The organism is Streptomyces sp. NPDC038707 (assembly GCF_040636485.1).
Classification (GTDB): Bacteria; Actinomycetota; Actinomycetes; order Streptomycetales; family Streptomycetaceae; genus Streptomyces.
The window spans coordinates 1-55,454 of the sequence record NZ_JBEZUP010000014.1 but is presented as its reverse complement, the minus strand read 5'-3'; the positions used below and the strand labels follow the sequence as shown (position 1 = coordinate 55,454).

Sequence of the window (55,454 nt, the reverse complement as noted above, 5' to 3'; positions counted from 1 at the left end):
CGGGTCTGCGGGCGGCCGAGACGCTGCGCGCGGAGGGCTTCGCCGGTGAGCTGACCTTGATCGGGGACGAGCCGCACGAACCGTACGACCGGCCGCCGCTGTCGAAGTCCGCGCTGCTGGGCATGGCGTCCCCGCACCGCACGGAGTTGCCGCGCCGCCGGGAGATCGACGCGAAGTGGCGGCTGGGTACCGCGGCGACCGGTCTGGATCTGGCGGCCAAGCGGGTCCGGCTGGCCGACGGGGACGAGGTGGAGTACGACCGGCTGCTCATCGCGACCGGGGTGCGCGCCCGGCCGTGGTTCAACGCGGAGGAGGCCCGGCTGGACGGGGTGTGCGTGCTGCGTACCCGGGAGGACGCGGCCGGCCTGGAGCGGCGGCTGCGGGCGGGGCCGCGGCGGGTGTTCGTCATCGGTGCCGGGTTCGCCGGTTCGGAGGTCGCCTCGGCGTGCCGGGAGCGGGGCCTGCCGGTCACCATGGCGGAGCGTGCGGGGGCACCGCTGGTGGGGGCGCTCGGCGGGGTGGTCGGCGCGGTCGCGGCGGACCTCGCCACGGAGCACGGCGTGGATCTGCGCACCCACGTCACGGTGACCGCGCTGGAGGGGGACACGGCGGGCAGGGTGCGGGCCGTCCATCTGTCCGACGAGAGCGTGGTCGAGGCGGATGTGGTGGTGGTGTCGCTGGGGTCGCTGCGCAACACCGAGTGGCTGACCGGGTCGGGGCTGGGCGCCGGGCCCCGGGGCGTGGCCTGTGACGCGGGCTGCCGGGCCTTCGACTTCCGGGGCATCGTCACAGACGACGTCTTCGTGGCGGGCGATGTGGCGCGCTCCCCGCACGCGCTGTTCGGCTACCAGTTCCTGTCGCTGGAGCACTGGGGCAACGCCGTCGCGCAGGCGGAGACGGCCGCGCACAACATGATCTGCGACGGCGCCGACCGGCGCCCGCACCTGTGGATGCCGGCGTTCTGGTCGTCGATGTTCGGGGTCAACATCAAGTCGGTCGGTGTGCCGCCCATGGGCGATCAGCTCATGATCACGCAGGGTTCGCTCGCCGAGCGCCGGTTCGTCGGGGTCTACGGCCACCAGGGCCGGGTGGTGGCCGCCGTGACCTTCGACAACGCGCGCTGGCTGGAGTTCTATCAGCGGCAGATCGAGCGGGGCGCGCCGTTCCCGGTGGAGTACCCGACGATGGACCGCCGTCCGGAGGGCCGGCAGCCGGTGTCGGCCGGCTTCCCGGACCCGTCGCTGCCGACCCACGGCCCGATGGTGACCCTCAGCGGTTACTCGCCGGCCGACCAGCAACTGGTCTTCCACCCCTCCCGGCACTGACCAGCCGGCCCCGACGCCGTCAAGGAACCGCCATGCCGCACACCTCGCTGGCCCGCCAGATCACCGCTTTCGAGAACCGCGCCGACCCCTATCCGCTGTACGAGGAGCTGCGCCGCACGCCGGTGCTCCACGAGGAGGAGGACGGCCCGTATCTCATCAGCTCGTACTACGACATCGAGGCGCTGTTGCACGATCCGCGGATCAGCTCCGACGCCGTGAACCTGGCCGCCGCCGGGGAGGCCGGGCCGGACGGGCCGGAGGAGACGGGCGGGCTGCCGCCGTCGTTCCTGCGGCTGGACCCGCCCGAGCACGACCGGCTGCGGCGCATCGCCAACACCGGGTTCGGGCCGCCGCACCGGCCGCGCCGGATCGAGGGCATGCGCGGTCAGATGCGGGAGATCGTGGGCGGGCTGATCGACGGCTTCGGCGACGCCCGCCGGGTCGACCTGGTCGACCAGTTCGCCTATCCCTTCCCGGTGACGGTGATCTGCCGGCTGCTCGGGGTGCCCCGGGAGGACGAGCCGACGTTCCGCACCTGGGTGGACCCGCTGGTCGCCGGCCTGGACCCGGAGAAGCGGCCGGGCGGCGCAGCCTCGGCGCAGCACCACAAGGACGCGCAGGAGGCGCGGATGCGGCTCGGCATGTATCTGTCCGGGCTGGTCGAGGAGCGGGTCAGGGAGCCCCGCGACGACCTGCTGTCCGACCTGGTGCACAGCGAGGGACCGGACGGTTCGATGACGATGATGGAGGTGCTCAGCACCTCGGTGCTGCTGCTGATCGCCGGGCACGAGACGACGGTCAACCTGATCACCAACGGCATGCTGACCCTGCTGCGCCACCCGGAGATCCTCGGGCGGCTGCGCGACGACCCGGGCCTGTCGGTCCGCATCGTGGAGGAGCTGCTGCGCTACGAACCGCCGGTGCAGCTCGTGCCGCAGCGCACCTGCATCACCGACATCGAGGTGCGCGGGGTCACCATCCCGAAGGGCTCGCGGATCTGGCTGATGCTGGCCGCGGGCAACCGGGACCCGGAGCGGTTCAAGGACCCCGGCCGGTTCGACCCGGACCGCGAGGACCTCCAGCACCTCGGTTTCGGCAGCGGCATCCACAGCTGTTTCGGCGCCCCGCTGGCCCGTCTGGAGACCCAAATCGCGCTGTCCGAGCTGGCCCGGCGGCTGGAGAACCCCCGCCTGGTGGCGGACCCGCCGCCGTACCGGGAGAACGCCGTGCTGCGCGGGCCCCGGCATCTGGAGGTCGCCTTCGACGGGCTGCGCTGAGGCCCGGCGGGGTTCAGCAGCCGCAGTCGCCGTCGACCGGCGCGGTCAGCGGGTCGGCGTCCCGGCGGGCCGGCCCCTGCCAGGTCTCGTAGGCGAAGCCCTCGCGGGCCCAGTACTCGAAGCCGCCGAGCATCTCCTTGACCCGGTAGCCGAGCTCGGCGAGGGCGAGCGCGGCGCGGGTGGCGCCGTTGCAGCCGGGTCCCCAGCAGTACGTGACCACGGGCACGGACTTGTCGAGGAGCCGTTCCGCCTGCTCGGGGATGAGCGCGGTGGGCAGGTGGACGGCGCCGGGGATGTGCCCCTGGTCCCAGGAGGCGGTGGAGCGGGTGTCCACGACGACGAATCCGGTCTCGCCGCCGGCGGCGAGACCGGCGGCCACGTCGGAGACGTCGGCGTGGAAGGCGAGGCTCGCCCGGAAGTAGGCGGCGGCCTCGGCGGGGGCGGCGGGGGCGACCCGCAGGACGGGGTTCTCGGAAGCGGTGTTGATCATGACGGAAAATCTACGGTCCCGAAGGCGCCGCCCTGAAGGGCCGATCCACGGCCTTGCCCTTGTCGCACCGGGGTTTCCCCTGCTATCCATCCGGGATGACCGTGTATTCCCCGGACGCCACCGACTGGCGCATCCTCGAAGTCCTCCAGCGCGACGGACGCTCCAGCTACGCCGAGCTGGCCCGCGCCGTGTCCATGTCGCCGAGCGCCGTCACCGAACGGGTCCGGCGGCTGGAGGACGCCGGGGTGATCCAGGGGTACGCGGCCGTGGTCGACCCCGAGCGGCTGGGCCTGCCGATCCTGGCCTTCGTGCGGCTGCGCTACCCGAACGGCAACTACAAGCCGTTCCACGACCTGGTCGCGGCGACCCCCGAGATCCTCGAGGCGCACCACGTCACGGGCGACGACTGCTTCGTCATCAAGGTCGCCGCACGGTCGATGTCCCACCTGGAGGAGGTCTCCGGCAGGATCGGCGCCGTGGGCTCGGTGACCACCAGCGTGGTGTACTCCTCCCCGCTGCCACGCCGCCCGCTGGGCCGTTAGGCCCTGTCGTCAGACTCCCGCCTGCCGCAGCGAGGAGCCCGTGCGGCCCTTGACGACCTCCAGTTGGGCGTGGACGCGGCGGCGCAGGTCGGCGACGTGGCTGACGATGCCGACGCTGCGGTCGCGTTCGCGCAGGGAGTCCAGGACGTCCAGGACCTCGTCCAGGGTCTGGTCGTCCAGGCTGCCGAATCCCTCGTCGATGAAAAGGGTGTCCAGGCGGACGCCGCCCGCCTCCTCGGTGACGACGTCGGCGAGGCCAAGGGCGAGTGCGAGGGAGGCGAAGAAGGTCTCGCCGCCGGACAGCGTCGCGGTGTCCCGTTCCCGTCCCGTCCAGGCGTCGACCACGTGCAGCCCGAGCCCGCTGCGGCCGCGTCCGGTGCGGTCGTCGGAGTGGACGAGGGTGTAGCGGCCGGACGACATGCGCTGGAGGCGGGCGGTCGCGGCGGCGGCGACCTGCTCCAGCCGGGCCGCCAGGACGTAGGACTCCAGGCGCATCCGGCGTTCGTTGTCGGCGGAGGTGCCCGCGGTGAGCGTGGCCAGCCGGGCCACCCGTTCGTGCTCCGCGCGCAGCGGGGCGAGCCGGCGTACCGCCTCGGCGGCGCGCGCGGAGAGCCGGTCCAGCTCGGCGCAGCAGCGGGCGGCGGCGTCGCGCGCGGAGCCGGCCTCGCGCAGCCGCCGTTCCGCGGCGGCCGCCGCCCGCTCGGCGCCGGCCGGGTCGGCGGGCGGCAGCTGGGCCGCCGCCGCGGTGCCGGGCTCGGCGAGGACCGCGCGGACGGCGGCCTCCTCCTGCTGCCAGGCGTCCAGGCGGTGCTGGAGTTCCCGGTGGGCGGCGGAGTCCAGCAGGGCCGCGGCGGCGGCCGCCGGGGTGTCGAAGCCGGCCCGGTAGGCGGCGTCGGCGAGGCGCGCGTCGGCGTCCTTCAGCCGCTGCGCGGCGGCCTCGGCGGCGCGTACGGCGTCGGCGGCCTCGGTGAGCCGTGCCGCGAGCCGCTCCAGCTGTGCCGCGCGCGCCGCCACGCTGCCCAGGCCGCCCCGCGCCTGTTCCAACTCGGCTTCCAGGGATGCCTGTTCGCGGTCCAGGGTGTCGCGGCGGGCAAGCCGGGAGGCGGCCCGTACGGCGGTCTGCTGGCGGTCGGCGAGCCGCCGCTCGCGCTCCTGCTCGGCGCGCCGCAGCTCCTGCTGGGCGGCGTGCAGGGCGGAGGCGTCGCGGCGGGCGCGGGCGTACTCCTGCTCCAGCCGGTCCGCCTCGGCGGCGAGGTGCGCGGTGGGGGTGTCGCCGGCCTCGGCGGTGGCGGCGGCCAGGGCCTCGCGGACCGCGCCGAGCCGCCCCTCGTCCTCGGTGTGCCGCTCCTCGGCCCGCTGGACGGCGGCGAGGGCCCGGTCCTCGGTCGCTCGGTCGACGTGTCCGGCGGCCTTGCGGGCGGGCGCGGGGTGTTCGGTGGCGCCGCAGACCGCGCAGGGTTCGCCGGCGGTGAGGTGGGCGGCCAGTTCGGCGGCGATGCCGGCCAGCCGCTGTTCCTTGACGTCGAGCCAGTGCGCGCGGGCGTCCAGGGCGCCCCGGCGGGACTCGTCCGCGCGCTGCCGGGCCTCCGCGAGGTCGGCGGCGAGCCGGTCGCGGGTACGGGCCGCGTCGAGCCGGCGCCCCATGGGCTCGCGCCGCACGGCGAGCTGTTCGGCGCGGGTGGCGGCCTCCTGGGCGGAGTCGATCCGGGTCTGGAGGGCGGCGCGGGTGGTGTCCCAGCCGTCGAGCCAGGTGTCGGCCTCGCGCAGGACGTCCTCGTCGGCGCGTTCCTGCCGGTCGAGTCCGGCACGTTCCTCGGTGAGTCCGGCGAGCCGCCGTTCGGCGCGCCGGGCCGCGTCCAGGCCGCCGAGTTCCTCGGCGGTCCGGCGGGCGGCGGCGGCGAGGCCGCTCGCGTCGGCGCCCACGTGCGCGTCGGGGAGCGCCCCGCGTGCGCGGGCCTCGGCCGCCGCCGCCCGCCGGTGTTCCCGGTCGGCCTCCTCGCGCAGCTCCAGCGCGGGGGCGACGGCCTCCGCCTTGCGGGCCCGCTCCATGCGCTGCTGGTCCGCGCGGTGGGCTCCGGCCCGCTCCGCGAGCCGTGCGGCGCGCTCCCGGGCCTCGGTGAACCTGCCTTGCAGCCGGGCGAGTTCCCGGGCCTCGTCCAGGGCGTGCCGGGCCGCGGCGTGGGCGGACTCGGCGGCCGCGAGGCGGCAGCGGGCGATGTCGAGGCGTTCCCGGGCGGTGCTGCGGGCGACGGCGGCGGCGCCGAGGACGGCCTCGGCCAGCCCGGGGTCGCCGGGGTCCGGCTCGGGCAGCTCCATGGCATCGCCGGCCTCCTGCTGCATGCGGTGGGCGTCGGCGAGCAGGGCCGTGTCCCCCTCGCGCACGCGTGCCTCGGTGGCGCGGCGGCGTTCGGCGAGGCGTTTCTCGACGTCGGCGAAGCGCTGGGTGTCGAAGAGGCGGCCGAGGAGCCGGCCCCGGGCCTCGGCGTCGGCGCGCAGGAAGCGGGCGAAGTCGCCCTGGGGCAGCAGGACGACCTGGCAGAACTGCTCGCGGCTCATGCCGAGCAGCTGCTCCACCTCGGCGCCTGTCTCCTGGTGGGAGCGGCTGAGGTCCTTCCAGGTGCCGGCCTTGGCGTCGTACTCGCGCAGCCAGGTCTGGGCCTTGTCGACCGTCGTGCCCTTGCCGCGCAGCTTGGGCCGCTCCCACGGCGGCTGCCGGGTGATCTCCAGCCGGCGGCCGGCGACGGTGAGGTCGAGGCGGACCTCCGTACGGGTGCGGGGCGGGGCGTGGTCGCTGCGCAGCTGCATGCCCTGGCCGCTCTGCCGGGCGCCGGGGACCGAGCCGTACAGGGCGTAGCAGACGGCGTCCAGGACGGTGGTCTTGCCCGCGCCGGTGGGCCCGTGCAGCAGGAACAGCCCGGCGGCGGACAGGGCGTCGAAGTCGACGCTCTGGGTGGAGCCGAAGGGTCCGAAGGCGGTGATGTCGAGCCGGTGCAGCCTCACCGGGCCACCTCCCGCAGGGTGTGGTCGGCGCGCACGGCGTCGAACGCCTCGCGCAGGACGGCGGCCTCGGCCGCGTCGGGTCCGGCGCCGCGCACATGGGCGACGAAGTCCTGGGCGACCTGCTCGTCGCTGCGGCCGGCGAGCCGCCGGGCGTACGAGACACGGGGGTCGTCGGGGGCCCGTTCGGGGGCGAAGACCAGGCTGAGGGTGTGCGGGAAGCGCTCGGTGAGGCGGGCCATGGGTTCGGCGGGGCGGACCGGGTCGGTGAGGGTGGCCTCGACCCAGGCGTCCTCGTGGCGGGCCAGCTCCGGATCGGCGAGGAGGTGGTCGAGCGTGCCGCGGATCCGGGCGAGGGGGCGGGGCACCGGGCAGTCGACGCGCTCGGCGGCGACCGAGCCGTCCGCGGCGAGGTCGATCAGCCACATGCTCTTGCGGTGGCCGGCCTCGGAGAAGGAGTAGGCGAGCGGCGAGCCGGAGTAGCGCACGCGGTCGGTGATGATCTGGCAGCCGTGCAGATGGCCGAGCGCCACGTAGTCGGCCCCGTCGAAGATCCCGGCGGGTACGGCGGCGACCCCGCCGACGGTGATGTCCCGCTCGCTGTCGCTTGCCTGGCCGCCGGTGACGAAGGCGTGGGCGAGGACCACGGACCGCGTGCCGGGCGGGCGGCCGGCGAGGTCGGCGCGGACGCGGTCCATGGCGGCGCCGAGCACCGCCTCGTGCCCGGCCCTGTCGACGCCGAACTCATCCTTCACTAGGGCGGGTTCGAGGTACGGCAGGCCGTAGAAGGCGACGTCGCCGTGGGCGTCCCGCAGGATCACCGGCGTGCCCGCGGCGGACGGTTCGGTGCGCAGGTGGATGCCGGCGCGGCCGATGAGTCCGGCGCCGACGCCGAGGCGGCGGGCCGAGTCGTGGTTGCCGGAGATCATGACCGTGGGCACGCCGAGGTCCGCGAGCCGGTGCAGGGCGGTGTCGAACAGCTCTACGGCGGCGAGCGGGGGTACCGCGCGGTCGTACACGTCGCCCGACACGACCACCGCGTCCACCGCGCGCTCACGCACGGTGGTGACGAGGTGACCGATGAACCCGGCCTGGGCCTCCAGCAGGTTCACCCGGTGGAAGGACCGGCCGAGGTGCCAGTCGGACGTGTGCAGGATCCTCATGAGCCCCGAGACTAACGGCCGGGTCGGACATCACAGCCGGCCGCTCGGGTACCGCTCGTCATCACCCGCCCCCCTCAGGCCCGTTATGCCCGATTAGCGGCAATTATCGGGCGTCTCCATAGGCTTCACCACCGAGTTCGAAGCCGGCCGTGCCCGCCGTCACATCGGCGAGCCAGCCCCGGAAGGCGTCCACGTCGGCGTCGGGCAGGCCGATCTCCAGGGTGACGGCCTCGCCGTAGCGGACGTCGCGCACCTCCCGTCCGGTGGCGCGCAGGTCGTTCTGCAGCTTGCCCGCGCGCTGGTGGTCGACGGTGACCGTGGCCAGCCGGAAGCGGCGCCGGGTGATCGTGCCGAGGGCGTCCAGGGCCTCGCCGACCGAGCCGCCGTAGGCGCGGATCAGCCCGCCCGCGCCGAGCTTGACCCCGCCGTAGTAGCGGGTGACCACGGCGACCACGTACCGCATGTCGCGGCGCAGCAGCATCTGGAGCATGGGCACGCCGGCGGTGCCGCCCGGTTCGCCGTCGTCGCTGGCCTTCTGTACGGAGGCGTCGGCGCCGATGACGTACGCCCAGCAGTTGTGGGTGGCGTCGGCGTGCTCCTTGCGCACGGCGGCGATGAACTCCTGGGCCTCCTGCTCGGTGGCGGCCGGGGCGAGGGCGCACAGGAAACGGGAGCGGTTGATCTCGGTCTCGTGCACGCCCGCGCGGGCGACTGTGCGGTACTCGTCCTGCATCCGGCCAGCCTAGTCCGTGTCCGGCCGGCCCCCCTTCCGCCCGCTCCCCCCGTTCCTTCCGCTCCCCCCGTTCCTTCCGCTCCTCCCGTTCCTTCCGCGCGGGACCGTGAACCAGGTGAGCAGGGCCGTGCCCGGGGCGAGGGCCCGCCAGGTGGTGCCGTGCCAGGTGAGGACGGCGATGGCGGAGGTCGGGAACTTGGCCCGTACCCGGTCCAGCGTGTCGTCCAGCCCGTCGGCGGCCAGCGCCGGCACCAGCTCGGCCAGGCCGGGGTTGTGCCCGATCAGCAGCAGCGTCCGCGCCTCGGCCGGTGCCTCGTGCACCACCTCCAGCAGCTCCGGCACCCCGGCCGCGTACAGCCGCCGGTCGTAGCGCACGGGAGGCGGGGTGGCCCACTCGGCGGACGCCAACTCCCAGGTGCGGCGGGCCCGTACGGCGGTGGAGCACAGGGCGAGGTCGGGCAGGGAGCCGGCGGCGAGGGCGCGCCCGGCGGCCGGGGCGTCCCGCAGCCCGCGGGGCGCGAGCGGTCTCAGCCGGTCCTCGACGCCCTCGGGCCAGGCGGACTTGGCGTGCCGCAGCAGCACCAGCCGGCGCAGCGGACCGGCGCCCGCCGGCCCGGTCACGCGGGGACCCCGAGGTCGCGCACCAGATCCAGCGCGAGCAAGCGGTCGGCGTAGGCGTACGTCTCGAAGCGGGCGCCGTCCGGGATGCCGGGCGCGCTCTCCACGTCCCGCAGGACACCGAGCACCGCGGGCAGGTCGAGGTCGGCCTCCCAGGCCGCGCGCAGCCGTTCGCGCACGTCGCCGGGGACCGGCCGCGAGGGCCGCCGGGCCCAGCCGGCCACGGCACGCCGCCAGCGGGCGAGGTCCCCCGCGGCCTCCTCCAGGGCGGCCGGGTCCAGCCGCGCGGGCTCGCCGCGCTCCACCGCGAGCAGGGCGAGGCGCAGGGCCGGGGGGTCGGACAGCAGCGCCGCGAGCACACCGGGGCCGTCCTCGCCCCTCCCGGGCTCCCCGCCGGTCCCCGGCGCCCACTCCACCCCGGCCACCGCCACCACCGGCCCCTCCCCCACCGCCTCCATGGCGTCCCGCCGGACCACGTGGAGGACCTGGGCCTCGCCGAGGCCCAGGGCGAGGTCGCGGCCGAACTCGAACGGGCGGATGGCCAGGCGCGTGCCGGCCGTGCGCAGTTCCGGCTGGTCGCGCGGGGCGGTGAGGCTCGCCCAGACCGGGGTGCCGCCCAGTTCCAGGGCGCGGACGAGCAGATCGGCGGTGAGCAGGACCCGCAGGGCCGTCGGATCCAGACCGGAGGCATGGGCCTCGATACGGGTCAGGCCGCGGCGGGCGGGCGCGGCGGGGACGGGCTCACCGGTTCGGGCGTCGAGGATGCGCAGCACGGGCCGAGCGTAGGGCGGGCCGGGGGCCGTATGCAGCAGCTTGCGCCGATTCCGGACAGCGTGCCGGGGTACGGCGGGAATCCGCGGGCACCGGAGTGACGTTTCCCCTGGACAGTTCCCGCAGCCCGAGGAGGCGGCCGATGTACGGCGACGACGCGACGATCCGCAGGATCCTGACCGAGCTGGGCAACACCTGGGCGGTGGTCGGCCTGTCCGCGAACGAGCGCCGGGCCGCGTACGGCGTCTCGCGGACGCTCCAGCGGTTCGGCAAGCGGATCGTGCCGGTGCACCCCAAGGCCGAGACGGTGCACGGGGAGCGGGGCTACGCCTCCCTCGCGGATATTCCCTTCGACGTGGACGTGGTCGATGTCTTCGTGAACAGCGAGCTGGCCGGCCCGGTCGCCGACGAGGCCGTGGCGAAGGGCGCGCGGGCGGTGTGGTTCCAGCTGGGCGTCGTCGACCCGGCCGCCTACGAACGGACCCGGGCGGCGGGCCTGGAGATGATCATGGACCGCTGCCCGGCGATCGAGATCCCGCGGCTGGGCTAGACCGTCCCGCCCACGGTCAGGCCGCCCCGCCCACGGTCCACGGCGATGCGGTCCGGTGCGGCGGGCACTGCGGTGACCTGCGGTTCCCACCGGGTCCGTGGCCCTGCTCCGCCGGTCGCTCACGCCACTCCGAGACCCTCCAGCACGACGGCGCCGGGCAGTTCGGCGAGGGCCTTGCCGGGAATCAGGAGCTTGCCGCGCCGGCGTCCGCTGCCGACCAGGACGTACGGCAGGTCGACGACGGCCGAGTCCACCAGCACCGGCCAGCCGGCGGGGAGCCCGACCGGGGTGATGCCGCCGTACTCCATGCCGGTCTCGCCGGTCGCCGTCTCCATCGGGGCGAAGGATGCCTTGCGGGCGCCCAGTTGACGGCGGACGACACCGTTGACGTCGGCCCGGGTGGTGGACGGCACCACACAGGCGGCCAGCCGGATCTCGCCGGCCCGCTTCCCCGCCACCACCACGCAGTTCGCCGACCGCTCCAGCAGGTCCCGCCCGTAGTGCTCCACGAAGACGGCGGTGTCGGCCCAGCGCGGGTCGGTGTCGACGTAGAGGATCCGGTCGGCCGGAACGGCGCCCCGCCAGGCGCGTACGGCGTCGGCGACGGCGGCGGTCAGCTCGTCCAGGCAGTCCGGGGCGGGGGTGGCGGTGTCGAAGTCTCCGATGGGTGCGCGCATGGCCGCACGCTAGCAACACCGGCCCGGCCGCCGTACCGGTGTCTTACGGCACGGGCGGCCCGAGCGGGGGGAGCGGGCTGGGCGCGGGGCGGGGTCACGGCACGGGGGGTACGGACACGGCCATCACCATTTCCATGGGCACCTCGCCCTGGTTTCCGTACCAGTGCGGGACGTCGGCCTCGAAGGAGGCGCTCGCGCCCGTCGGCACGCGGTACTCCGTGCCGTCGACGGTGAGCGTCAGCTCGCCCGCGGTGACATGGACCAGCTCGACCGTGCCGCCGGGGTGCGGCTCGGAGGGGCTGGTCTCCCCCGGCATCAGCCGCCAGTCCCACATCTCCAGCGGTCCGGGGGCCTCGGTGCCGGCGAGCAGCCGGTTGTAGCTGCCGGCCTCGGTGTGCCAGAGCCGTACGGCCCGTTCGGCCGGGACGACGCGCACCTTCGGGCCCTGCTCGTAGTCGAGGAGGGTGGTGATGCTGACGCCGAGCGCGTCACCGATCTTGACGACCGTGCCGATGCTCGGGTTGGTACGGGCCTGCTCGATCTGGATGAGCATGCCGCGGCTGACGCCGGCCCGGGCGGCGAGCACGTCCAGCGTGAAGCCGCGCACCCCGCGCCAGTGCTTGACGTTGCGCGCCAGGGACTGGGTCAGCAGTTCTAGGTCCGACACAAGGAGTCCAATATCCGGGAAGGTCAGTATTTTGGTTAGGCAAGTTCAATGCGTTGAACTACGGTGAGGTGCACTCGATCGTTCACCGAACTGTACTGCGAGGCTGGCCATGACAGCATTCTTCGCCCTGACCACCAGCGTCCTGTGGGGGCTGGCCGACTTCGGCGGCGGACTGCTGACCCGGCGGACCCCGGCGCTGACGGTCGTGGTCGTCTCGCAGGCCATCGCGGCGGTCGTGCTGGGCGCCCTCGTCCTCGCCACCGGGGGCTGGAGCGAGGCCGGGCCCCGGCTGTGGTTCGCGTTCGCGGCCGGGCTGGTGGGTCCCGTGGCCCTGCTCTGCTTCTACCAGGCCCTCGCGCTCGGTCCGATGGGCGTGGTCTCGCCGCTCGCCACGCTCAGCGTCGCCGTGCCCGTCGGCGTCGGGCTCGTGCTGGGCGAGCGGCCCGGGCTGTTCCAGGCCGCGGGCATCGCGGTCGCCGTCACCGGGGTCGTCCTCGCGGGCGGGCCGCAGCTGCGGGGGGCGGCCGTGCAGCGGCGCGCGATCCTGCTGACGCTGGTGGCGGCGGTCGGCTTCGGCACCGTGTTCGCGCTGATCGCGGAGGCGTCCACCACGGTCACCGGGCTGTTCCTCGCGCTGTTCGTGCAGCGGGTGACGAACGTCGCGGTGGGCGGGGCCGCGCTCGTCGCCTCGGTCCGGCGCGGCGGGGCCGCCGTCCCGGAGGGCGGCTTCCCGTGGGGTTCGCTGCCCGCGCTGGCGTTCGTGGGACTGGCCGACGTGGCGGCCAACGGCACCTACGCGATGGCCACCCGGAGCGGTCCGGTCACCGTCGCGGCCGTACTCGCCTCGCTGTACCCGGTGGTGACCGCGCTGGCCGCGCGCGGCGTCCTCAGCGAGCGGCTGCGCGGCATCCAGACGGCGGGAGCGGGGCTGGCCCTGCTGGGCACCCTGCTCCTGGCGACGGGCTGAGCCGACGGGACCCCCCTGAGGTACGCGCCGACCAGGGCCCGGGGGCTGTGCACCGACCGGGGGCCCTGGTCTGTGCACCGACCGAGTGCCCGGGGCCGTGAGCCGACCGGGGGCCCTGGGCTGTGCGGCGGCTCTCGGGGTCCGGCGGGGCGCGTGGGGACCGGGTGCCGCAGTGGACGGGGCCCGGGCCGCCGCGGCGAGCCGGCCGCCAGGCCGTTGCCGGCTGACGCGCTCCAGCACGGCGGACCCGGCAGAACGGACCGCCGACCACTGGTTCCCAGCACAGCCGGCCCGGCCGGAAAACCGGGGCCAGCCATCGGAACCCGGCACGTCAGACCAGGCCGAACGGACCACCGCCCCCGGCCCCGAGCACGGCGAGTCTGAACGGAAGGCCGGGGCCAGCCATCGGAACCCGGCACGACAGACCAGGCCGAAGGAACCACCGCCGACCACCGGCCCCGAGCACGGCAAACCCGGCCGGAAAACCGTCGCCAGCCATCGGAACCCAGCACAACAGACCAAGCCGAACGGACCACCGCCCCCGGCCCCGAGCACGGCGAGTCTGAACGGAAGGCCGGGGCCAGCCATCGGAACCCGGCACGACAGACCAAGCCGAAGGAACCACCGCCCACCGGCCCCGAGCACAGCAAACCTGGCCGGAAAACCGTCGCCAGCCATCGGAACCCAGCACAACAGACCAAGCCGAACGGACCACCGCCCACCGGCCCCGAGCACGGCCAGTCTGAACGGAAGGCCGGGGCCAGCCATCGGAACCCGGCACGACAGACCAAGCCGAAGGAACCACCGCCGACCACCGGCCCCGAGCACGGCAAACCTGGCCGGAAGGCCGTGGTCAGCCGTCGGAGTCCAGAGCCGCGAGCCGGGCCACCGCATCCTCGTCCAGGCCGGCCAGGGCGCGCAGCTGGCCCGGCGTGATGTCATCCGGTACCGGCACCGGCGCGGGGGTGCGCAGCGGCGGCTGCCAGCCGGCGTCGGGCGTCCAGCGCCGTACGACCCTGGCGGGCGCCCCGGCCACCACCGCGTGGTCGGGCACCGTGCCCCGGACCACCGCCCCGGCCGCCACCACCACGTTCCGGCCGATCCGCGCCCCCGGCAGGATCACCGCTCCGGTGCCGATCCAGCAGCCCGGCCCGATCTCGACCGGCTCCATGCGCGGCCACTGCTTGCCGATGGGCTGGTGCGGGTCGTCGTAGGAGTGGTTGGTGGAGGTGACGTAGACGTACGGGCCGAAGTAGCAGTCGCTGCCGATGGTGACCGTGGTGTCGGCGACGACATGGCTGCCGCGGCCGAGGACCACGCCGTCCCCGATGCGCAGGATGGGGTCCGGGCCGAGGTCCAGGTCGGGCATCAGGCCCGCGGTGAGGGTCACCTGCTCGCCGATGATGCAGTGGGAGCCGAGCCGGATCCACGGTTCGCCGAAAACCGTGCCGAGCGGGAAGGCCAGCCGGGTGTGCTCGCCGATGGCGCCGAAACGGAAGCGCCCGGGGTGCTCGGCGGTCACCGAGCCCGTGCGCTGCGCCCACGCCCAGCCCGCGTGGACGGCGCGCTGGGCCAGGCGGTGGCGCCAGGATGAGAACGTGTTCTTGCGCTTCGGCACGGGCTCACGTTACTCACCGGTTGTCCCGGGGCGAGAGGCCGGGCCGCTGTGATCTTTGCCCCACGCGGTGTCGTACGGTGCGGGGACAGCACGCACACAAGGAGACGGTGATGACGCAGAAGGCGCTGATCGTGGGCATCGGCGGCAAGGAGCCCCGGGTCGATCCGGAGGCGTTCGTGGCGCCCACGGCGTCCGTGGTCGGGGACGTCACGGTGCGTGAGGGCGCCAGCGTCTGGTACGGGGCCGTCGTGCGCGGGGACATAGAGAAGATCACCGTAGGGGCGCGGGCCAATGTGCAGGACAACGTCACCCTGCACGCCGACCCCGGGTTCCCGGTGAGCATCGGGGAGCGGGTGTCCATCGGGCACAACGCGGTGGTGCACGGCGCGACCGTGGAGGAGGACTGCCTGATCGGCATGGGAGCGACCGTGCTGAACGGGGCGGTGATCGGGGCGGGCTCGCTGGTCGCCGCCCAGGCCCTGGTCCCGCAGGGGATGGTGGTGCCGCCCGGGTCGCTGGTGGCGGGCGTGCCGGCGAAGGTGAGGCGGGCGCTGTCGGAGGAGGAGCGGGAGGGTGTGATCCTCAACGGCACGCTGTACGCGGACCTGGCGAAGACGCATCGCGAGGCGCACGCGTAGGGAGTGCTCCCGCTCCCCGCGTTCCGGGCCGCCGGGGTCTACTCCCCGGCGCTCACGGGCTCCGCTTCCGCGTCCCGCTGCTCCGGCTGGGCCTTCTTCGCCTTGCGCTTGAGGATCAGCATGGAACCGAGTCCGATGAGGACGGCCACGCCCAGCCCGACGTAGGAGAAGCGCTTCAGCCAGTCCTCGGCGACGATGCCGACGTAGTAGATGACGGCCGTGGTGCCGCCGGCCCAGCAGATGCCGCCGAGGACGTTGGCGATCAGGAACTTCCAGTACGGCATGTGCAGGACGCCCGCGAGGGGGCCGGCGAAGATGCGCAGCAGGGCGACGAAGCGGCCGAAGAAGACCGCCCACATGCCCCACTTCTCGAAGGACCGCTCGGCGGTGGCCACATGGCCCTCGCTGAAGTGGCGTGGGAACTTTCTGCCGAGCCAGGCCAGCAGCGGGCGTCCGCCCTTGCGGCCGATGGCGTAGCCGATGGAGTCGCCGATCACCGCTCCGGCGGTCGCGCAGGCGCCGAGGACGACCGGGTTGACACCCGTGTGCTGGGAGGACATCAGGGCCGCCGAGACCAGGATGATCTCGCCCGGCAACGGGATGCCCAGGCTCTCCAGACCGATCACCAGGGCCACCACGGCGTAGACGGCGGCGGCAGGCACCGAGTCGAGCCAATCCTGGACGTGCACCGCCGGTTCCTCCCGTGTCGCTGGCCTGGTCGTCCTGCTGGGCCGGGCGCCCGCATGCACGGCGCGGCCCAAGGGAAGGCTACCTGGTCGGCACCGGACAGCCGCCTGGCCGCTCGGCCTGCGGCACCGTTCCGCCCGCACGCCTTGCGTTTCCGGACATCCCGGTGTCACGCGGGAGGGGAAGGCTCCACGCGGTTTCGCCCGGCCCGTTCCCCAGGCCCGCGAGGGCCCGCCGCGGAAGGACGACGTCCCCGTGTACCCCATACCGTCCCGGTCCCGCTCCCTGCCGCTTCCGCGCACGCCCCCGGAGACCGCCGGTCTCGCTCCGGAGTCCGCCGGCGCGGGCCTCCCTCCGGAGACCACCGGTCTTTGTCCAAGAACCGCCGACCCATGTCCGGGGACCGCCGGCCTTGGCCCGGAGACCATGGGCACCGGTTCCGCGGCTGGCGTCCTGGACCGTGAGACCGGTGACAGCGCTCCCGGGGTGACCGGCCCGGGCCGGGAGACCGGTGACAGCGGGCCCGGGGCTGCCGACCCGGACCGGAAGACCGGTGACAGCGGGCCCGGGACTGCCGACCCGGACCGGAAGACCGGTGACAGCGGACCCGGGACTGCCGACCCGGACCGGAAGACCGGTGACAGCGGACCCGGGGTGACCGGCTTCGGTCCTGGGACCTCCGGCGGTCCGGATCGGGTGGCCGCTGACACCGGACCCGGAAGCGCCGGTCTCGGTCCGCCCACCGCTGCCGGCGGGCCGCGGGCAGTCGGCGCTGGTCCGGAGTGTGCGGTTCCGGTGCGGTCGGCGGTGGCGCGCGGGGCGGGCCGACCGCTGCGGCTGGTCCTGTGCCTCGTTCCGCTCCTGTTCGCCGCCGGCTGGGCCGCGGCCAACCGGTCCGTCGTGTACGAGGGGGCCCGGCGGCTGGTCGCGGCCGAGCCGGGGTGGCTGCTGGCCGGAGCCGGGTTCACCTGTCTGACCTGGGTGGCCGCCTCCTGCGTCCGGCAGGGCGCGCTGCCCGATCCGGTGCCGCCGCGGCTGCTGCTGATGTCCCAGTTCGCCGCCGGCGCCGCCAACCACGTGCTGCCCGGCGGGCTCGGTGCCCACGCCGTGACGCTCCGGTTCCTGCGCGGACAGGGCGTGCCGCTCGACCGGGCGACCGCGTCGATCGGCCTGTACTCGCTGGCCAAGTCCGTCGCGAAGGCGCTGGTGCTGGTGGCGTTCCTGATGGTGTCGCCGGCCCGGCGGCGCCTCGGGGAGCTGATACCGGACGGCGGGCTGCTGGTGCCGCTCGCCGCGGGAGTGGGCGGGACGGTGACCGTGGCGGGGGTGCTGCTGGCGGTCGTACGGCCGTTGCGGCGGCCGGTGGCCGCGCTGCTGCGCACGGCCGTGGCCGACGCGCGTGCGGTGCATGCCCGGCCCCGCCGGGTGCTGGCGTTGTGGGGCGGAGCCGTCGCGCTGCCGCTGACGCAGGCCGGCGTGCTGGCGTGTGTGGGGGCCTCGCTGGGGCTGGAGCTGCCCTGGGAGCAGGTGGTGCTGGCCCATCTGGCGGCGGGCACGGCCGTCGGGGCGGTGCCCGCGCCGGGCGGGCTGGCGGTCGACGCGGCACTGGTGTGGACGCTGATCTCCTTCGGTTCCTCGCCCGCCCCGGCGACCGCGGCCGTCATCGGCTACCGGGTGCTCACCGACTGGGCTCCGCTGCTGCCGGGCGCGCTGGTGCTGTCGGCGCTGATCCGCAAGAAGGTGCTGTGAACCCGGCTTTCAGGGGATCCGGGCGTGAGCGGAGCCACCGAGCCCCGGACGGGCGGCCAGCGAGCCCCGGACGGGCGGCGGCCGGGCGGCGGCGGGGCGGCGGCCGGGTCCGGCGGAAATCCCCCGGTGCAGGCGGAATTCCGGTGCAAGGGACGTGTGTCCACTGCCAGGGTGTGGCCATGACGGGCATCGAGGTGCTTCTGATCGGCGGTCGTTCCGGCGTGGGCAAGACGACGGTGGCCATGGAGACGTCGGTGCTCCTACGGGACGCCGACGTCCCGCACTGCCTGGTCGAGGGTGATCTCCTCGACCACGTCCACCCCGCTCCCCCGGACGACCCGTTCCGCTCCCGCATCACCCGGCGCAACCTCGCCGCCCTGTGGGCCAACTACGCCGGTCTGGGCATACGGCGCCTGATCTACACCAACACCGTCAGCATCCTCGAACCCGACCTGATCCGGCAGGCCCTCTCGCCCGCCGCACCACCGAGGATCGTCAACGTCCTGCTCACCGCCACCGACGCGACAGCGCGCCACCGCCTCGGCAACCGGGAACGCGGCTCGGAACTCGACATCCACCTGCGCCGCAGCACCGACGCCGCGAAACGTCTGGAAGCGGAGGCTCCACCGGGAACGGTCCGCATCCCCACCGACCGGCGCACCGTTCGCGCCATCGCCGAGGACGTCCTCGCCGCCACGGGCTGGGCCCGCTGAGCGGGCACCGGGACCGGCCCGGCGGGAAGGCGGGGCACCCGCTTTTCCCGCCTCATCGACACCTGCGTCGTGACGCACACTCGCCGATTGCTCGCGCGCCTGCTCCAGGCAACGGCACGACAGCCGACTCCGCCGGCCGGGACGCGGCCCCGCCGACATCCGGTCAAACCATGGCCGACGCACCGATGCGCCCTTCCTCCATCCCGGCACGGTGCGTGATGCTCTGCTCACGGGGAGATAGCACTGGTTTCCCGCGACCCACGGAGGAGCAGACGATGCCGCTCGGAAGGATCGCCGTCTACAACGACGCGGACGGCGTGGGCATCATCACCGACGAGGACGGTGAACAGCGCCCTTTCTCCTGCATGGAGACGCAGACGACCCGCGAGGGCCAGCGGGTCGCCTTCGAGGTGGTCGGCGCGAAGGCCACCAACGTGATCGTCATCCGGTGACCCTGCCCCCGACGGCCGCGCCCCGCCCCCGTGTCGACAGGGCGGGGCGCGGTGCCGTCCGGGCCGCGCGGGTCACTTCCCCGGGTCGGCCGGGCGGAGCGTCCACAGCACGGTCATCTCGCCGGTCACCGCGCCGTCCGCGCGCCGAATCTCGACCGACACAGGGAACTCCGGGCGCCGCCCCGCGTCGAGTTCGGCGACGACCTCGGCGGCCGGACGGCCCAGGGTCGCGGTCGCGGTGACGGCACCCATCGCCAGCTTCTTGTAGGCGATCTCGGCCCGCACGGCGAGCGGCACGGCGCGCGAGAGCTGGTCCCCGAAGGCGGCCAGCACGATGGCGCCGCTGGCCGACTCTCCGAGCGTGAACATCGCACCGGCGTGCGGGCCGCCCACGTGGTTGTGGTACGCGCTCTGGTCCGGCAGGGACACGACGGCCTTGCCGGCCGTGGTCTCCAGGAATTCCAGGTTCAGGGTCCGGGCCATGGGCACGGTGGCGGCGAGCATCTCGCCGATCGACATCTGGTCTGCGCTCATGGCCATCATGTTACTCATGAGTAGCAGGGGCTGGCCAGGGAAGCGCACTAGGGTTACGGGCCATGTGGCCAGATCAGCAGCCGCCAGGGGGCGCGCAGAACCCGCAGCACGATCCGCTGCAGAACCCGTACCAGCAGCCGGGGCACCCACAGCCGAACGCGTACCAGCAGCCGGGGCACCAGCAGCCCAGCGGGTACGAGCAGCCCAACCCGTACCAGCAGCCCGGGTACCAGCAGTACCCGCAGGCCGGCCAGTACGGGCAGCAGGCGCAGGCCGGTCCGTACGCACAGCAGCAGTGGGGACAGCCCCCGACGACTCCCCTGCCCCAGCCCCCGCAGGGCGGCGGCGGCCGGACGAGACTGATCGCGGTCATCGCGGCCACGGCCGTCGTGGTCACCGCCGCCGTGACCGGCTACCTGGTGCTGGGCGGCAGCAAGGACGACCAGGCGGACGACGGCAAGGACGGACGGACCACGAGCCCCTCGCCGACCGCCACCTCACCCGCCTCGCCCACCTCGGCCGCCACCGGCAACCCCCGCTCAGGCGAGACGGAGAAGCCGACGATCGCGGGCTGGAAGGTCGTGGTCAACCCCAAGTACGGCACGGCCTTCGAGGTGCCCGCGGACTGGGAGGTGCAGCGGCCCGGCGTCTTCACCTTCTTCGAGGACAAGGAGGCGGGCGACGGCTCGGCGTTCATCGGCTTCTCCGGCGCGTCGTTCCTCCAGCCGCGCTACTGCACCTCCGACGACGACAAGAACGGCACCGAGGAGACGTCGTCGCTGGCCGCGGCCGGCACCAAGGGAGAGGCCGGCGCCAAGGACACCGCGAGCACCGCCTCCGGTGACGCGGCCGCGTTCGCCTTCGGCGGCTACACCGACCAGAAGGACTCCTCCAAGAAGTACCTGAAGGTCGGCAAGGCCGAGGACTTCACGACGGCCTCCGGCGTCAAGGGCAGCGTCGCCACGTCCTACACCACGGGCGTGCCGAAGACGCACAAGTGCGACACCGACGGCAAGGCGACCACGTTCGCGTTCAAGAACTCGGCGGGCAATTACGTCTCCTGGACCTTCTACGGCGCCAAGGGCGTCAAGGACGAGGTCTCCGACGCGACGATCCGGAAGATCCTCAGCACGGTACGGCTGCACGGCGACCCGACCGTGGAGTGACCGCGCCCGGACACACCGGCCAACCCGGACACACCGGCCCCGCCGGTCTCACCGGTCGCGCGGTGAACGCCGGTCCGGTGAAACGCACTTGCCGGGCCCGGTGTCCGGCCGGGACAGTTGGCTGGTGGCCTCGACCCCCCGCTCCCCCGCCCGCCCCCGCAGACCCGTGTGGGCGGGCCGCGACTACTCCCTGCTCACCGCGGCCGCCGTCGTCACCGGCCTGGGCGCGAACGGCTCGCTGATCGCGGCCGCGTTCGCCGTGCTGGAGGCGGGCGGGGACAGCGGGGACGTGGGACTGACGGCCGCCGCCCGCACCCTTCCGCTGGTGGTGTTCCTGCTCATCGGCGGCGCGGTCGCGGACCGGCTGCCCCGGCACCGGGTGATGGTCGCCGCCAACGTCCTCAACTGCCTGTCCCAGGCGGCGTTCGCGGCGCTCGTCCTGACCGGTGATCCTCGGCTGTGGCAGATGATGCTGCTCACCGCGCTGGGCGGCACCGGCCAGGCGTTCTTCGGTCCGGCCGCCGAGGGCATGCTCATGTCCTCCGTCAAGGGCGAGCAGGCCGGCCGGGCGTTCGCGGTCTTCCGGATGGCCACCCAGGGTGCGGCCCTCGGCGGCGCGGCGCTCGGCGGCGCCCTGGTCGCGGCCGTCGGTCCCGGCTGGGTGCTCGCGGCCGACGCGGCGGCCTTCGCCGTCGCCGCGGCGCTGCGCTCCTTCCTCGACGTCGGCCACCTCGCGCCACGCCCGCCGGGCGGGGGCCTGTCGGCCGATCTCCGGGAGGGCTGGCGGGAGTTCGCCGGCCGTCCCTGGCTGTGGGGCATCGTCGTGCAGTTCTCCGTCGCCAACGCGGTGATCGGCGCGGCCGAGTCGGTCTTCGGTCCGCTCGTCGCCCGGGACAGCCTGGGCGGCGCGGGCCCCTGGGGCCTGGCCCTGGCCGCCTTCGGCGCGGGTACGGTGGCCGGCGCCCTGCTGATGACCCGCTGGCAGCCCCGCCGCCTGCTGTTCGCGGGCACGCTGTGCGTGTTCCCCCTGGCCCTGCCCGCCGCCGCGCTGGCGATACCGGTGCCGCCGGGCGTGCTGTACGGGGTGATGTTCGCCGCGGGTACGACGGTGGAGGTGTTCGGGGTCTCCTGGATGACCGCGCTGCACCAGGAGATACCCGAGGACATGCTCTCCCGGGTGTCGGCCTACGACTGGTTCGGCTCGGTCTCCCTGATGCCGCTCGCCACCGCCCTGGCCGGCCCGGCCGAGGCCGCCGTGGGCCGTACGGCCGCCCTGTGGGGCTGTGCGGCTCTGGTGGTCCTGGTCACCGCGCCGGTGCTGCTGATCCCGGACGTGCGCCGACTGACCCGGCGCACCCACCGGGTCGCCGCCGCGGCCGTGTCAGCCGATGCCGAACGCCCCGTCGGGGGGCTCGGGTGAGGGTACGGCGTCGGCGTCCCGCACCGGGCGCGCCGAACCGGTGAACCGCCGTACCGCCGCTCCGTGTTCGACGCGCGCCGGGAAGGCGTCGGCGGCGGTGCGCCGGGCCAGCGCGGCGGTGTCGAGGGGCCGGTGGGAGGCCGCGACCACCACGTTGCCGAACCGCCGTCCGCGCAGCACCGCCGGCTCGGCGATCAGCGCCACCTCCTCGAACACCGCCGCGAAGGTGGCCAGTTGGGAGCGCAGAAAGGCGAACGGGGTGGCGTCGGCGAGGTTGGCCAGATAGACCCCGTCCGGCCGCAGCACCCGCTCGGCCGTGCGGACGTAGGCGAGGGTGGTGAGGTGGGCGGGCACCCGGGAACCGCCGAACACGTCGGCGACCAGCACGTCGGCCCGGTCGTCCGGCGCGGCCTCCAGCCAGGCCCGGGCGTCGGCCGCGTGCAGCGCGATGCCCGAACCGGACGGCAGCGGCAGCTGTTCGGTGACCAGTTCCAGCAGCCCACGGTCCGCCTCGACGACGTCCTGCCGGGACCCGGGCCGGGTGGCGGCCACATACCTCGGCAGGGTCAGCGCGCCGCCGCCCAGGTGCACCACGTCCAGCGCCCGCCCGGCCTCGGCCACCGTGTCCAGGACATGCCCCAGCCGCCGGGCGTACTCGAACTCCAGGTACGCCGGGTCGTCCAGGTCCACGTACGACTGCGGGGCCCCGTCGACCGTGAGCAGCCACGCACGCTCCCGGTCCACGTCGGGCATCAGCCGGGCGGTGCCGTGGTCGGTGGTGCGGGAGACGGGTATCGATGCGTTCACCCGGCCATTGTCGGCCCCGCGGCCGTACGCCACCGCACGCCCCGGGCGGCGCCGGTCCGCCGTCGCCGCCAGCCCGGCAGGGCGGGGGAGTTCGGTTCATACGCCGATCACACAGGTGCGTCGGTTAGTGTCTGCGGATGCTCGATGCCAACCGCTCTGGCACCGCCCCGGCCTCTCCCCCGGCCCTCGCTCCGGCCGCCCCCGGCGCCGCGGCCGCGCTGCCCCGCGCCGGGTTCGCCGTGCGCTGCACCCGTCTGCTGCTGTCTCCCTACGCCCGGCTGTCCCTGCTGGTCGCGCTGCTGGCGGGCGGGGCGGCGGGGGTGCTGGTGTGCGAACCGCAGCGGCTGCTGACGCACGGCTGGCCGCCGCAGCTCGGCGGGGCCGCGGCGGCCCTCGTGTTCGCGGCGGCGTACGGACTGTGCACCGTGGTGTTCGTGCCGCGCCCCCTGCTGAACCTGGCCGCGGGCGCGATGTTTGGCTCCCAGGTGGGGCTGGCGACGGCCCTCGCGGGCACGGTGCTCGGGGCCGGGGTGGCGTTCGGGCTGGGCCGGGCGCTCGGCCAGGACGCGCTGCGTCCGCTGCTGCGGGGCCGCTGGCTGAAGGCTGCCGACGGGCAGCTCAGCCGGCACGGGCTGCGGTCCATGCTGGCCCTCCGGCTGTTCCCGGGCGTGCCGTTCTGGGCGGCGAACTACTGCGCGTCCGTCTCCCGCATGGGCTGGCTGCCCTTCCTGCTGGCCACCGCCCTCGGCTCGATCCCGAACACGGCCGCCTACGCGGTGGCCGGCGCCCGTGCCTCGACGCCGACCTCCTTCGCCTTCCTGATCGCGATGGCCTGCATCGCCGTACCGGCCCTGGTGGGCACGGTGGTCGCCTGGCGCAAGCGGCACCGGCTGCGCGCCGGGTGAGCCGTCGCGGCCGTCCGAGCAGCCGTCCGGAGAGGGGGGTCCGATGTGGTCCAGCGTCATCGCGGTGGCCGGCACGCTGCTCGGCGGCGCGCTGACCGGGCTGCTCCAGCTGCGGCGGGAGCGGGCCGCCCGGGACGAGCGCCGGGCGGAGGCGCTGCGCGCGGCGCTGGGCGAGCTGGTGGCGGCCCTGGGTGACCACCGGCGGGCCCTGTGGCACCGCGAGGAACTGGTGCTGAGCGGCGCGGACCCGGGGGCCGTGGAAGCGGCCCGGGCCGAGACCCGCGCCACCCGCTCCGCCGTGACCTCCCCGTTGGTCGCGGTCTGCGTCCTCGAACCGGCGCTCGCCGAACCGGCCCGCCGGGCGGCCCTGGCCGCGTTCGCCCTCCGCGACGCCCCTGACCGCACGGAGCTGGCCGCCCGCCGGGAGGCCGCGATCACGGCCACCGACGACCTGGTCGCCGCGGCGGGACGGGCGATGGCTCCGTGAGCGGACGGGGGCCGCTGTCCGGGCGCACCGCCCGGCGACCCGGCGCCGGGCGACGCCGGGCCCCGCGCCTCCGCCGCAGCCCGGGCGCCCATTCCCGGTGGCCGCACCGGCCATGACACCGGTGCGTGCGCTCACACCCGGCACCCCCGCCCGGCACACCGCTCACCCCACCCCGAGCCGCCGGACGTCTCGGCGAGGCCACCACCGCACCAGTGCGGGCCCGCTGGACCGCCAGGACCTCCGGACCAACCAGCCCAACGGCCCCGGCGACAACCGCGCCGGGCACGTGCGCTCACGCCCAGCACCCCCAACCGCCATCACCCGCCCGGCACACCGCTCACCCCACCCCGAGCCGCCGGACGTCTCGGCGAGGCCGCCACCGCACCACCGGTGCGGGCCCGCGGGACCGCCAGGACATCCGGCGCGACGGCTTCGGCGGCGGCTGCGCCTTCGTCCGCCTCGTGGCCGACGGGTTCGCGGCCTTCCCGGCCGCCCTCGCCGGTCGCGTCCTCATCGCGGGTGCGGCCCCGCCGATGTGGCCGTGCGTCACCGGAGGTGTCCGCCGTCCTCAGACCCCCTCAAGGATCATCGCGTTGGCGAGGCCGCCCGCCTCGCACATGGTCTGGAGGGCGTAGCGGGCGCCGCGTTCGCGCATGGCGTGGACCAGGGTCGTGGTCAGCCGGGTGCCGCTCGCGCCGAGTGGATGGCCGAGGGCGATGGCGCCGCCGTGCACATTGACCTTGGCGAGGTCGGCGCCCGTCTCCTGCTGCCAGGCGAGGACCACGCTGGCGAAGGCCTCGTTGACCTCGAACAGGTCGATGTCGTCGAGCCTCAGCCCCGCCCGGCGCAGCACCTTGTCGGTCGCGGGGACCACCCCGGTCAGCATCAGCAGCGGGTCGGAGCCGGTCACCGCGAAGCTGTGCAGCCGGGCGAGCGGGCGCAGACCGAGCCGGGCCGCGGTGTCGCCGGAGGTGATCAGAACGGCGGAGGCGCCGTCGTTGACGGGGCTGGCGTTGCCGGCGGTGACGTTCCACTCGATCTGCGGGAAGCGCTCGGCGAAGCCGGGGTCGTAGTAGGCGGGCTTGAGCCCGGCGAGGATCTCGGGGGTGCTGCCGGGCCGTACGCACTCGTCGCGGGCGACGCCGTCCAGCGGCGCGATCTCGGCGTCGAACAGTCCCGCCTGCCACGCGGCGGCGGCCTTGTGGTGGGAGGAGACGGCGAACTCGTCCATCCGCGCCCGGCTGAGGGACCACTTGGCGGCGATGAGTTCCGCGCTGATCCCCTGCGGGACCAGCCCCTCCGGATAGCGCTCGGCGATGCCGGGACCGAACGGGTCGCTGCCCGCGGGCACGTTGGACCACATCGGCACCCGGCTCATCGACTCCACGCCGCAGGCGACGACGAGGTCGTACGCGCCCGACATGACGCCCTGCGCGGCGAAGTGCACGGCCTGCTGGGAGGACCCGCACTGGCGGTCCACGGTGGTCGCGGGCACCGACTCGGGGAAACCGGCGGTCAGGAGGGCGTACCGGGTGGTGTTCATGGCCTGCTCGCCGACCTGGTCGACGGTGCCGCCGATGACGTCGTCGATCAGCGCCGGGTCGACGCCGGAGCGGTCGACCAGGGCGCGCAGGGTGTGCGCGAGGAGTCGCACGGGGTGGACGTGGGCGAGGGACCCGTTGGGCTTGCCCTTGCCGACGGGGGTGCGTACGGCTTCGACGATGACTGCGTCTCGCATGGTGCGGGCCTCCTTGGCCACTCTGGCCGCCCTGGCCGCCCCGGGGGGCGATGCGCCGGTTACTGGTGAGTTGGAAAACTGGACCCACCATAGCCCGCAAGGTTGGAAAAACAAACCCTCCTCTAGACTGGCGTCATGGCCGCCACGAAGGACCCGCGCCCCTGCTCGATCGCCGACACCCTCGCGCTGGTCGGTGAGAAGTACTCCCTGCTCGTCCTGCGGGAGGTGTGCCTGGGCAACGGCCGCTTCGACCAGCTCGTGCGCAACATCGGCGCCCCGCGCGACATCCTGGCCGCCCGGCTGCGCCGGCTCGTGGAGGCCGGCATCCTCACCAAACGCCTGTACAGCGAGCGCCCCCGGCGCTTCGAGTACCGGCCCACGCAGGCCGGGCTGGAACTGGAGCCGGTGCTGCTGACCCTCAGGGAGTGGGGCGACCGCCACCTGCGCCAGGGCGTCGGCCTGCCCATGGCCGTCGAGCACAGCTGCGGCGCCGAACTGGTGTCGGTCGTCACCTGCCGGGCCTGCGGTGACACCGTGCGCCACGAGGACCTGACGGCGCGTCCGCAGACCCCGGGCTGGACCCTGTCCGGGCCGGCGACCGCGTGAGGTCACCGGGACCGGGGTCCGTCAGAAGTGCTCGACCAGGTCCGTGAAGCGTTCCACGGACAGCAGCCGTTCGGTGGTCTCGGGGAACGGGTGGTGTTCGAGCACCCAGGTGTCGGGGTGCGGTACGTACACCGCGCCGAGCCCGGCGGCGAGCGCCGGCACGATGTCGGACTTCGGGGAGTTGCCGATCATCCACGTCCGCGCGGTGTCGGCCTTCAGGTCCTCGACCACCGTGGCGTAGGTCTCGACGGTCTTCTCGGGCACGATCACGATCCGCTCGAACAGCGGGCCCAGCCGGGAGCGTTCCACCTTCGCCGCCTGCTCCTCGTGGTCGCCCTTGGTCAGCAGCACCAGCCGGTGCCGGCTGCGCAGACTGCCCAGCGTCTCCTCCACCCCCGCGATCAGCACCGGCTCCTGGCGCAGGATGCGCTCGCCCAGCTCGGCGATCGCCTTGCCGTGGTCCTCGGTCGCCCGCACCTCGTGCACCCGCTCGTAGCAGTCGTGCAGGCTGCGTACGAAGCTTTTCGCGCCGTACCCGTACACCCGGCAGTTCTCCCGCTCGACGTCGTCGAGGATCTGCCGCAACTCGGCCCGCGAGAGCGATTCATGACCGAGCAGGTCGAGGAACTCCTCGATCGCCCGCTCGAAGTAGATGTTGTTCTCCCATAACGTGTCGTCCCCGTCGACGAGAAGACAGTGATCGATCCGCACGAAGACCTCCCGGCCGCGTCGTAACCCTCGGGCGCGTCCCATTACACCAGTCGCGCCCGGGGGCGGAGGCCGAAGTGGGCCGCCCCTGTTGCCGTGCACTCGGCCGGGCCCGCTAACCTTCCTTCGTCACATGATCACCCTTTCTCCTTTCAGCACTTGGACGCCATACCTTCATGTCTTGGTTTGAATCCCTCGTCCTCGGACTCGTCCAAGGGCTGACCGAGTTCCTGCCCGTCTCCTCCAGCGCGCACCTGCGGCTCACCGCCGCGTTCTCCGGCTGGGACGACCCGGGCGCGGCCTTCACGGCGATCACCCAGATCGGCACCGAGACCGCGGTGCTCATCTACTTCCGCAAGGACATCGGCCGGATCATCGCGTCCTGGTTCCGCTCGCTGTTCGACAAGTCGATGCGCGGGAACCACGACGCGCAGATGGGCTGGCTGGTGATCGTCGGCTCGATCCCCATCGGCCTGCTGGGCGTGACGCTGAAGGACCAGATCGAGGGACCGTTCCGCGATCTGCGGGTCACCGCGACGATGCTCCTCGTCGTCGGCGTGGTCATCGGCATCGCCGACCGGCTGGCGGCCCGCGACGAGACCGGCCGCCGGCACCGGGCGCCCAAACAGCGCAAGACGCTGGAGAACCTGGGCATCAAGGACGGCCTGATCTTCGGTCTCTGCCAGGCCTGCGCGCTCATCCCCGGCGTCTCCCGCTCCGGCGCGACCATCAGCGGCGGCCTGTTCATGGGCTACAAGCGGGAGGCCGCGGCCCGCTACTCCTTCCTGCTCGCCATCCCGGCCGTGCTCGCCTCCGGTGCCTTCGAGGTGAAGGACTCGCTGAGCGAGGGCCATGTGGACTGGGCGCCGACCCTGTTCGCGACGGTCATCGCGTTCGCCTCGGGCTACGCGGTCATCGCGTGGTTCATGAAGTGGATCTCCAACAAGAGCTTCATGCCGTTCGTCTGGTACCGCGTCGCCCTCGGAGTGGTCATCATCGCGCTGGTCAGCGCGGGGGTGCTGAGTCCTCACGCGGCCGAGTCGGCGGGGTGAGGCCGCAGGGAGCGGCACGACTGCCCGCTGTCGGGGACGAGCGTCGACTCGCGGAACTCGCTGCGCCTCCCGCCTCACATACTTGATCATCTCCCCGTCGTCTCCCACTCTCCGCAAGCTGAAGGCTCCCCGCGATCAGGACGCGCGGGGGGCCTTCCCTTTGCCGATCACCGCCCTGGTGAGCATGGGCGTCCTGAGCCCGCACGCGCCGAATCGGCCGGGCAGCGGGCCGGCCAGGGGTGCCGCGGTCAGCCGGGAGCCGGCCGCCGGCTCGCGATCCCGGGCAGCCGGGGGCCGGGCACGGCACGGTCGCGCGCACCGGCGGGGTGGGACCCTCCGGTCCTGTCGGATCCGCACAGCCGGCACCGGATGCGGTCCAGCCGGGACAGGCGCCCCTTGGCGTCGTACTGGTAGTCGTCGCGCACGGATCCCCGGCAGCCGTCGGTGACACACGGTGCCGCCCCGGAGAGGTGCCCGTACGGGCTGGAGCGGAGGGTGCCGGTGTTGCACTCCAGGCACGGGAACGGGTGGAGTCCCTCGTCGTTGACGACGTAGGTGATCATTTCCGGCAGGTGGCAGTTCGGGCAGACAGCGGCCATGGGGCGTGCTCTCCTTCGGCAGAGCCACACGAGTGGCATGTCGCCAACGAGCGCTCCCGGGGCCCGGTCACCCGGTACCGCCCGTGGTGCGCGCGGCCGCGCCGGTTTCGGACATCTTCCCCGCGCCCGTGACCCGCCCGTGACCTGCGCACCGCCCGGCGGGGAGGCGGCGGGCGCCCGGCAGCACACGGCCACGGACGGACGACCGGGCGGCAGCGGTGACCAACGCGTCACCGTCTGCGTAGCCGGCCGGTAGCGCAGGGTCAGTGCTTGGGCCTAGGCTGTGCCGCATGTCCCCGGATTCCCCGCCCCCTGGTTCCGCGCGCTCCGCCGCCGAGCTGAACGAGCGGATCAGAGCGCTGTGGCTGCGCGCGGGCGGCACCCTGTCGGCCCAGGAGCGCGCCGAGTACGAGCTGCTGGTGATCGAGTGGGCCGCCGCCGTCCGCGGCCGGGTCATCGAGGCGGCCTGAGCCCGCGCCCCCGGAACGACCCCGCCGCCCTGCTACGCCCGCAGGTGCGCGAGCACCTCGTCGGCCACCGGGTACGGCCGCTCCCGGGGCAGCAGCGCCTTCGCCCGCTCCTCCTCGCCCGCCCGTACCAGCGCGTGGATCTCCCGGGTCAGCGGGGTGACGTCCTCGATGCCGACGGTCCACTCGTCCGCGAACCGGGCCGCCGCCTCCCCCGCGAGGCCGAGCTGCAAGGACCGGTACGGCAGCGGGGCGTGGCGCAGGTCCCGCTCCGGGTCCCACTGCACCCGGGCCGGGCTGCGCGCCAACTCCCGTTTCCAGGCGGCCGGGTCCGGGTGCAGGGCGGGGACGTAGTGGGACAGGCAGGCGTGGCGCAGGGCCCAGTCGAAGCCCTCGCGGGTGATCTCCACGGCGAGGACGGTCTCCTGGTCCTCCTTGGTGCCCCAGCCGCAGCGGTACATCATCCACAGGAACGACGGCTTGACCCAGGTCATCCGGTCCCGCTTCCAGGCGGACGGGAAGCGTCCGGTGCGGGCGGCGGCCCGGCCGATCTCCGGGCGGTAGGCCTGGTAGACGGTGACGGTGGTGTCCGTGTGCCGGGCACGGATGCGGAACTTCGGCTCGGTCGCGGCGGCTTGTGCGTTCACGGGGACAGGTTCGGCCGCGGCGCCGGTTCCGCACCACCGAATATTCACTCCGCAGGCCTCTTGGCTCCGGGCCCGCCGTGGCCAACACTTGGGCGATGACGCAGCGTGCGGAGTTCGCGACCGTGAGGGACCGGCTGGCCGTGGACGACCTGGTCACCGCGTACGCGGTGGCGCTGGACGACGGCGACTGGACGGCGTACCACCGGCTGTTCACGGCGGACGGACGGGCCGACTACCGTTCGGCAGGCGGCATCGAGGGCGACGCGGAGCGGGTCGCCGCCTGGCTCGCCGGGAACCTGGCCCGGTTCGCCGTGCGGCAGCACCTGATCGTCAACCGGCGAGTGCGGTTCGGCGTGCTGGAGCACGACGCCGGTGACACCGCCCGGGTGGGCGCCGACTACCTCAACCCCCTGCGCCTCGACGGCGCCACCGGTTCCGCCGCCCCTGACCTCGTGTGCGGCGGACGGTTCGACTTCGGTCTGCTGCGCACCCCGGACGGCTGGCGCCTGCGTGAGGTGGTCGTCCACGAGAAGTGGCGCCGTTCGTCCGGCCCCCTGTGACCGCCGGCCGGCCGCGCACGCGCACGCCCCCGGACCCGCCGCGCACACTGGAGTCATCGGCTGGGTAGGGAGGCTCCCTATGAGGACGATCGACCGCTCGCTGACCTCCCCCTGGCGCCGCTCGGCCGCCGCCGCCCTGTGCGGCGCGCTGCCCGTGCTCGCGTTTCCGGCCCCTTCCCTGTGGTGGTGGGCGTACGTCGCCCTGGTGCCGTGGATCCTGCTGGTCCGCTCGGCGCCGACCGGGCGGCGGGCCGCGTACGACGGCTGGTGCGGCGGCTTCGGCTTCCTGCTGGCCGTGCACCACTGGCTGCTGCCGAGCCTGCACGTGTTCCTCTTCCTGATAGCCGCGCTGCTGGGCGTGGTGTGGATGCCGTGGGGATGGCTGGTGCGCCGGTTGCTCGGCGGGCGGCCGTCGGCAGGCCGGGGTGCCGCCGCGCTGCTGGTCGTGCCGTCGGCCTGGCTCGCGGTGGAGCTGGTGCGGTCCTGGCAGGGGCTCGGCGGGCCGTGGGGCATGCTGGGCGCCAGCCAGTGGCAGGTCGGCCCGGCGCTGCGGCTGGCGTCGGTCGGCGGGGTGTGGCTGCTCAGCTTCCTGGTGGTGGCCGTCAATGTGGCGGTGGCCGTGCTGATATCGGTGCCCCGGTCCCGCGTGCCGGCCGTGGCCTCGCTGGCCGCGACGGCCGCCGTGGCGTCGGCCGGGTCGGCGTGGGCGCCCCGCCCCGAAGTGGACGGGCGGGCGCGGATCGCCGTCGTACAGCCGGGCGTCGTCACCGGGCGGGACAGCGCCGAGCGGCGGTTCGGCCTGGAGGAGCGGCTGACCCGGCGGCTCGCCGGGCAGGATGTCGACCTGGTGGTGTGGGGCGAGTCCAGCGTCGGCTTCGACCTGGACGACCGGCCCGGCCCGGCCCGGCGGCTGGCGGCGCTGTCCCGGGCGACCGGCGCCGACGTCCTGGTGAACGTGGACGCCCGCCGCTCCGGCCGGCCCGGCATCTACAAGAGCGCGGTGCTGGTCGGACCGGACGGCCCGACCGGCGACCGGTACGACAAGATGCGGCTGGTGCCGTTCGGCGAGTACATACCGGCCCGTTCGCTGCTCGGCTGGGCGACCTCGGTGGGGCGGGCGGCCGGCGAGGACCGGCACCGCGGCACCCGGCAGAGGGTGCTGGACGTCGGGCACGGGCTGCGGGTCGGCCCGCTGATCTGCTTCGAGACGGCGTTCCCGGACATGAGCCGGCACCTCGCCGAGGACGGCGCCGACATCCTCCTCGGCCAGTCGTCCACCTCCAGCTTCCAGCACAGCTGGGCGCCGGAGCAGCACGCCTCGCTGGCCGCGCTGCGCGCCGCCGAGACCGGCCGCCCGATGGTGCACGCCACCCTCACCGGCGTCTCGGCGGTCTACGGCCCGGACGGCCGGCGGCTCGGCCCGTGGCTCGGCACCGGCGCGAGCGGCACGCGGGTGTACGACGTACCGCTCGCGCACGGCGTCACGCCGTACGTCCGCCACGGCGACTGGCCGGTGTACGGCGCGCTGCTGGTGCTGGCCGCGCTGGGGGCGGCCGAGGGGGCGCGGGCGGTCAGGCGGTGCCGTAGCGGCCCTGAACCTCTCGTACCACCCGCTCGCACAGTTCATGGGTCGCCAGCGCGTCCCGGGCACTGAGCACCTGTCCGGCCCGTACGGCGTCGAGGAAGGCGAGGGCGGCCTGCTCGATGCCGCGCTGGCGGGGCACCGGCACCCAGTCGCCGCGCCGGCGCACGGTGGGCTGCCCCTTGTGGTCGATCACCTCGGCGAGGTTGACCACCTGGCGTTTGGTGTCCTGCCCGGACACCTCCAGGACCTCCTCGGTCGAGCCGCTGAGCCGGTTCATCACGCCGAGCGCGGTGAAACCGTCGCCGGCGAGCTGGAGCACGACATGGTGGAGCAGCCCGGCTTCGACGCGGGCGCGCACCGTCACGTCGTCGACCGGGCCGGGTACCAGGAAGCGCAGGGTGTCGACGACGTGGATGAAGTCGTCCAGGATCATCGAGCGGGGTTCCTCGGGCAGCCCGGTCCGGTTCTTCTGCAGGAGGATCAGCTCGCGGGGGTGGTCCAGGCACTGGGCGTACCCGGGGGCGTAGCGGCGGTTGAAGCCGACGGACAGGCAGACGCCGCGTTCTTCGGCGAGGGCGACCAGCCGGGCGGAGTCGGCGAGTTCGTAGGCGAGCGGCTTGTCCACGTACGTGGGGACGCCGGCCTCCAGCAGCCGGGTGACGATCTCCGGGTGGACGGCGGTGGGCGCGTGCACGAAGGCCGCGTCGAGGCCGGCGTCGAGCAGCGAGTCCAGGGTGGTGTGCCGCCGGGCGGGCGGCAGGTGCAGGCTGTCGCCGACCCGGTCCAAGGTGGCGGGGGTGCGGGTGTGGAGGTGCAGGTCGATTCCCGGCTGGGTGCCGAGCACCGGCAGGTACGCCTTCTGCGCGATGTCGCCGAGTCCGATGCAACCGACCTTCACGTGCTCTCCCCTGTGACTGACCTGCGTGCTGTCTGCCGGAAGCATACGGGGGCCGCCGGCCGGCGAGGCCGTCGAAGCCGCGCGGGCAGGCGCCGGCCCGGAGTCCGGCAGGGCCGCGCGACCGTGTCCGGTACGGCGGTGACGGTCCGGCCGTGCTGAGGCGCGAGGCCCCCCGCCGGGTCCCGCTACCGGCACAGCGGCCACTCCTCGTCACCCGGTCCGCCGCCCTCACCGAGCCGTAGCGCCAGCCGACCGATCGCGGACCACACCCCCGCGCCAAAGCCGTCATCGGGGAAGGCGGTCACGGCGCTCCGTGGCAAGGCGCGAAGCCCCCCGCCGGGTCCCGCTACCGGCACAGCGGCCACTCCTCGTCACCCGGTCCGCCGCCCTCACCGAGCCGTAGCGCCAGCCGACCGATCGCAGACCGCACCCCCGCGCCGTAGCCGTCATCGGGGAGGGCGGTCGCGGCGCTGCGGGCGCGGCGCAGATGGCTGCGGGCGGCCTCGGTGCGGCCCAGTTCGGCGTAGTCGGCGGCCAGGCTCAGGTGCAGGGACGGCAAGAAGCCCCGGACGCTGTCCGGGTCGCCGCCCGGACGGCCGTCGGCCAGTTCCTCGGCCGCCGACAACGCCCGCAGGTCCCAGGCGAGTCCGTCCGCCGGGTCGTCGTGGGTGCCGGCGAGATAGTGGGCGAGGGTGCAGCGGTGCAGCGGGTCGCCGTCCTCGCCGATCTCCGCCCACAGGGCCAGGAAGCGGCTGCGGGCCTCCTCGCGGTCGCCGCCGTGGTGCAACATCACGACCTGCCCGATCCGCGTCAGCAGGGCGTCCGGTGCCGCCTGCTCCTGTCGCTCCGCCACGGTGTCCTCCGGGCCGTCGCCAGTCGTTGCCGCTCCCGACGCTATCCGGCGCGGGCCGGTTTCCGGGACAGGCGGCGCCGTGGGGCCCGAGGACCGGTGGCCGGCCGCGGGTGCGTGCCGGCCGGACGCGGTTCTCCGCGCCCCTGGGAGCGCGCCCGGGAAGCGCCCCTGGGGAGCCGCGGCGAGGGCACCCCGGCAGTGGCCCCCACCTGCCCCTCGCTCCCGTCAGCCCAGGTTCGGGATGCGCCAGTCGATCGGCTCGTGTCCCTGCGCGGCGATCGCCTCGTTGATCTGCGTGAACGGGCGGGAGCCGAAGAACTTTTTCGCGGACAGCGGCGAGGGGTGGGCACCCTTGACCACCACGTGCCGGGTCTCGTCGATCAGCGGGAGCTTCTTCTGGGCGTAGTTGCCCCACAGGACGAAGACGGCCGGGTCGGGGCGGGAGACCACCGCGCGGATCACGGCGTCGGTGAACTTCTCCCAGCCCTTGCCCTTGTGCGAGTTGGCCTCGCCGGCCCGGACGGTGAGGACCGCGTTGAGCAGCAGCACGCCCTGCTCGGCCCACGGCATCAGGTAGCCGTTGTCCGGGACGGGCAGGCCCAGTTCCTCGTGCATCTCCTTGTAGATGTTCCGCAGGGAGGGCGGGGTCTTCACCCCGGGGCGGACCGAGAAGCACAGGCCGTGGCCCTGGCCCTCGCCGTGGTACGGGTCCTGGCCGAGGATGAGGACCTTCACCCGGTCGTACGGCGTGGCGTCCAGCGCGGCGAAGACCTCCTCGCGCGGCGGGTAGACGGGGCCCTTCGCCCGCTCTTCCTCGACGAACTCGGTCAGCTCCTTGAAGTAGGGCTGCTGCAGTTCGTCGGCCAGAACCCCGCGCCAGGACTCGGGCAGCATGGCGATGTCGGTCACGTCAACGTCCTCACGATGTCGATCAGGTACCGCGTGCGGTCACTTCAGGATCCGAACCTACAGGCGACCACTGACAACGACTGCCGCGCGGGGTCTCACCAGCTGGTCTTGCGGTGCAGCGTCCACATCATCATGACCGTCGAGGGGTCCAGGGCCTGTTCGCCGCCGGAGATGTCGACGCTGGCCGCCACGAACTGCCGGCCCTGCCACAGCGGGAGCAGCCGGGCGTCGTCCACCAGGATCCGCTGGGCGGCCTCCATGTCCTTGACGGTCCGGGCGCGGTCGCTCTCGGCGCGCGCGTGGGGCAGCAGCCTGCCGGTGATCGCCTTGGCCGGGTAGGGCGTGCCGAGGGCGTTGTGCTCGCCGACGAACGGGGCGATGTAGTCGTCCGCGTCGGGGAAGTCCGGGAACCAGCCGCGTCCGAACACCGGGTACTCGTGGTGCTGGTAGCCGGTCACGAAGTCCTTCCAGGGGCGGCTGCGGAGGGTGATGGTGAACAGGCCGGAGCCGTCCAGCTGCCGCTTCAGTTCCTTGAACATCAGGCCGGTCTCGGAGCCGTAGCGGTCGGTGGCGTACCAGAGGGTGAGCGGGACCCGCCGGGTGATGCCGGCCTCGGAGAGGAGGGTGCGGGCCTTGGTGACGCTCGGTTCGCCGTAGTCGTCGAAGAAGCCGGTGGTGTGACCGGTCAGACCCTTGGGGACCATGGAGTACAACGGGTCGACGGTGTCCTTGTAGACCTTGTGCGCGATGGCGCCCCGGTCCACGAGCTGGGCGACGGCCTTGCGGACGGCGGTCCGCCCGGCCCAGGGGTCCCCGGGGTTGAACACCAGGTAGCTGATGTCGGTGCCGGCGCCGTCGACCAGTTGCAGTTCGTCGTCGTCGTGTTCCTGGAGCGCCACGATGTCGTCGGCGGCGAGTCCGCGGTAGGTGACGTCTATGCGCTTGTCGCGCAGCGCCTCGACCATGCCGGCGGAGTCCTTGAAGTAGCGGATGGTCACCGCGTCGTTCCGCCGCTTGGCGAAGCCCTGGTAGGACTCGTTGCGCTCCAGGACGGCCCGCTCCCCCTCCTCGTAGGACCGCAGCTCGTACGGCCCGGAGCCGTGCACGTCGGTGTCCTTGCGCAGGGCGTCCGCCGGGTAGTCGTCCGGGTCGACCAGGGACATGGCGGGGGTGGCCAGCACGAACGGGAAGGTGGCGTCGGGCCTGTTCAGGTGGAAGACGATGTCGCGGTCGCCGGAGGTCTCCACCCGGTCCAGGCTGCCGAGCAGTCCGGCGGGGCCGCCGGGGGCGTCGATGGCTCGGATGCGGTCGATGGAGTGCCGGACGGCGTCGGCGGTGAGCGGGTCGCCGTCGGAGAACTTCAGGCCGGCGCGCAGCTCGCAGTGGTAGGTGCGGCTCGTGGAGTCGGTGAAGGCGCAGGTCCGGGCGGCGTCGGGCTGGGGGGTGGTGGCGCCGTTCGGGTAGGCGAGGAGCGTCTGGAAGATGTTGCGGTACAGCTCCCAGGAGCCGTCCCAGGCCCCGGCGGGGTCCAGCGTGCTGGGGGTGCTGGTGGTGCCCACGACGATCGGGCCCTGGTCGCCGGGGTCGTCGTCGGAGAGCAGGCCGCAGCCGGCCACCAGGGACAGGGACGCGATCGCCGCGGCTCCTCGCAGGAATCGGTTCCGGTGGGACACGCGCACGCTCCTCGATCCGCCGTACCAAGGGTCGGCAGACCATACCGCAGCGTCCCTGTCCGTGAACCTCCCCTGAACCAGGGCTTGTTGGCCTCTTCGGCGAGGACGACGCCGTGGGTCCGCCGGGCGGGTCGCGGGCGGTCCTCCGGGCGCCCGGTCCGTCCGGCGGACGGGCGCCCGGAGGACCCGGTCAGGACACGCCGGCGTTGAGGAAGATGCCGCCGTCCACGACGAGCGTCTGACCGGTGATCCAGTCGGACTGCCCGGAGGTGAGGAACGCGGCGGCGCCCCCGATGTCGGAGGGCACCCCGAGCCGGGCCAGCGGGTAGGCGGCCGCGGCCTCCTCCTCGCGGCCCTCGTACAGAGCCTGCGCGAACTTGGTCTTGACCACGGCCGGGGCGATCGCGTTGACCCGGACCCGCGGCGCGAACTCGTGCGCCAGCTGCTGGGTCAGGTTGATCATCGCGGCCTTGCTCACGCCGTACGCGCCGATGAACGGCGAGGCCGACAGGCCGGCGACCGAGGCGATGTTGACGATCGCGCCGCCGTTGTCCTTCTGCCAGGCGTGCCACGTCTTCTGGGCGAAGCCGAGGGCGGAGATCACGTTGGTCTCGAAGACCTTGCGGGCGACGTCGAGGTCGAGGTCCGCGATCGGGCCGAACACCGGGTTGGTGCCCGCGTTGTTGACGAGGAAGTCGACCCGTCCGAAGGCCTCCATGGTGCGCTCGACGACCTCGGTCTGGTGGCCGAGGTCGTGCGCCTTGCCGGCGACGCCGATGACCCGCTCGGCGCCGAGCCGCTCGACGGCCTCCGTCAGGGCGTCCTCGCCGCGTCCGGTGATGCACACGCGGTCACCGCGGGCGACCAGCGCCTCGGCGACGCCGTAGCCGATGCCGCGGCTGGCGCCGGTGACGATCGCGACCCTGCCGGAGGGCTCCGGGAGTTCAGTCATGTCCGTGCTACCCCTGAATCCCTAGTTGAGCGGTCCGCCGGCGACGTACAGCACCTGGCCGGAGACGAACCCGGCCTCCTCGCCGGTGAAGAAGGCGATGGCGTTGGCGATGTCCTCGGGCTCGCCGACGCGCTGCACCGGGATCTGGCCGGCGGCGGCCTTCTTGAAGTCCTCGAAGTCCATCTTGACGCGGTCGGCGGTGGCCTTGGTCATCTCGGTGGCGATGAAGCCCGGGGCGACGGCGTTGGCGGTGATGCCGAACTTGCCCAGCTCGATGGCGAGGGTCTTGGTGAAGCCCTGCAGACCGGCCTTGGCGGCCGAGTAGTTGACCTGGCCGCGGTTGCCGAGTGCCGAGGAGGAGGAGAGGTTGACGATCCGGCCCCAGCCGGCCTCGACCATGTGCTGCTGCACGGCCTTGGTCATCAGGAACGAACCGCGCAGGTGCACGTTCATGACCGTGTCCCAGTCGGACACGCTCATCTTGAACAGCAGGTTGTCGCGCAGCACGCCCGCGTTGTTGACCAGGATCGTGGGAGCGCCCAGTTCCTCGGCGACGCGGGCGACGGCCGCCTGGACCTGCGCCTCGTCGGAGACGTCCGCGCCGACCGCGACGGCCTTGCCGCCGGCCGCGGTGATCTTTTCGACGGTGTCCTTGCAGGCGGCCTCGTCGAGGTCGATCACGGCGACCGCGCGGCCCTCGGCGGCCAGCCGTACGGCGGTGGCGGCGCCGATGCCGCGCGCCGCGCCGGTGACTACCGCGACCCGCTGTTCATTGGTGGACATGCTGTTTCTCCTCGCCCTTGAGAGAACCTGTCGGACCCTCGGAGAGGACCTCCCGGTGCGGTGAGCGACCGCTTAGTACCTTCTCCACCCGTGACGCTAGAAGCCCTGGCACGCGGTGTCAACGGCAACATCGGCCGGTGTGATCGATTACCTCACCAGGAGATTCAGCAAGCGCTCCGTCTCGGCGGCCGGGTCGGCGGTCAGTCCGGTGTGCACGGGACCGGGCTGGACGATGGTGGAGCGGGGCGCGACCAGCCAGCGGTAGCGGCGCCCCGCGTCGTCGCCGGCCGCCTGTCCGGCCTGCTCGCCGCCCGCGCAGTGCCGCTCGATCGCGGCGAGCGCGGCCCGCACCCCGGCCACGTCGGCGGCCGGGTCCAGGGCCAGCAGCCGGGCCTCGTCCAGGTGGGTGCGGGCGCCGAGGTAGCCCTGGGCGCGGCAGTAGACGACCACGCCCGCGTTGACGCACTCCCCGCGCTCCAGCCGGGGTACGACCCGCAGCAGCGCGTACTCGAACACGTCCCGGTCACCGCCCTGGCCCGCCCGGGTGATGTGCCGTTCGGTGACATGACCGGCCATGTGGATGTGCCGCTCGCTCACTTGCCCTCCTCCGCTCCGGTGCCGAGTCCGGTGATCCGCTCGGCGATGACGGCCGCGCGCGCCAGCAGCGGCCGCGCGTAGGCCCGGCGCAGGCCGTCCGGGGTGTCGAAGCCCGGCTCGCCGTCGAGCCAGACGTCCGGGATCTCGGCGGTGACCTCGGCGAGCAGGTCCTCGGTGACCCGGGGGGCGAGGTCGGCCGCGGCGGCGCGCACGTCCGGGGCGAAGCCGGCGAGGGCGTGGTCGGAGGCGTCGTACGGGCGGGCCGCCGAGGCGTCGGCGCCGGGCCAGTTGTGGTGCCAGATCATCGTGGCGCCGTGGTCGATGAGCCACAACTCCCCTCGGTGCACGAGGAGGTTGGGGTTGCGCCAGGAGCGGTCGACGTTGTTGACCAGCGCGTCGAACCACACGATCCGGCCGGCCTCCTCGGGGCTCACCGGGAAGGCGAGCGGGTCATAGCCGAGGGCGCCGGACAGGAAGTCCATGCCGAGGTTGGTGCCGCCGCTGCCGCGCAGCAGGTCCTGCACCTGCTGCTCGGGCTCGCCGAGTCCGAGGACCGGGTCCACTTCGAGGGTGACCAGCTTGGGCATGCGGAACCCGAGCCGCCGGGCGAGCCCGCCGCACACCACCTCGGCGACCAGGGTCTTGCGGCCCTGCCCCGCACCGGCGAACTTGACGACGTAGGTCCCGAAGTCGTCGCCCTCGACAAGCCCCGGCAACGAGCCGCCCTCACGCAGAGGTGTGATGTAGCGGGTCGCGGTGACTTTTCTCAACATTCCCGAAGGCTCCCGTGCTCACTGACCTTGCGTTCCATGATCGCCTACAGGGGGTTCGGTCCGGGCACGCGTCCACGGCCGGCCACCGGCCTCCGGCATGAAGTGAGCATAGTAACGGTGGGTGACAGCCGGGGAGGAATGCCCGAGCCGCCCGCGGGCACCGGCGCGGCTTCGCCGGCCTCGTCCGCCCGGCGCGCACCAGCACCTCGCGCTCGGCGCCGGGGCCCACGACCGCGCACTCGGAGCGGAACACCGCCGTGCGACCGGGTTCTCCAGGCCCCACCACGGGCGCGCCCCGGCGCAGGCCCTCGCGCGGGACGTCGACGGTGTGGCCGAGCACGCGCTCGGCGACGTTCAGCCGGCCGGTGGAGATCCGCAGGTGAGTCCGCACACGGCAGTGACGGGCACCCTGACGCCGCCGAAGCCGGCCGCTTCGAGTACCTCCCTCCCCGCTCGCGCGGGCAGCGCACCGCAGGCGGAGGGCGTTTCGACGCGGCCGGCGCCCCGAGGACCCGCGCCGGGGCGCACCCGTCCCGCGGAGCCCCGCCCGGCCGGTACCGAAGCCACCGCTACGGATGCCGAACGGCCAGGCGGGTCACGCCCGGCGGTCGGCGGCGGTCAGCACCCCGTAGGTGGTCAGCCCGTACATCAGATGCGGTACGACGTCCGAGGCCCATTCCTTCGCCGACCAGCCCTTGGGGTCGCTCACGCCCAGCCGCGCCATCGGCAGGTCGGTGACGGTCATGGCCAGGGCGCCGGTGACCGCGCCTCCCAGCCACCACGGCAAGCGGATGCCGATGCTGCGCGTGAGCGAGACAGCCACTCCGACACCGCAGCCGACGGCGATACCCGACAGAGCGCCCAGCCCGGAAAGCCGGTTGTCCCGGGTGTCGTCCGTGCCCGGAACCGGATGCCCCGCCTCGTGGGCCATCTTGTCCACGGTCTGAGCGGGCGCCTGACTCGCCGGCCTGCCCCGCAGCGCCATGTCGGCGTACGTCACGGCGTTCAGTACTGTCGTCCCGGCGGCACCTGCCGCGCCACCACGCACAATGCTCTGCATCATGCCTGACCGGGTTTCCCAGGCATGCATTTATGAATCAGACAAAAGAGCACATACAGCTGCTGTCCGGGCTGCGCGAACCTCGCCGTCGGACGGACGGACGGAACGGACGGAACGGACGGATAGACACGGGGTGCGGCGGGGTACTCACCGCCTCGATCGTCCGCGGGGGCCGACCTTCTCGGCGCCGGCCCTCGCCCCGTCCGAGCAATGTCCGGAGTCATGATGTCTCAGCCCCGCCAGCAGCAGGTCCCGCCCGGTGTGACCGGAGAAATGGTGCCCGAACCCGATCACGGTGAGCACAGCTACCGGGGCTCCGGACGGCTGGCCGGCAAGGCCGCGGTGATCACCGGTGGGGACAGCGGGATCGGGCGCGCCGTGGCGATCGCCTACGCCCGTGAGGGTGCGGACGTCCTGATCTCCTATCTGGACGAACACGAAGACGCCGAGGAGACCGCGCGGTGGGTGCGGGAGGCCGGCCGTACGTGCGTGCCGGTGCCCGGAGACGTGGCCGACCCGGCGCACTGCCGCTCCATCATCGACACGGCCGTGAAGGAGTTCGGCCGGGTCGACGTGCTGGTCAACAACGCCGCCCACCAGATGACGCGCGACTCCGTCACGGACATTCCCGACGAGGAGTGGGACCGCACCCTCGCGATCAACCTCAGCGCCTTCTTCCACCTGACCAAGGCCGCCGTGCCCCACATGCGGCCCGGCTCGGCGATCATCGGGAGCACCTCGGTCAACTCCGACAGTCCGCCGCCGCAGCTCCTGGCCTACAACGTCACCAAGGCCGGCATCGCCAACATGGTCGGCTCGCTGGCCCAGATGCTGGCCCCGAAGGGCATCCGCGCCAACAGCGTCGCCCCGGGGCCCATCTGGACACCGCTCATCCCCGCGACCATGCCGCCCGAGCAGGTCGAGTCCTTCGGATCCCAGGTACCGCTCGGCCGTCCGGGCCAGCCGGCGGAACTGGCGCCGGTGTACGTCATGCTGGCGTCCGACGAGGCCAGTTACGTCTCCGGGGCCCGGGTCGCCGTCACCGGCGGGCAGCCGATCCTGTGAGCGGGCGGGCGGCGGCACCGTATCCGTTGCGGCTGTCCGTCACGGCGAGGCCACTGGTGTTCGGCGGGCACGCCATCGCCCGCCGCCTGGGAAAGAAGGGCCTGCCGGACTGGAGCGTCGCGGAGACCTGGGAATGCAGCGACGTCGAGGGCAACCGCAGCGTGGTGACCAACGGTCCGTCGGCCGGCCGGTCCCTGCGCCAGGTCCTCACCGACCGTCCCGAAGCGCTCATGGGCACCGGCTGGTCCGGGGAGTGCTTCCCCCTGCTGACGAAGTTCATCGACGCCGGCGGCACCCTGCCCGTGCACCTCCACGCCGACGACGAGGCCGCCCGGCGTCTGGAAGGCCAGCCCAACGGCAAGACCGAAGCGTGGCACATCCTGGACGCCGCCCCCGGCGCGACCGCTCTGTGCGGCGTCAAGAAGGGGGTGACGGCCGGCCGGCTGCGGGCCGCGCTGGAGGCGCAGGACTTCGACGCCGTTCTGCGCCGTCTGCCGGTACGCGCCGGAGAGACCCTCTACGTGCCCGGCGGCACCCCGCACAGTTTCGGGCCGGACACCCTCGTCTACGAGATCGAGCAGACGTCCGACATCCAGCAGCACGCGATGCGCTGGCACATGGAGGACGGCTCCCCGGTGGGCGAGGATGAGTTCCGAGCCAACCTCGACATGCTGATGCGGCAGGCCGATCTCGGCTCCCGGCCGGAGTTCCATCCCGGACTGAGCATCGCCGCCGGAGACGGGGTGGAGCGGGTCTTCCTGTGCGCGGGCCCGTACTTCGCCCTGGAACGCTGGCGCGCCGGCACCGCGGAGCCGTTGCGGCGGTCCTTCGCCACCGCACAGATCCTGACGAACGCCGGCGCCCCGGTGCGGGTCCGGACAGACACGTGGAGCGGAGAACTCGGCCGGGCGGAGACGCTCGTGCTGCCCGCGGCGTGCCGTGAAGCGGAGATCACCGGACCGGCCGACGTCCTGTTCGGCTACCTGCCCGACCTCGACCGCGACGTCCGCGCCCCCCTGCTCGCCGCGGGATACCCACTGCCGCTCCTGCAACGGTTCATCGCGGCGCGGGCCTGACACGCGAGCGACGTGCCCGGCCGTCATCACGTTGTACGGGTCCACGAGGACCATGTGTTCATCGCGCGGGCGGCGTCACCCTCCCGGTCGTCGGGTGCGGGCGGGTCGGCTCACAGGCCGTCCTCACTTCCTGCCGGGACGGGACTCGTGGGCTCATGGCGCACAAGGACTCAGGGGGTCAGCTCCTCCTGGTGGCCACCGCGCCACTCGGCGAGCAGGACCGTCGCGTCGTCGTCGAGCTGCCCCTCGTGGTGTTCCATGATCGCCGCCATCAGCCGTCGCAGAGTCTCGTGCAAGGTGAGCCGGCCGGCGTGCTGGCGGCGGACGAAGTCGACGAAGCGGTCCCGGCCGAACTCCCTGCCCCGCCTGTCGCGTGCCTCGACCACCCCGTCGGTGTACAGCAGCAGGCGGTCACCGGGCTGCAGGTGCTCGACGCGCTCGGTCACCGGCAGGCCCAGGTCAGCGCCCATGGGCCCCGCCGGCGGGCATTCCAGCTCGGTCGTCCAGCGGTTGTCGCGGATGAGGACCGGAAGGTGATGGCCACGGTTGATCCAGGTCAGCCGCCCGTTCGCGGTATCGAGGTCGGCCAGGATGCCGGTGACGTAGCGGCTGGTGCTGAACTGCTCCAGCAGCACTTGTTCCACCCGTTCGCTGGTCTGCGCCGGTGACGCACCCTGGCGGCGGGCGTTGCGGCAGGCGGCCACCGCTACGTTCGCGGTGATTCCGGCGGTCGTGTCATGACCCATCGCGTCGAAGACGCCCAAGTGCAAGGTGGTGCCGTTGACGGCGTAGTCGTAGGCATCACCGCCCACCTGGTAGGCCGGTTCCATCGCCGCGCCCACCGTGACCTCGTGGCCGGCGTACGCGGGCGGCGGGGTGAGGTTCCACTGCATCTCCGCGGCGACGTTCATCGGCTCGGTGCGCACCAACCGCGCGTACGAATCGCTGAAGGACCGCTTGCTGAGCAGCAGCAGAGCCGTCATCGACGCCAGATCGCGCAAGGTGTCCCGGGTCGGTTCGTCGTCGGTCTCGGTGTCGGCCCGCAGCACGCCCAGCCGCTCCACGCCGTCGGTGACAGCCACCCACCACCGCCGCCGCCCGCTCACCGCCCCGCCCGGCGCCGGGTCGACGAGCACTCCCACACGCTGGTAGGCCTGGCCCGGCAAGCTGCCTCCGACCGTGAACTCCTGCCCACCGCACGCGGCCTCGGGGCCCTTGCCGGTGAGCCGACGCAGCACCGTCTCCCGGATGTCCACCACGAAGACAGCCGTGTCGTACACGCCGATCCCGGCAGCGTGTTCGGTGATCACATCGGGAAGCTGCTCGAACGTGGCGGTGTGGCTGACCTGCATCATCCGTGCCAGCACCAGGGCCGCCGCGGGCCTGTCAAACACGACGGGCACCCCGGGACGGAAGGCGCTTCCCGCCGGCCGGGGCCGCCGGCCGCGATGGTCGTCCGGGCTGCGTGCGCGTCCTCGGCATGCGCGGTTCCTCCTCACCGCCCGGCTTGTCACCGGTCGGGTTCTGATGCGCTCACCGGGTACCCATGCCGTGTCCGGGGGACCCACCCGGACACATGCCGACGCTCCGCCCTGGAAAGGGGCTCAGCCGAGCCGGCCCGCCGCCGTCCGCAGCGCCTCGACCGCGGCGCGGATCGAGGGCCGGCGGTCGGCGTCCGCCCGCCAGATCACGTACACATGGCGGCGCACGCGCTGCCTGAGCGGCACCAGGACCACGCCCTCGGGCACCGGGTGCCGGCCCAGCAGCGGCGCTATGCACACCCCCAGCCCCGCTGCCACCAAGCCGAGTTGGGTATGGGTCTCACCGGCGCGGTGGCCGACGATCGGTTCGACGCCCTTGGACCGCAGGGTGAACATCAGCCACTCGTGGCAGAACTCGCCCTCGCCCCAGGTGATCCACTCGTCCTCGGCGAACTCGGTCAGGTCCACCTCGTCCCGGCCCGCGAGCCGGTGTCCGACGGGCATGGCGACATCGGCGGGATCGTCCAGCAAGGGCGCCTTGACCAGGCCGTCGGGCACGGGCATCGGCTTGTTGTACCAGTCCAGGACCACCGCGAGGTCGAGATCGCCGCGGACCACCCCGGCGATGCCCTGCTCCGGTTCCAGTTCGCTGGAGCGCACCCGCAGTCCCGGGTGCTCGGTGCGCAGCGCGCCCAGCGCGGCGGGGAACAGGCCCCGGGCCGCGGTCGGGAACGCCGACAGCCGCAGTTCGCCGACGACCTGGCCGCGGTGCGCCTCCAGGTCGGACTCGGCCAGCTCCACCTGGGACAGGATGCGCGCGGCGTGCTCCGACAGCAGCCGGCCGGCGTCGGTGAGCCGCACACCCCGGCCGTTCTTGGCGAGGAGCCGCTGGCCGACCTCCCGCTCCAGCTTGCCCAGCTGCTGCGAGACCGCGGACGTGGTGACGTGCAGGGCGTCGGCGGCGGCGCTGACCGAGCCGTGCCGGGCCAGGGCGTCCAGGGTGCGCAGGCGCTCAAGGTTCAACATGTAAGCGATCCTAAGAGGTACTCGGTGGGAAATCTCGATTGTGCTACGAGGTTGCCTCCAGCATCGTGGTGTCCATGAGCACGATCAGCACCCGCACCCGCACCCGCCCCCAGTCCCCCGCCGTCGCCCCCACCGGCGGCCGCGCCCGCCTGGACTGGCGGCTGCGCTTCGGCCTCCTGTCCCTGATCTGGGGCTTCAGCTTCCTGCTGATCAAGGTGGGGACCGAGGGGTACGCGCCGTTCCAGGTCACCCTCGGCCGGCTGGTGTTCGGCTCGCTGGTGCTGGTCGCCGCGATGGCCGTGAAGCGGGAGCGGCTGCCGCGCGGGGCCCGGCTGTGGGGCCACATGGCGGTCGCCGCGTTCCTGCTGAACGCCCTGCCGTTCTCCCTGTTCGCCTACTCCGAGCTGACGATCCCGTCCACCCTGGCCGGCATCTGCAACGCCACCTCCCCGCTGTGGGGCATGGCCCTGTCCCTGGTCGCGCTGTCCGAGGACCGGCCGACCCGGGTGCGCGTGGCCGGGCTGGGGCTGGGCTTCCTGGGCGTGCTGACCGTGCTCGGCGTCTGGCAGGGCTTCCACGGGCTGGACGCCACGGGTACGGCGATGGCTTTGCTGGCCTCGCTGAGCTACCCGGTCGGCTGGATCTACGTCCGGCGGACGCTGGCCGGTACGGGCAACTCCCATCTGTCCATGACCGGCGGGCAGTTGCTGCTGGCCACGGTCCAGCTCGCGGTGGTGACCCCCCTGTTCGCCGGCGTGCCCGGGCACTTCGCGCTCGTCCCGCTGCTGGCCGTCGCCGCGCTGGGGGCGCTGGGCACGGGGCTGGCGGTGCTGATCCAGTACGGGCTGGTCGCCGAGGTCGGGCCCACCACCGCCCAGATGGTCACCTACTTCATCCCGGTCATCGCCACGGCGGCGGGGGTGGCGATCCTCGGGGAGTCGCTGCGCTGGACGACGCCGGTGGGCGCGGTGATCGTCCTGGCGGGCGCGGCGCTGACCCAGGTGCGGGGGAAGGGCGCGTGAGCGGACGGGGTGCGGGCCCACGGCGGCCGCGCCCCTTCCCGCGGCCGTCCGGCAGCCGCCACTGCCGGGCCCTGGCGTCCGGCAGCCGCAACCGCTGAGCCCGGCCGTCCGGCAGCCGCAACCACCGGGCCCTGGCGTCCGGCAGCCGCGACCGCTGAGCCCGGCCGTCCGACAGCCGCAACCACCGGGCCCCGGCGTCCGACAGCCGCAACCGCCGGGCCCTGGCGTCCGGCAGCCGCAACCGCTGAGCCCGGCCGTCCGACAGCCGCAACCACCGGGCCCCGGCGTCCGACAGCCGCAACCGCCGGGCCCTGGCGTCCTCGGCCACGGACGCCGGGCCCCGGCAGCACTCAGGCGCATCCGCCGAACTCCGGCCGTCCTCAGCCGCGTCCGCCAGGCCCCGGCAGCACTCAGCCGTAGACGCGGGCCGGGGACGGGCGTACGGCCGTTGCCACCGCGTCGGCCAACGGGGTGATGTCCGCCCCGGTGAGCGGTGAGACCGTGATGCGGACGGCCTGCGGGGAGGCGAGGCGGAAGCGGGCGCCCGGGGCCACCGCCCAGCCGCTCTGGAGCAGCCGGGCCAGGGCGCCCGTCTCGTCGGGGACCGGGACCCACACGTTCATGCCGCTGCGGCCGTGGGCGGTGACGCCGCGTTCCGCCAGCGCGTCGACCAGGGCGTCCCGCCGGGCGCCGTAGGAGCGGGCCACCGCCGCCCGGTCCACCGCGCCGTGCGCCCACAGGTGGGCCACGGCCCGCTGCAGCAGCAGGCTCACCCAGCCGGGGCCCAGGCGCTGGCGGCCCCGGAGCCGGTCGACGGTGACGGGGTCCCCTGCGACAACGGCGAGGCGCAGGTCCGGGCCGTAGGCCTTGGCGGCGGAGCGGACGAAGGCCCAGTGGCGGGTGACGCCCGCCAGGGGGTGCAGCGGCAGGTCGACGATGCCGTGGCCGTGGTCGTCCTCGACGAGCAGGGTCCCGGGGTGCTCACGCAGCACCGCGCGCAGGGCACGCGCACGCGGGGCGGTCACCGAGGCGCCGGTCGGGTTCTGCGCCCGGTCGGTGACGATCAGCGCCCGGGCCCCGGACTCCAGGGCCCGGCGCAGCTCGTCCGGGCGCGGGCCGTCGTCGTCCACGCCGACCGGGGCCGTGTGCAGGCCGAGCGCGGGGACGAGGTCGAGCAGACCGCCCCAGCCGGGGTCCTCGACGGCGACCGTGTCGCCCGGTCTGAGGTGTGCGGTGAGGAGGCGTTCGATGGCGTCGAGGGAGCCGGAGGTCACGGTCAGCGGGCCCGCGGGCACGCCGTCGGCGTCGAGTTCCGCGCGGGCGAGCCGGGCGAGGTCCGGGTCCACGGGGTCGTCGCCGTAGCGGACGGGACGCCGGTCGCCCTGCTCGGCCGCCGCGGCGAGGGCCGGGGCCAGACGGGGCAGCAGGGCGGGATCGGGGTTGCCCGTGGACAGGTCGCGGCCGCCGGGGGGCACCTCGACGTGCAGTTCCTCGCGGCCGGTGGTGGCCGGCTTGGGACGGACCCGGCTGCCCCGGCGGCCGGCCGTCTCGATCACCCCGCGCTCGCGCAGGATGCGGTAGGCGGCGGCGACCGTGTTCGGGTTCACCCCCAGCCGGGCCGCCAACTCGCGCATGGGCGGCAGGAGTTGCCCCGGTTCAAGCCCGCCCGCCCCGACCGCCTGTTCGACGCTGGCCGCGATCTCGGCTGCGCCACGCCCTTCGATCCGATACTCTCCTAGCACAAACCACATTATGCACTAGTGCAATACAGACCGCCATGGAGGGGACCATGCAGGGCACCACCGAGGAATCGCGGCCCGCCGGCTACGCGCCGACCGACCGGACCGTGCCGACGCGCTCCGCGCAGCGGGCGTCGTACGACAAGGAGCTGGTGCACGCGATCCTGGACGAGGGGTACGTCTGCCACCTCGGCTTCGTCCGGGACGGCGCCCCCGTGGTGCTGCCGACGCTGTACGGCCGGGTCGGCGAGCGGCTCTACGTCCACGGCTCGACCGGCTCACGGCCGCTGCGCATGGCCGGCCAGGCCGACCCGGGCCTGCCGGTGTGCCTGACGGTCACCCATGTCGACGGGCTGGTCCTGGCCCGCTCCGCCTTCCACCACTCGATCAACTACCGCTCGGTCGTGGTGCACGGCGTCGCGCACGAGGTCACCGACCCGGACGAGCGGCGGCTGGCCCTGGACGCGCTGGTCGACCACGTCGTTCCGGGCCGGGCCGCCGACTCCCGGCCCGCGAACAAGAAGGAGCTGGCCGCCACCGCGGTGATCCGCCTGGACCTGGAGGAGGTCTCGGCCAAGGTCCGCACCGGCGGCGTCAACGACGAGCCCGAGGACCTGTCCCTGCCGCACTGGGCCGGCGTCGTCCCGCTGCGCAAGGGCTACGAGACCCCCGTCCCCGACGGCGACCTGGCCCCCGGCATCGAGCTGCCGGACTACCTGGCGGCGCGGTAGCGGCCCGGTCCGCCCCGAGCGGATGGCGGCGCCGTAGCGGCCACGGTCCGGCCCGGGGCGGCCGCCGGTCACACCGCGGTCGGCTCCGGGCGGCCGGAGGCACGGGCCTCGCTCACGGCCAGACCCGTGACGGCACCGAGCATCAGCAGGGTGCCGGCCACCGTCGCCGCCGTGAGCCGTTCGCCGAGCAGGAGGACGGCGAGCACGGCCGCGGTCACCGGCTCCAGCAGCATGATCACGGAGACGGTGGCCGACCGGACGACCGCGGCTCCCGCGAAGTAGAACGCGTACGCGAGGGCCGTGGGCACGGCGGCGATGTAGAGCAGCAGGCACAGCAGCCGGCCCGGGTGGGCGGTGTGCGGGAGCAGCCCCTCGTGGACGGCGAACGGCAGCAGGCACAGGCTGGTCACGGCGAAGGCGCCCACCGTGGTGCCCGCGCCGCCGTCCCTCCCCCACCAGCGGGTGAGCAGGGTCATGGCGGCGTAGCCCGCCGCCGAGACCACGGCCAGCAGCACCCCCGCCGGCCGGACGGTCGCGGCCGAGCCGCCCAGGGTGAGCACGGCCAGCCCGGCGAGCGCGCCCGCGACCGCCGCGGCGCCGCCCGCGCCCAGCCGCTCGCCGAGCAGCAGCCGGGCACCGAGCGCTATCAGCACGGGACCCGCGCCGAGGGTCACGACGGTGGCCACGGCCAGCCCGGTCGACGCCACCGCCGCGAAGTACCCGGTCTGGAACACGGCGAGGGCGACTCCGGTGGTCAGGACCCTCGCGACCCCGCGGCGCGACGGCCGGGCCGGGGCCGTGCGGCGGGCGCGGGGGCGCAGCAGGCGGCCGGCCAGCAGGAAGGCGAGCCCCAGCGCACAGCGCCAGAAGGAGAGGGCGAAGGCGCCCAGGTCGCTGGTCCGGTAGACCAGCGAGCCGGCGGCACCCGCGGTGCCCCAGGCGGCACCGGTGACGAGCAGATAGAGCAGGCCACGCCCGACGGGCAGGCCGGAGGAAGGGTTCGACGACGGGTTCGACAACAGAATCTCTCCGCAGAAGCGCGCATGACAGCGCGGAAGGTCGAAGGCGTCCCGGCTCTGCGGGGCGCGCTGACTTCATCTGCGGGCAGCACCGTCCAGCCCGGCGCGTGCGCGCCGGGCGAGTGTCCCGGAGGCCCGCCTCAGGCGGCCGGGGGCGGAAGGACGAGTGCGTTCTGCGGCATGATCAGGACTCTAGGCGGCGGTGCCCCGGGCGGACAACTCCCTTTCCGCGCCGCCGGCGGCGGCCGGCTCGGGGGTGCCCTTGCCGGGCCCGGCGGACTGCGCGATGAACGCGCCGGCCAGGACGACCGCGCCGCCGGCGACCTGCGGCACGGAGAGGTGCTCGCCGAGCAGCACCCAGGCCAGCACGGTCGCGATGACCGCCTCCAGACAGGCGACCACCCCGGCGACCTGCGGCGACAGCCGGCGCACGGACAGCACTCCGGTGACGTAGGCGATCACCGTGGCGACGAGCACGATCCAGGCGAGCAGCAGGCCGGCCGGTACGGCGGTGCCGTCGAGGTCGGCGGAGCCGGCCAGCACCGACCAGTCCATGCTCCAGGGGCGGGCCACCGCGGTCAGCACGGCGGCGCCGACGAGCAGCCCGTAGGCGATGACCCCGAGCGGATGCGGTGCCGTCTCGCCCGCGTCGCCGCCCTGGTCGGCGAGGACGAAGTAACCGACCTGGCAGCAGGCGGCGCCGAGGGCGAGCAGCAGGCCGAGCGCGTCGAAGCTCAGCCCGGACCAGACCTCCACCACACAGGCCAGACCGCCGGCCGCGAGGACGACACCCAGCGCGGCGGCCCGGGTGACCGGCCGCCGCTGCACGAACCGCACCCAGCCCAGCACCAGGGCGGGCGCCAGGTACTCGATGAGCAGGGCGACGCCGACTGGGATCCGGGAGAGCGCGGCGAAGTAGCAGGCCTGGACCCCGGCCACGGCCAGCAGTCCGAACCCGGCGAGCAGCGCGGGCCGGCGGCGCGGCAGGGCACGGTGCCGCACGGCGAGCGGCAGCATCACCAGGGCGGCGCCCGCCACCCGCAGCCACACCACGTGCAGCGGGTCGAGGCCCGCCTCGATCAGCGGCTTCGCGGCCACGCCGGACCCGCCGAAGGCCAGCGCGGAGGCGAGCGCGAGGCCGAGCCCGGCACCCTTGCCGGGACTGTCCTGACTGATCACAGACGTATGCACCGGCACATGATGACAGGCACCGACAGGAGCGTCACCCCTTATGACACCTGTCTCAGCTGATGGACGGTCCGGGTCGCCGGCCGTCCGCCCGGCCGTCGTCGGCGCACGTTCCGGTCGGGGCGTCGATGCGGGCGATCAGCTCGCGGGCCGCGATGCCGGCCCGTTCGAGCACCTCCACGGCCCGGGACGCGGGGTCGGCGGCGAGCGCCGCGAGCAGATCGGTCCCGGTGACACGGTGGGCGTTCCGGCGCCGGGCGCGGGTGCGGGCGCCGACGAGCGCGGCGGCAGCGGCGGGCGACCAACGCTCGGCGCTCCGGCCCGCACCGTCCACGGACGGCCACTCGGCATCCCGGCCCGCACCGTCCACGGACGGCCGCCCGGCGTCCCGGCCCCTACCGTCCACGGACGGCTGCCCGGGGCACGTACCCGACCGATCCGTGGGCGGCCGCTCGGGGTGGTGGCCCGGCACGTCCGCCGACGGCCGCCCGGCACGGTCGTCCGGCGCGGCTGCGACGGGGAGCGCGCCGGAGTCCTCGACGCCGGCCTGCCAGCGCAGTCCGTAGCCGATGCTGCGCTGCACGAGGTAGCCGAGGAGCCGGGCGAGCCGCCGGGGTTCGCCCACGGCGGCTCGGGCCTCGGGGTCGTGTTCCAGCAGGGCGTGGAGCAGATGGGCGGTGTCGGTCTGCCGGTCCCCGTCCCGGACGGCCCTGCGGCGGGCACCGGCGACCACCGCCGCCAGCTCCGCGTCGAGCCCGGCAGCGCCGTCCTGGTGCGGAACCGCTCGGCCGGGGGCGGTCCGATGGGCTGTACGGGGTTGCACATCCCCTACCTCATCAGCCGCAACGGGACGGGACATCCGCGACAGGAACCATTTGCGCGTCCCACGCGGAGTGGACATCACCGCCCCGGATCTCATCCTTGCGGAGGAGATCCGGCCGATGTCCCGCGAGTCCGCGCGCGCCGCCTTGCCGGGGGCGGCCGTCGTACGCGGCTCAGTGCTCGTCGGCGAGGATCAGATACAGCTTCTTGCGGGCGTCGTTGATGACGGCCAGCGCCTTCTCCCGCTGCTCCTTGCTGCCGGTCTTCCAGACCTGGCCGAAGGCCTCCATCAGACCGAAGCCGGCCTGGCGGATCTCGCCGAGGGCCTCCCAGTCGACCCCGCGCGAGGCCTCCTCCCAGGGGGCGTCCGGTCCCTCTTCGGCGGCGGCACGTCCGTCCTCGGTGAGCGCGAACAGCTTCTTGCCGCCCTCACTCCGGCTGGCGATCAGGCCCTCGTCCTCCAGCAGCTGGAGGGTGGGGTAGACCGAGCCGGGGCTGGGCTTCCAGGCGCCGCCGCTGCGTTCGGCGATCTCCCGGATCATCTCGTAGCCGTGCATGGGCCGTTCCTTGAGCAGGGCCAGCAGCGAGGCGCGCACATCACCGCGCCGCGCCCGCCCCCGCGGACCGCCCCGCCCCCGAGGCCCCCAGGGGCCGGGGCCGAACCCGGGCCCACCGGGTCCGAACGGCCCGAAGGCACCCCGCCGCCCCTCGAACCCGCCCGTCCCCCACCGACCGGGCCCCCCGTGCCGGTGCCCGTGCTCGAATCCATGGGTGCGCATCGCGACTCACTCCCTGTCCTTGCCGACCAGTCTCAAAACTATCGCGCACCGTTCGCGATGCGTCAACGATATATCGAAACAAGCTTTTCTCGCCCCTCGCACGGCGTTTTGCCGGTGACCTGTGTCAGCGAACGTTGATCGAATGCCACTGAAGGGTGATCGATGGCTGTCTGCGTCAGTGAAGGATGACGACTTGCAGGTTCGTGCCAGCCAAGGACGACCGCTGGTGGCCCTGTCGTTTGGCACTGACAGGTCTCGTTAGGATCTTCTGATCATGAACGTGATGACGGGGAACGAGATGATCGCCATCCCGCCGGGGCAGGTGACGCTGTCGGACCGGCGGACACAGCGCAGTTGGTCGGTCGAGCTTGCGCCCTACCAGCTCGCGGCATCCCCGGTCACCCAGGCGTTGTACGCACAGATCACAGGCCAGCGGCCGAGTACCACCGCTGGCGACCAGTTGCCCGTCGAGTGCGTCTCCTGGTGGGACGCGGCGCGGTTCTGCAACGCCCTGTCCCAGTGCGTCGGCCTCACGCCCGCGTACCACTTCCGTTACGAGGCCGAAGATGTCGAGTGGGACGCGTCCGCCGACGGGTTTCGACTGCCGACCGAAGCCGAGTGGGAGCACGCTTGTCGTGCCGGGACGACCGGGCCGCGCTACGGGGAGCTCGACGAGATCGGCTGGTACCGCGGTAACTCGCACGAGCGCATCCACGAGGTGGGCGGCAAACGCCCGAATGCGTGGGGGCTTTACGACATGCTCGGCAACGTCTGGGACTGGTGCTGGGACGTCTACGACGCCGAGGTCTATGGTGCCTACCGGGTGCTGCGTGGCGGTGGCTGGTTCGATGAGCACTGGAGTTGCCGGGCCTCCGCGCGGCGCCGCAGCCATCCGACTTTCCAGGTCGACGACGTGGGCTTCCGCGTCGCGCGTTCCGTCGTGCACTGATTCACGTCGTGTGCAGCTCGGCCCGCGCGGGGTCGATCGGGCGATAGCGTGATCCTCATGACGGCTGAAGACGAGGCGCTGACCGGCGGCATGGCGAACGCGGGGGCAGTCTTCCGCCGAGGGGAGTTGGTGGAGCGACCGGCACCGCGCAACGTGCGCGCCCTCCATGCCTATCTCCTTGCGCTGAAGGAGCACGGCTTCGACGCGGCGCCGGCCCCTGTCGGTCTCACCGCGGATGGCCGTGAGCAGTTGACTTTCATCCCTGGCGATGTGGCTCTGCCGCCGTTCCCGGACTGGGCGATGACGAGTTCTGCCCTCGAATCGGTGGGGTGCCTGCTGCGGCGTCTGCATGAGACCAGCGCGGCCGTCGCGGTCGACACCCGCGCCGAGTGGCCCGCGGACCTCGCCGACCCGGAGGGGGGAACGATGTTGTGCCACAACGATGTGTGCCCGGAGAACGTCGTCTTCCGCGACGGTCGTGCCGCGGCCCTGATCGATTTCGACTTGGCGGCCCCGGGCCGTGCTCTCTGGGACATCGCCATGACCGCCCGCTATTGGGTGCCCATGCGTGATCCCGAGTCTGCGGCCGCTCTCTATCCCCTTGGGCTGGATGCGGCCGCACGGCTGCGGATTCTTGCCGACGGCTACGGCCTCTCGGCGGGGGACCGCGCCGAGTTGCCTGGCGTCATCGAGCAGGCCACGGAGGTCTGCCGGGCCTTCGTCGCCCGCCGCGTGGCCGGCGGAGACCCCGTCTATCTCCGGGCGTTGGCCGAGCGTGGTGGATGGGAACGCTGGGACCGCCTGCAGACCTGGCTGGTGGACCACCGTCAGACGTTCACAGCTGCCCTTCTGAACTGACCGGCCTGGGCGTTCGAGGACAGATTCACAAAAGCATCGCCTTGCGTTGGCGGTATGCCTTCTGACGGCAACGCTGGGAGCACGTCCGGCGCTGTGGCCTGCTGCGTCCTTCGGGAAGGGGGCCCGAACAGACTGTGCAGGGTGACGTTTCCAGTGACTCGTTGCGGGTCGGGGCGAGGGCGTCAGCCCTCGCCCCGACCGTGGTGGGTGAAGCCGCGGGTTCGGGCGGTGGGTTGGGGTTCGGGGACGCTGGGGCTGCTTGTTGAGTGCGGTGTTCTTCGGATGGATGGGTGCGCCAGCGGTGGGCTCTTTGCCGACACCGTCCTGAGCATGTGCGGCGTCGTGACTGTCCGGGGCCGGGAGGAAGTGGTTCCCCGCAGAATTCGCAGGTCCGGGTGGATTCCGGTGCGGGGTTCAGGGGTTGGGGTGGTGTGCGAACCGGGGGACGCGGTGGTGTTGTTCTCCAGCGGTATGCCGCTTGACGGCACCGTTGAGAACACGTGCGACGCCCGCTCTTGGCAGCGCTCGGTGGCAGAGGGACTTCGCAGATCACACAGGCCGGTGATGAGTCGGCCTGTGGTCCGGAAGGTGCTTCAGGCTGTTCCGTGCGTCGCTGTTGCCGTTCGAGGTAGGCGGCTCGTCGGCAGGCCGACGAGCAGAGAGGGCGGCGCTGTCCGATACGCATCCTCATGGTCTTCCTGCAGATCCGGCAGCGTTCCCGGCGCCACTGGCTGGCGGGGTGGCGCTTGCGGTATCTCTTCTGTCGGCAGGCTCTCGAACAGGTCAGCGGCTTGACGCCGAAGCTCGCCTTGGACTGTATGCGGGCCCCGCACTCCTCGCAGTTGACCGTGTTCAGGATCTGCCGGAGCTCGGCCGGGTCGCGGCCAGCGGCGGCGGCAACGCGGGGCCAGGTCGGACTGCCCCGGTGCATGGGCGGTTCAGCGAGGTATTTCCGCAGGTAGGCGGGAGGAAGGTAGTTGGCCCTAGCGAGGCGGGTGATGAAAGAGGCGACTCCTTCTCCCTGTCGTGGACGAACCTTGAACGGAAGGCGGGCGACCGCGGTGTCCGGGGCCGACGACGTCATCCGTCAGTGCCGGGCTGCTTGCGGCGGGAGGCGATGTCGAGGTCGACGGCCAGCAGTCCCGCTTTGGTGATCTTCTCGGTGCCGGTGAGGATGGCGTCGACGGCGGCCTGTCAACGCTCTCTGAAATCTGACCCCCGGCGAGTCTCTGAAAACTGACCCCCCATGTTGTTGGCCGCCGAGTGCCCTGGTCGTGTCGTCAGGG

The 55,454-nt window shown here is 73.6% G+C and carries 56 protein-coding genes (1 of these 56 running past the window's edge); 24 read left to right on the top strand and 32 right to left on the bottom strand.

The features are described 5' to 3' along the window. On the top strand, positions 1-1,325 hold the 3' portion of the coding sequence (locus tag AB0E62_RS20485) for an FAD-dependent oxidoreductase (RefSeq protein WP_362195346.1). The gene continues 67 nt to the left of window position 1, outside the view; 1,325 of the gene's 1,392 nt are visible here — the last part of the coding sequence; the start codon falls outside the window, past its left edge; its stop codon occupies positions 1,323-1,325. A gap of 32 nt (positions 1,326-1,357) precedes the next feature. After that, the gene (locus AB0E62_RS20480) at positions 1,358-2,602 is read left to right on the top strand and encodes a cytochrome P450 (RefSeq protein ID WP_362195343.1); all 1,245 of its coding nucleotides are present in this window, start codon (positions 1,358-1,360) and stop codon (positions 2,600-2,602) included. 13 nt (positions 2,603-2,615) lie between these two features. On the opposite strand, the gene AB0E62_RS20475 is transcribed toward AB0E62_RS20480, so the two are convergent. Then, positions 2,616-3,092, bottom strand: a complete 477-nt coding sequence (locus tag AB0E62_RS20475) for a rhodanese-like domain-containing protein (RefSeq protein WP_362195340.1) — start codon at positions 3,090-3,092, stop codon at positions 2,616-2,618. A gap of 95 nt (positions 3,093-3,187) precedes the next feature. Here AB0E62_RS20475 and AB0E62_RS20470 point away from each other — a divergent pair, with 95 nt between their 5' ends. After that, positions 3,188-3,634 (top strand): Lrp/AsnC family transcriptional regulator, encoded by a 447-nt coding sequence (locus tag AB0E62_RS20470; RefSeq protein WP_362195337.1) that lies wholly within the window; start codon positions 3,188-3,190, stop codon positions 3,632-3,634. Positions 3,635-3,643: 9 nt separating this feature from the next. Here AB0E62_RS20470 and AB0E62_RS20465 read toward each other — a convergent pair whose 3' ends face one another. The 5 genes from AB0E62_RS20465 to AB0E62_RS20445 form a co-directional block, all read right to left on the bottom strand. Further along, a complete protein-coding gene (locus AB0E62_RS20465) occupies positions 3,644-6,634 on the bottom strand; it encodes an SMC family ATPase (protein WP_362195335.1) in 2,991 nt (996 codons plus the stop codon). After that, entirely contained in the window at positions 6,631-7,794 is a 1,164-nt protein-coding gene (locus AB0E62_RS20460; protein ID WP_362195332.1) for an exonuclease SbcCD subunit D, read from the bottom strand. The genes AB0E62_RS20465 and AB0E62_RS20460 overlap by 4 nt, the downstream gene beginning before the upstream one ends. A gap of 103 nt (positions 7,795-7,897) precedes the next feature. Then, entirely contained in the window at positions 7,898-8,527 is a 630-nt protein-coding gene (locus tag AB0E62_RS20455; protein ID WP_362195329.1) for a YigZ family protein, read from the bottom strand. A gap of 9 nt (positions 8,528-8,536) precedes the next feature. After that, positions 8,537-9,148, bottom strand: coding sequence for a histidine phosphatase family protein (locus AB0E62_RS20450; protein ID WP_362195326.1), 612 nt, complete (start codon positions 9,146-9,148; stop codon positions 8,537-8,539). Further along, positions 9,145-9,918: a hypothetical protein gene (locus AB0E62_RS20445; RefSeq protein ID WP_362195323.1), complete on the bottom strand. Its 774-nt coding sequence runs from the start codon at positions 9,916-9,918 to the stop codon at positions 9,145-9,147. The genes AB0E62_RS20450 and AB0E62_RS20445 overlap by 4 nt, the downstream gene beginning before the upstream one ends. 140 nt (positions 9,919-10,058) lie before the next feature. On the opposite strand from AB0E62_RS20445, the gene AB0E62_RS20440 reads away from it, so the two are divergent. Continuing rightward, positions 10,059-10,466, top strand: coding sequence for a CoA-binding protein (locus AB0E62_RS20440; protein ID WP_362195321.1), 408 nt, complete (start codon positions 10,059-10,061; stop codon positions 10,464-10,466). 119 nt (positions 10,467-10,585) lie between these two features. Here the strand turns inward: AB0E62_RS20440 and AB0E62_RS20435 are convergent, their stop codons facing one another. After that, positions 10,586-11,143, bottom strand: a complete 558-nt coding sequence (locus AB0E62_RS20435) for a YbaK/EbsC family protein (protein WP_362195318.1) — start codon at positions 11,141-11,143, stop codon at positions 10,586-10,588. Between the two features lie 94 nt (positions 11,144-11,237). Then, positions 11,238-11,810 carry an XRE family transcriptional regulator gene (locus tag AB0E62_RS20430; protein ID WP_362195315.1) on the bottom strand — a complete coding sequence of 191 codons (573 nt, stop codon included), beginning with the start codon at positions 11,808-11,810 and terminating at the stop codon, positions 11,238-11,240. A 109-nt stretch (positions 11,811-11,919) separates the two neighbouring features. Here AB0E62_RS20430 and AB0E62_RS20425 point away from each other — a divergent pair, with 109 nt between their 5' ends. After that, positions 11,920-12,777 carry an EamA family transporter gene (locus AB0E62_RS20425; protein ID WP_362195312.1) on the top strand — a complete coding sequence of 286 codons (858 nt, stop codon included), beginning with the start codon at positions 11,920-11,922 and terminating at the stop codon, positions 12,775-12,777. An 853-nt stretch (positions 12,778-13,630) separates the two neighbouring features. Here AB0E62_RS20425 and AB0E62_RS20420 read toward each other — a convergent pair. Next, positions 13,631-14,395 (bottom strand): acyltransferase, encoded by a 765-nt coding sequence (locus AB0E62_RS20420; RefSeq protein WP_362195309.1) that lies wholly within the window; start codon positions 14,393-14,395, stop codon positions 13,631-13,633. Positions 14,396-14,505: 110 nt separating this feature from the next. Between AB0E62_RS20420 and AB0E62_RS20415 the strand changes: the two genes are divergently transcribed. Continuing rightward, a complete protein-coding gene (locus AB0E62_RS20415) occupies positions 14,506-15,033 on the top strand; it encodes a gamma carbonic anhydrase family protein (protein ID WP_362195306.1) in 528 nt (175 codons plus the stop codon). A 38-nt stretch (positions 15,034-15,071) separates the two neighbouring features. On the opposite strand, the gene AB0E62_RS20410 is transcribed toward AB0E62_RS20415, so the two are convergent. Beyond that, positions 15,072-15,722 (bottom strand): DedA family protein, encoded by a 651-nt coding sequence (locus AB0E62_RS20410; protein ID WP_362195303.1) that lies wholly within the window; start codon positions 15,720-15,722, stop codon positions 15,072-15,074. Positions 15,723-16,515: 793 nt separating this feature from the next. Here AB0E62_RS20410 and AB0E62_RS20405 point away from each other — a divergent pair. The 3 genes from AB0E62_RS20405 to AB0E62_RS20395 all read left to right on the top strand — a co-directional run bounded on the left by AB0E62_RS20405 (position 16,516) and on the right by AB0E62_RS20395 (position 18,634). Beyond that, complete coding sequence (locus AB0E62_RS20405) at positions 16,516-17,469, top strand: lysylphosphatidylglycerol synthase transmembrane domain-containing protein (protein ID WP_362195301.1); 954 nt, start codon at positions 16,516-16,518, stop codon at positions 17,467-17,469. 179 nt (positions 17,470-17,648) lie between these two features. Continuing rightward, complete coding sequence (locus AB0E62_RS20400) at positions 17,649-18,182, top strand: hypothetical protein (protein WP_362195298.1); 534 nt, start codon at positions 17,649-17,651, stop codon at positions 18,180-18,182. A 275-nt stretch (positions 18,183-18,457) separates the two neighbouring features. After that, complete coding sequence (locus tag AB0E62_RS20395) at positions 18,458-18,634, top strand: hypothetical protein (RefSeq protein ID WP_362195295.1); 177 nt, start codon at positions 18,458-18,460, stop codon at positions 18,632-18,634. Positions 18,635-18,706: 72 nt separating this feature from the next. On the opposite strand, the gene AB0E62_RS20390 is transcribed toward AB0E62_RS20395, so the two are convergent. Then, positions 18,707-19,168: a DUF4442 domain-containing protein gene (locus tag AB0E62_RS20390; RefSeq protein WP_362195292.1), complete on the bottom strand. Its 462-nt coding sequence runs from the start codon at positions 19,166-19,168 to the stop codon at positions 18,707-18,709. 62 nt (positions 19,169-19,230) lie between these two features. Between AB0E62_RS20390 and AB0E62_RS20385 the strand changes: the two genes are divergently transcribed. Together AB0E62_RS20385 and AB0E62_RS20380 are read left to right on the top strand one after the other, a co-directional pair. Beyond that, complete coding sequence (locus AB0E62_RS20385; RefSeq protein WP_362195289.1) at positions 19,231-20,334, top strand: hypothetical protein; 1,104 nt, start codon at positions 19,231-19,233, stop codon at positions 20,332-20,334. 124 nt (positions 20,335-20,458) lie between these two features. Further along, entirely contained in the window at positions 20,459-21,754 is a 1,296-nt protein-coding gene (locus tag AB0E62_RS20380) for an MFS transporter (RefSeq protein ID WP_362195286.1), read from the top strand. Here AB0E62_RS20380 and AB0E62_RS20375 read toward each other — a convergent pair. After that, positions 21,716-22,561, bottom strand: a complete 846-nt coding sequence (locus AB0E62_RS20375; RefSeq protein WP_362195283.1) for a fused MFS/spermidine synthase — start codon at positions 22,559-22,561, stop codon at positions 21,716-21,718. The genes AB0E62_RS20380 and AB0E62_RS20375 overlap by 39 nt on opposite strands. A gap of 137 nt (positions 22,562-22,698) precedes the next feature. Between AB0E62_RS20375 and AB0E62_RS20370 the strand changes: the two genes are divergently transcribed. Both AB0E62_RS20370 and AB0E62_RS20365 read left to right on the top strand, forming a co-directional pair. Beyond that, positions 22,699-23,466, top strand: a complete 768-nt coding sequence (locus AB0E62_RS20370; RefSeq protein ID WP_362195274.1) for a VTT domain-containing protein — start codon at positions 22,699-22,701, stop codon at positions 23,464-23,466. Positions 23,467-23,509: 43 nt separating this feature from the next. Further along, positions 23,510-23,953 (top strand): protein kilB, encoded by a 444-nt coding sequence (locus tag AB0E62_RS20365; RefSeq protein WP_362195271.1) that lies wholly within the window; start codon positions 23,510-23,512, stop codon positions 23,951-23,953. Positions 23,954-24,521: 568 nt separating this feature from the next. Here AB0E62_RS20365 and AB0E62_RS20360 read toward each other — a convergent pair. Beyond that, complete coding sequence (locus AB0E62_RS20360; protein ID WP_362195268.1) at positions 24,522-25,691, bottom strand: thiolase family protein; 1,170 nt, start codon at positions 25,689-25,691, stop codon at positions 24,522-24,524. Between the two features lie 135 nt (positions 25,692-25,826). Here AB0E62_RS20360 and AB0E62_RS20355 point away from each other — a divergent pair, with 135 nt between their 5' ends. Beyond that, complete coding sequence (locus AB0E62_RS20355; RefSeq protein ID WP_362195265.1) at positions 25,827-26,297, top strand: helix-turn-helix domain-containing protein; 471 nt, start codon at positions 25,827-25,829, stop codon at positions 26,295-26,297. A gap of 21 nt (positions 26,298-26,318) precedes the next feature. Here AB0E62_RS20355 and AB0E62_RS20350 read toward each other — a convergent pair whose 3' ends face one another. Beyond that, a complete protein-coding gene (locus tag AB0E62_RS20350; protein ID WP_362195262.1) occupies positions 26,319-27,008 on the bottom strand; it encodes an HAD family hydrolase in 690 nt (229 codons plus the stop codon). Positions 27,009-27,181: 173 nt separating this feature from the next. Here AB0E62_RS20350 and AB0E62_RS20345 point away from each other — a divergent pair, with 173 nt between their 5' ends. Further along, a complete protein-coding gene (locus tag AB0E62_RS20345) occupies positions 27,182-28,057 on the top strand; it encodes an undecaprenyl-diphosphate phosphatase (RefSeq protein WP_362195259.1) in 876 nt (291 codons plus the stop codon). A gap of 248 nt (positions 28,058-28,305) precedes the next feature. Here the strand turns inward: AB0E62_RS20345 and AB0E62_RS20340 are convergent, their stop codons facing one another. Further along, positions 28,306-28,656, bottom strand: a complete 351-nt coding sequence (locus AB0E62_RS20340) for a hypothetical protein (protein WP_362195256.1) — start codon at positions 28,654-28,656, stop codon at positions 28,306-28,308. Positions 28,657-28,946: 290 nt separating this feature from the next. Between AB0E62_RS20340 and AB0E62_RS20335 the strand changes: the two genes are divergently transcribed. Further along, entirely contained in the window at positions 28,947-29,126 is a 180-nt protein-coding gene (locus AB0E62_RS20335; protein ID WP_362195253.1) for a hypothetical protein, read from the top strand. Between the two features lie 32 nt (positions 29,127-29,158). On the opposite strand, the gene AB0E62_RS20330 is transcribed toward AB0E62_RS20335, so the two are convergent. Next, positions 29,159-29,770: a DUF4291 domain-containing protein gene (locus AB0E62_RS20330; protein WP_362195250.1), complete on the bottom strand. Its 612-nt coding sequence runs from the start codon at positions 29,768-29,770 to the stop codon at positions 29,159-29,161. Positions 29,771-29,865: 95 nt separating this feature from the next. Between AB0E62_RS20330 and AB0E62_RS20325 the strand changes: the two genes are divergently transcribed. Together AB0E62_RS20325 and lnt are read left to right on the top strand one after the other, a co-directional pair. Further along, positions 29,866-30,330, top strand: coding sequence for a nuclear transport factor 2 family protein (locus tag AB0E62_RS20325; protein ID WP_362195247.1), 465 nt, complete (start codon positions 29,866-29,868; stop codon positions 30,328-30,330). Between the two features lie 79 nt (positions 30,331-30,409). Further along, complete coding sequence (lnt, locus tag AB0E62_RS20320; protein WP_362195244.1) at positions 30,410-31,984, top strand: apolipoprotein N-acyltransferase; 1,575 nt, start codon at positions 30,410-30,412, stop codon at positions 31,982-31,984. On the opposite strand, the gene AB0E62_RS20315 is transcribed toward lnt, so the two are convergent. From AB0E62_RS20315 to AB0E62_RS20275, 9 genes are all read right to left on the bottom strand, one after another. Next, positions 31,902-32,813, bottom strand: a complete 912-nt coding sequence (locus tag AB0E62_RS20315) for a Gfo/Idh/MocA family oxidoreductase (protein WP_362195241.1) — start codon at positions 32,811-32,813, stop codon at positions 31,902-31,904. The genes lnt and AB0E62_RS20315 overlap by 83 nt on opposite strands. Positions 32,814-33,159: 346 nt before the next feature. Then, entirely contained in the window at positions 33,160-33,666 is a 507-nt protein-coding gene (locus AB0E62_RS20310) for a hypothetical protein (RefSeq protein WP_362195238.1), read from the bottom strand. Between the two features lie 225 nt (positions 33,667-33,891). Beyond that, a complete protein-coding gene (locus tag AB0E62_RS20305; RefSeq protein WP_362195235.1) occupies positions 33,892-34,575 on the bottom strand; it encodes a uracil-DNA glycosylase in 684 nt (227 codons plus the stop codon). Between the two features lie 95 nt (positions 34,576-34,670). Beyond that, the gene (locus AB0E62_RS20300; protein ID WP_362195232.1) at positions 34,671-36,248 is read right to left on the bottom strand and encodes an ABC transporter substrate-binding protein; all 1,578 of its coding nucleotides are present in this window, start codon (positions 36,246-36,248) and stop codon (positions 34,671-34,673) included. A gap of 190 nt (positions 36,249-36,438) precedes the next feature. Next, positions 36,439-37,200, bottom strand: a complete 762-nt coding sequence (locus tag AB0E62_RS20295; protein WP_362195229.1) for an SDR family oxidoreductase — start codon at positions 37,198-37,200, stop codon at positions 36,439-36,441. A gap of 21 nt (positions 37,201-37,221) precedes the next feature. Then, positions 37,222-37,983 carry a 3-oxoacyl-ACP reductase FabG gene (fabG, locus tag AB0E62_RS20290; protein ID WP_362195226.1) on the bottom strand — a complete coding sequence of 254 codons (762 nt, stop codon included), beginning with the start codon at positions 37,981-37,983 and terminating at the stop codon, positions 37,222-37,224. Positions 37,984-38,130: 147 nt separating this feature from the next. Next, positions 38,131-38,580 (bottom strand): DUF3037 domain-containing protein, encoded by a 450-nt coding sequence (locus AB0E62_RS20285; protein WP_362195223.1) that lies wholly within the window; start codon positions 38,578-38,580, stop codon positions 38,131-38,133. After that, entirely contained in the window at positions 38,577-39,353 is a 777-nt protein-coding gene (locus AB0E62_RS20280; RefSeq protein ID WP_362195220.1) for a HipA family kinase, read from the bottom strand. Before AB0E62_RS20280 ends, AB0E62_RS20285 begins: the two co-directional genes overlap by 4 nt. Before the next feature lie 595 nt (positions 39,354-39,948). After that, entirely contained in the window at positions 39,949-40,416 is a 468-nt protein-coding gene (locus tag AB0E62_RS20275) for a hypothetical protein (RefSeq protein ID WP_362195217.1), read from the bottom strand. A 222-nt stretch (positions 40,417-40,638) separates the two neighbouring features. Here AB0E62_RS20275 and AB0E62_RS20270 point away from each other — a divergent pair, with 222 nt between their 5' ends. After that, positions 40,639-41,478 carry an SDR family oxidoreductase gene (locus AB0E62_RS20270; RefSeq protein WP_362195790.1) on the top strand — a complete coding sequence of 280 codons (840 nt, stop codon included), beginning with the start codon at positions 40,639-40,641 and terminating at the stop codon, positions 41,476-41,478. Continuing rightward, positions 41,475-42,554 carry a mannose-6-phosphate isomerase gene (locus tag AB0E62_RS20265; protein ID WP_362195214.1) on the top strand — a complete coding sequence of 360 codons (1,080 nt, stop codon included), beginning with the start codon at positions 41,475-41,477 and terminating at the stop codon, positions 42,552-42,554. Before AB0E62_RS20270 ends, AB0E62_RS20265 begins: the two co-directional genes overlap by 4 nt. A gap of 170 nt (positions 42,555-42,724) precedes the next feature. On the opposite strand, the gene AB0E62_RS20260 is transcribed toward AB0E62_RS20265, so the two are convergent. Together AB0E62_RS20260 and AB0E62_RS20255 are read right to left on the bottom strand one after the other, a co-directional pair. Continuing rightward, positions 42,725-43,948 (bottom strand): PP2C family protein-serine/threonine phosphatase, encoded by a 1,224-nt coding sequence (locus tag AB0E62_RS20260; protein ID WP_362195211.1) that lies wholly within the window; start codon positions 43,946-43,948, stop codon positions 42,725-42,727. 210 nt (positions 43,949-44,158) lie between these two features. Next, entirely contained in the window at positions 44,159-45,061 is a 903-nt protein-coding gene (locus AB0E62_RS20255) for a LysR family transcriptional regulator (RefSeq protein WP_362195208.1), read from the bottom strand. A gap of 74 nt (positions 45,062-45,135) precedes the next feature. On the opposite strand from AB0E62_RS20255, the gene AB0E62_RS20250 reads away from it, so the two are divergent. Further along, entirely contained in the window at positions 45,136-46,083 is a 948-nt protein-coding gene (locus AB0E62_RS20250) for a DMT family transporter (RefSeq protein WP_362195205.1), read from the top strand. A 410-nt stretch (positions 46,084-46,493) separates the two neighbouring features. Here the strand turns inward: AB0E62_RS20250 and AB0E62_RS20245 are convergent, their stop codons facing one another. Then, the gene (locus AB0E62_RS20245; protein WP_362195202.1) at positions 46,494-47,825 is read right to left on the bottom strand and encodes an aminotransferase class I/II-fold pyridoxal phosphate-dependent enzyme; all 1,332 of its coding nucleotides are present in this window, start codon (positions 47,823-47,825) and stop codon (positions 46,494-46,496) included. Positions 47,826-47,872: 47 nt separating this feature from the next. Between AB0E62_RS20245 and AB0E62_RS20240 the strand changes: the two genes are divergently transcribed. Next, positions 47,873-48,553 (top strand): pyridoxamine 5'-phosphate oxidase family protein, encoded by a 681-nt coding sequence (locus AB0E62_RS20240; protein ID WP_362195200.1) that lies wholly within the window; start codon positions 47,873-47,875, stop codon positions 48,551-48,553. Positions 48,554-48,621: 68 nt separating this feature from the next. Here AB0E62_RS20240 and AB0E62_RS20235 read toward each other — a convergent pair whose 3' ends face one another. From AB0E62_RS20235 to AB0E62_RS20220, 4 genes are all read right to left on the bottom strand, one after another. After that, entirely contained in the window at positions 48,622-49,572 is a 951-nt protein-coding gene (locus tag AB0E62_RS20235; protein ID WP_362195197.1) for a DMT family transporter, read from the bottom strand. A gap of 192 nt (positions 49,573-49,764) precedes the next feature. Beyond that, positions 49,765-50,769 (bottom strand): EamA family transporter, encoded by a 1,005-nt coding sequence (locus tag AB0E62_RS20230; RefSeq protein ID WP_362195194.1) that lies wholly within the window; start codon positions 50,767-50,769, stop codon positions 49,765-49,767. A 46-nt stretch (positions 50,770-50,815) separates the two neighbouring features. Beyond that, positions 50,816-51,583: a Clp protease N-terminal domain-containing protein gene (locus AB0E62_RS20225; protein ID WP_362195191.1), complete on the bottom strand. Its 768-nt coding sequence runs from the start codon at positions 51,581-51,583 to the stop codon at positions 50,816-50,818. Positions 51,584-51,755: 172 nt separating this feature from the next. Next, positions 51,756-52,361, bottom strand: a complete 606-nt coding sequence (locus AB0E62_RS20220) for a PadR family transcriptional regulator (protein ID WP_362195188.1) — start codon at positions 52,359-52,361, stop codon at positions 51,756-51,758. Positions 52,362-52,635: 274 nt separating this feature from the next. Between AB0E62_RS20220 and AB0E62_RS20215 the strand changes: the two genes are divergently transcribed. Then, positions 52,636-53,310, top strand: a complete 675-nt coding sequence (locus AB0E62_RS20215) for an SUMF1/EgtB/PvdO family nonheme iron enzyme (RefSeq protein ID WP_362195185.1) — start codon at positions 52,636-52,638, stop codon at positions 53,308-53,310. A gap of 57 nt (positions 53,311-53,367) precedes the next feature. After that, complete coding sequence (locus tag AB0E62_RS20210) at positions 53,368-54,168, top strand: aminoglycoside phosphotransferase family protein (RefSeq protein ID WP_362195182.1); 801 nt, start codon at positions 53,368-53,370, stop codon at positions 54,166-54,168. Positions 54,169-55,454: the final 1,286 nt, after the last annotated feature.

Coding starts and splice junctions, on each gene's coding strand:
- AB0E62_RS20215 (WP_362195185.1), top strand. CDS start 52,636: ATGAACGTGATGACGGGGAACGAGATGATCGCCATCCCGCCGGGGCAG.
- AB0E62_RS20275 (WP_362195217.1), bottom strand. CDS start 40,416: ATGATGCAGAGCATTGTGCGTGGTGGCGCGGCAGGTGCCGCCGGGACG.
- fabG (WP_362195226.1), bottom strand. CDS start 37,983: ATGTCCACCAATGAACAGCGGGTCGCGGTAGTCACCGGCGCGGCGCGC.
- AB0E62_RS20220 (WP_362195188.1), bottom strand. CDS start 52,361: ATGCGCACCCATGGATTCGAGCACGGGCACCGGCACGGGGGGCCCGGT.
- AB0E62_RS20385 (WP_362195289.1), top strand. CDS start 19,231: ATGTGGCCAGATCAGCAGCCGCCAGGGGGCGCGCAGAACCCGCAGCAC.
- AB0E62_RS20325 (WP_362195247.1), top strand. CDS start 29,866: ATGACGCAGCGTGCGGAGTTCGCGACCGTGAGGGACCGGCTGGCCGTG.
- AB0E62_RS20400 (WP_362195298.1), top strand. CDS start 17,649: ATGACGGGCATCGAGGTGCTTCTGATCGGCGGTCGTTCCGGCGTGGGC.
- AB0E62_RS20270 (WP_362195790.1), top strand. CDS start 40,639: ATGTCTCAGCCCCGCCAGCAGCAGGTCCCGCCCGGTGTGACCGGAGAA.
- AB0E62_RS20360 (WP_362195268.1), bottom strand. CDS start 25,691: ATGCGAGACGCAGTCATCGTCGAAGCCGTACGCACCCCCGTCGGCAAG.
- lnt (WP_362195244.1), top strand. CDS start 30,410: ATGAGGACGATCGACCGCTCGCTGACCTCCCCCTGGCGCCGCTCGGCC.
- AB0E62_RS20355 (WP_362195265.1), top strand. CDS start 25,827: ATGGCCGCCACGAAGGACCCGCGCCCCTGCTCGATCGCCGACACCCTC.
- AB0E62_RS20295 (WP_362195229.1), bottom strand. CDS start 37,200: ATGACTGAACTCCCGGAGCCCTCCGGCAGGGTCGCGATCGTCACCGGC.
- AB0E62_RS20460 (WP_362195332.1), bottom strand. CDS start 7,794: ATGAGGATCCTGCACACGTCCGACTGGCACCTCGGCCGGTCCTTCCAC.
- AB0E62_RS20395 (WP_362195295.1), top strand. CDS start 18,458: ATGCCGCTCGGAAGGATCGCCGTCTACAACGACGCGGACGGCGTGGGC.
- AB0E62_RS20440 (WP_362195321.1), top strand. CDS start 10,059: ATGTACGGCGACGACGCGACGATCCGCAGGATCCTGACCGAGCTGGGC.
- AB0E62_RS20345 (WP_362195259.1), top strand. CDS start 27,182: ATGTCTTGGTTTGAATCCCTCGTCCTCGGACTCGTCCAAGGGCTGACC.
- AB0E62_RS20340 (WP_362195256.1), bottom strand. CDS start 28,656: ATGGCCGCTGTCTGCCCGAACTGCCACCTGCCGGAAATGATCACCTAC.
- AB0E62_RS20255 (WP_362195208.1), bottom strand. CDS start 45,061: ATGTTGAACCTTGAGCGCCTGCGCACCCTGGACGCCCTGGCCCGGCAC.
- AB0E62_RS20280 (WP_362195220.1), bottom strand. CDS start 39,353: ATGTTGAGAAAAGTCACCGCGACCCGCTACATCACACCTCTGCGTGAG.
- AB0E62_RS20415 (WP_362195306.1), top strand. CDS start 14,506: ATGACGCAGAAGGCGCTGATCGTGGGCATCGGCGGCAAGGAGCCCCGG.
- AB0E62_RS20470 (WP_362195337.1), top strand. CDS start 3,188: ATGACCGTGTATTCCCCGGACGCCACCGACTGGCGCATCCTCGAAGTC.
- AB0E62_RS20210 (WP_362195182.1), top strand. CDS start 53,368: ATGACGGCTGAAGACGAGGCGCTGACCGGCGGCATGGCGAACGCGGGG.
- AB0E62_RS20425 (WP_362195312.1), top strand. CDS start 11,920: ATGACAGCATTCTTCGCCCTGACCACCAGCGTCCTGTGGGGGCTGGCC.
- AB0E62_RS20240 (WP_362195200.1), top strand. CDS start 47,873: ATGCAGGGCACCACCGAGGAATCGCGGCCCGCCGGCTACGCGCCGACC.
- AB0E62_RS20435 (WP_362195318.1), bottom strand. CDS start 11,143: ATGCGCGCACCCATCGGAGACTTCGACACCGCCACCCCCGCCCCGGAC.
- AB0E62_RS20480 (WP_362195343.1), top strand. CDS start 1,358: ATGCCGCACACCTCGCTGGCCCGCCAGATCACCGCTTTCGAGAACCGC.
- AB0E62_RS20365 (WP_362195271.1), top strand. CDS start 23,510: ATGTGGTCCAGCGTCATCGCGGTGGCCGGCACGCTGCTCGGCGGCGCG.
- AB0E62_RS20335 (WP_362195253.1), top strand. CDS start 28,947: ATGTCCCCGGATTCCCCGCCCCCTGGTTCCGCGCGCTCCGCCGCCGAG.
- AB0E62_RS20390 (WP_362195292.1), bottom strand. CDS start 19,168: ATGAGCGCAGACCAGATGTCGATCGGCGAGATGCTCGCCGCCACCGTG.
- AB0E62_RS20455 (WP_362195329.1), bottom strand. CDS start 8,527: ATGCAGGACGAGTACCGCACAGTCGCCCGCGCGGGCGTGCACGAGACC.
- AB0E62_RS20250 (WP_362195205.1), top strand. CDS start 45,136: ATGAGCACGATCAGCACCCGCACCCGCACCCGCCCCCAGTCCCCCGCC.
- AB0E62_RS20475 (WP_362195340.1), bottom strand. CDS start 3,092: ATGATCAACACCGCTTCCGAGAACCCCGTCCTGCGGGTCGCCCCCGCC.
- AB0E62_RS20370 (WP_362195274.1), top strand. CDS start 22,699: ATGCTCGATGCCAACCGCTCTGGCACCGCCCCGGCCTCTCCCCCGGCC.